The organism is Streptomyces flaveolus (assembly GCF_014648815.1).
In the GTDB taxonomy this organism is placed as follows: Bacteria; Actinomycetota; Actinomycetes; order Streptomycetales; family Streptomycetaceae; genus Streptomyces; species Streptomyces flaveolus.
Map to the genome: position 1 here is coordinate 1 of NZ_BMRV01000015.1, position 56,197 is coordinate 56,197.

General features: G+C 72.1%; 50 protein-coding genes, 1 tRNA gene and 1 pseudogene (1 of these 52 cut by a window edge). 29 read left to right on the plus strand and 23 right to left on the minus strand.

Annotated elements, in window-relative coordinates; translation table 11 throughout:
• A partial coding sequence (locus IEZ05_RS28690; protein ID WP_189233177.1) for a hypothetical protein occupies positions 1-236 on the minus strand: 236 nt, incomplete at its 3' end.
• A 250-nt stretch (positions 237-486) separates the two neighbouring features.
• On the minus strand, positions 487-1,998 hold the full coding sequence (locus IEZ05_RS28695; RefSeq protein WP_189233178.1) for a CehA/McbA family metallohydrolase: 1,512 nt from the start codon (positions 1,996-1,998) through the stop codon (positions 487-489).
• 186 nt (positions 1,999-2,184) lie between these two features.
• Here IEZ05_RS28695 and IEZ05_RS28700 point away from each other — a divergent pair, with 186 nt between their 5' ends.
• Positions 2,185-4,797 carry a bifunctional FO biosynthesis protein CofGH gene (locus IEZ05_RS28700; protein WP_189233179.1) on the plus strand — a complete coding sequence of 871 codons (2,613 nt, stop codon included), beginning with the start codon at positions 2,185-2,187 and terminating at the stop codon, positions 4,795-4,797.
• Between the two features lie 105 nt (positions 4,798-4,902).
• Positions 4,903-5,466, plus strand: a complete 564-nt coding sequence (locus tag IEZ05_RS28705) for a hypothetical protein (protein WP_189233180.1) — start codon at positions 4,903-4,905, stop codon at positions 5,464-5,466.
• On the opposite strand, the gene IEZ05_RS28710 is transcribed toward IEZ05_RS28705, so the two are convergent.
• Positions 5,450-5,959, minus strand: a complete 510-nt coding sequence (locus IEZ05_RS28710; protein WP_189233181.1) for a DUF2165 domain-containing protein — start codon at positions 5,957-5,959, stop codon at positions 5,450-5,452. The genes IEZ05_RS28705 and IEZ05_RS28710 overlap by 17 nt on opposite strands.
• 336 nt (positions 5,960-6,295) lie before the next feature.
• Here IEZ05_RS28710 and IEZ05_RS28715 point away from each other — a divergent pair, with 336 nt between their 5' ends.
• On the plus strand, positions 6,296-7,414 hold the full coding sequence (locus IEZ05_RS28715) for an ADP-ribosylglycohydrolase family protein (RefSeq protein ID WP_189233182.1): 1,119 nt from the start codon (positions 6,296-6,298) through the stop codon (positions 7,412-7,414).
• 186 nt (positions 7,415-7,600) lie between these two features.
• On the opposite strand, the gene IEZ05_RS28720 is transcribed toward IEZ05_RS28715, so the two are convergent.
• The 3 genes from IEZ05_RS28720 to IEZ05_RS28730 form a co-directional block, all read right to left on the minus strand.
• A complete protein-coding gene (locus tag IEZ05_RS28720; RefSeq protein WP_189233183.1) occupies positions 7,601-9,184 on the minus strand; it encodes a sodium:solute symporter family protein in 1,584 nt (527 codons plus the stop codon).
• 268 nt (positions 9,185-9,452) lie between these two features.
• Positions 9,453-11,240, minus strand: coding sequence for an MFS transporter (locus tag IEZ05_RS28725; protein WP_373298864.1), 1,788 nt, complete (start codon positions 11,238-11,240; stop codon positions 9,453-9,455).
• Positions 11,241-11,601: 361 nt separating this feature from the next.
• Complete coding sequence (locus tag IEZ05_RS28730) at positions 11,602-14,298, minus strand: D-alanyl-D-alanine carboxypeptidase (RefSeq protein ID WP_229869904.1); 2,697 nt, start codon at positions 14,296-14,298, stop codon at positions 11,602-11,604.
• Between the two features lie 177 nt (positions 14,299-14,475).
• On the opposite strand from IEZ05_RS28730, the gene IEZ05_RS28735 reads away from it, so the two are divergent.
• The 3 genes from IEZ05_RS28735 (at position 14,476) to IEZ05_RS28745 (ending at position 16,787) form a co-directional block, all read left to right on the plus strand.
• Positions 14,476-15,234: a GOLPH3/VPS74 family protein gene (locus IEZ05_RS28735; RefSeq protein WP_189233184.1), complete on the plus strand. Its 759-nt coding sequence runs from the start codon at positions 14,476-14,478 to the stop codon at positions 15,232-15,234.
• A gap of 333 nt (positions 15,235-15,567) precedes the next feature.
• On the plus strand, positions 15,568-16,380 hold the full coding sequence (locus IEZ05_RS28740) for a helix-turn-helix domain-containing protein (RefSeq protein WP_189233185.1): 813 nt from the start codon (positions 15,568-15,570) through the stop codon (positions 16,378-16,380).
• A 215-nt stretch (positions 16,381-16,595) separates the two neighbouring features.
• A complete protein-coding gene (locus IEZ05_RS28745; protein WP_189233186.1) occupies positions 16,596-16,787 on the plus strand; it encodes a DUF397 domain-containing protein in 192 nt (63 codons plus the stop codon).
• A gap of 96 nt (positions 16,788-16,883) precedes the next feature.
• Here IEZ05_RS28745 and IEZ05_RS28750 read toward each other — a convergent pair whose 3' ends face one another.
• A complete protein-coding gene (locus IEZ05_RS28750; RefSeq protein WP_189233187.1) occupies positions 16,884-17,762 on the minus strand; it encodes a MerR family transcriptional regulator in 879 nt (292 codons plus the stop codon).
• 56 nt (positions 17,763-17,818) lie between these two features.
• Positions 17,819-18,340, minus strand: coding sequence for a glutathione peroxidase (locus IEZ05_RS28755; RefSeq protein ID WP_229869905.1), 522 nt, complete (start codon positions 18,338-18,340; stop codon positions 17,819-17,821).
• A 128-nt stretch (positions 18,341-18,468) separates the two neighbouring features.
• Here IEZ05_RS28755 and IEZ05_RS28760 point away from each other — a divergent pair, with 128 nt between their 5' ends.
• Entirely contained in the window at positions 18,469-19,131 is a 663-nt protein-coding gene (locus IEZ05_RS28760; protein WP_189233188.1) for a hypothetical protein, read from the plus strand.
• On the opposite strand, the gene IEZ05_RS28765 is transcribed toward IEZ05_RS28760, so the two are convergent.
• Complete coding sequence (locus IEZ05_RS28765) at positions 19,025-19,615, minus strand: TetR/AcrR family transcriptional regulator (RefSeq protein ID WP_189233189.1); 591 nt, start codon at positions 19,613-19,615, stop codon at positions 19,025-19,027. The genes IEZ05_RS28760 and IEZ05_RS28765 overlap by 107 nt on opposite strands.
• A 222-nt stretch (positions 19,616-19,837) precedes the next feature.
• On the opposite strand from IEZ05_RS28765, the gene IEZ05_RS28770 reads away from it, so the two are divergent.
• Entirely contained in the window at positions 19,838-20,767 is a 930-nt protein-coding gene (locus IEZ05_RS28770) for an alpha/beta hydrolase family protein (RefSeq protein WP_189233190.1), read from the plus strand.
• Between the two features lie 44 nt (positions 20,768-20,811).
• On the opposite strand, the gene IEZ05_RS28775 is transcribed toward IEZ05_RS28770, so the two are convergent.
• Entirely contained in the window at positions 20,812-21,147 is a 336-nt protein-coding gene (locus tag IEZ05_RS28775; RefSeq protein ID WP_229869906.1) for a hypothetical protein, read from the minus strand.
• 311 nt (positions 21,148-21,458) lie between these two features.
• Here IEZ05_RS28775 and IEZ05_RS28780 point away from each other — a divergent pair, with 311 nt between their 5' ends.
• The 9 genes from IEZ05_RS28780 (at position 21,459) to IEZ05_RS28820 (ending at position 30,354) form a co-directional block, all read left to right on the plus strand.
• Positions 21,459-21,980, plus strand: coding sequence for a toxin-antitoxin system HicB family antitoxin (locus tag IEZ05_RS28780; RefSeq protein WP_189233191.1), 522 nt, complete (start codon positions 21,459-21,461; stop codon positions 21,978-21,980).
• Between the two features lie 94 nt (positions 21,981-22,074).
• Positions 22,075-22,917 (plus strand): DUF4097 family beta strand repeat-containing protein, encoded by an 843-nt coding sequence (locus tag IEZ05_RS28785; RefSeq protein ID WP_189233192.1) that lies wholly within the window; start codon positions 22,075-22,077, stop codon positions 22,915-22,917.
• A 64-nt stretch (positions 22,918-22,981) separates the two neighbouring features.
• Positions 22,982-23,974: an ATP-binding cassette domain-containing protein gene (locus IEZ05_RS28790; RefSeq protein ID WP_229869907.1), complete on the plus strand. Its 993-nt coding sequence runs from the start codon at positions 22,982-22,984 to the stop codon at positions 23,972-23,974.
• Entirely contained in the window at positions 23,971-24,789 is an 819-nt protein-coding gene (locus tag IEZ05_RS28795) for an ABC transporter permease (RefSeq protein WP_189233193.1), read from the plus strand. The genes IEZ05_RS28790 and IEZ05_RS28795 overlap by 4 nt, the downstream gene beginning before the upstream one ends.
• A gap of 193 nt (positions 24,790-24,982) precedes the next feature.
• A complete protein-coding gene (locus IEZ05_RS28800) occupies positions 24,983-25,531 on the plus strand; it encodes a GtrA domain-containing protein (protein WP_229869914.1) in 549 nt (182 codons plus the stop codon).
• A 225-nt stretch (positions 25,532-25,756) separates the two neighbouring features.
• Positions 25,757-25,846 carry a K(+)-transporting ATPase subunit F gene (kdpF, locus tag IEZ05_RS28805; protein ID WP_007451765.1) on the plus strand — a complete coding sequence of 30 codons (90 nt, stop codon included), beginning with the start codon at positions 25,757-25,759 and terminating at the stop codon, positions 25,844-25,846.
• 7 nt (positions 25,847-25,853) lie between these two features.
• The gene (gene kdpA, locus IEZ05_RS28810; protein WP_189233194.1) at positions 25,854-27,518 is read left to right on the plus strand and encodes a potassium-transporting ATPase subunit KdpA; all 1,665 of its coding nucleotides are present in this window, start codon (positions 25,854-25,856) and stop codon (positions 27,516-27,518) included.
• A complete protein-coding gene (gene kdpB, locus IEZ05_RS28815; RefSeq protein WP_189233195.1) occupies positions 27,515-29,680 on the plus strand; it encodes a potassium-transporting ATPase subunit KdpB in 2,166 nt (721 codons plus the stop codon). Before kdpA ends, kdpB begins: the two co-directional genes overlap by 4 nt.
• Before the next feature lie 5 nt (positions 29,681-29,685).
• Positions 29,686-30,354, plus strand: a complete 669-nt coding sequence (locus IEZ05_RS28820; RefSeq protein ID WP_189233196.1) for a potassium-transporting ATPase subunit C — start codon at positions 29,686-29,688, stop codon at positions 30,352-30,354.
• Between the two features lie 9 nt (positions 30,355-30,363).
• Here the strand turns inward: IEZ05_RS28820 and IEZ05_RS28825 are convergent, their stop codons facing one another.
• Positions 30,364-31,269: a LysR family transcriptional regulator gene (locus IEZ05_RS28825; RefSeq protein WP_189233321.1), complete on the minus strand. Its 906-nt coding sequence runs from the start codon at positions 31,267-31,269 to the stop codon at positions 30,364-30,366.
• Positions 31,270-31,349: 80 nt separating this feature from the next.
• Here IEZ05_RS28825 and IEZ05_RS28830 point away from each other — a divergent pair, with 80 nt between their 5' ends.
• Positions 31,350-32,327, plus strand: coding sequence for an EamA family transporter (locus IEZ05_RS28830; protein WP_189233197.1), 978 nt, complete (start codon positions 31,350-31,352; stop codon positions 32,325-32,327).
• Positions 32,324-32,992: an NAD(P)-dependent oxidoreductase gene (locus tag IEZ05_RS28835; RefSeq protein ID WP_229869908.1), complete on the plus strand. Its 669-nt coding sequence runs from the start codon at positions 32,324-32,326 to the stop codon at positions 32,990-32,992. Before IEZ05_RS28830 ends, IEZ05_RS28835 begins: the two co-directional genes overlap by 4 nt.
• A 309-nt stretch (positions 32,993-33,301) precedes the next feature.
• On the opposite strand, the pseudogene IEZ05_RS36985 reads toward IEZ05_RS28835, so the two are convergent.
• The 4 genes and pseudogenes from IEZ05_RS36985 to IEZ05_RS28855 all read right to left on the minus strand — a co-directional run.
• Positions 33,302-33,565: pseudogene (locus tag IEZ05_RS36985) on the minus strand (hypothetical protein); the annotation flags it as partial.
• Positions 33,536-33,608: transfer RNA gene (locus tag IEZ05_RS28845), tRNA-Arg, on the minus strand. The pseudogene IEZ05_RS36985 and the gene IEZ05_RS28845, both read right to left, overlap by 30 nt.
• Before the next feature lie 45 nt (positions 33,609-33,653).
• Positions 33,654-35,291 (minus strand): IclR family transcriptional regulator domain-containing protein, encoded by a 1,638-nt coding sequence (locus tag IEZ05_RS28850; RefSeq protein WP_189233198.1) that lies wholly within the window; start codon positions 35,289-35,291, stop codon positions 33,654-33,656.
• A gap of 94 nt (positions 35,292-35,385) precedes the next feature.
• On the minus strand, positions 35,386-36,684 hold the full coding sequence (locus IEZ05_RS28855; RefSeq protein WP_189233199.1) for a M6 family metalloprotease domain-containing protein: 1,299 nt from the start codon (positions 36,682-36,684) through the stop codon (positions 35,386-35,388).
• Between the two features lie 363 nt (positions 36,685-37,047).
• On the opposite strand from IEZ05_RS28855, the gene IEZ05_RS28860 reads away from it, so the two are divergent.
• Entirely contained in the window at positions 37,048-37,701 is a 654-nt protein-coding gene (locus IEZ05_RS28860) for a TetR/AcrR family transcriptional regulator (protein ID WP_189233200.1), read from the plus strand.
• Positions 37,702-37,861: 160 nt separating this feature from the next.
• A complete protein-coding gene (locus IEZ05_RS28865) occupies positions 37,862-39,397 on the plus strand; it encodes an MFS transporter (protein ID WP_189233201.1) in 1,536 nt (511 codons plus the stop codon).
• Between the two features lie 116 nt (positions 39,398-39,513).
• Here IEZ05_RS28865 and IEZ05_RS28870 read toward each other — a convergent pair whose 3' ends face one another.
• Entirely contained in the window at positions 39,514-40,029 is a 516-nt protein-coding gene (locus tag IEZ05_RS28870) for a MarR family winged helix-turn-helix transcriptional regulator (RefSeq protein WP_161168485.1), read from the minus strand.
• 135 nt (positions 40,030-40,164) lie between these two features.
• On the opposite strand from IEZ05_RS28870, the gene IEZ05_RS28875 reads away from it, so the two are divergent.
• Complete coding sequence (locus IEZ05_RS28875; protein ID WP_189233323.1) at positions 40,165-40,926, plus strand: dioxygenase family protein; 762 nt, start codon at positions 40,165-40,167, stop codon at positions 40,924-40,926.
• A 20-nt stretch (positions 40,927-40,946) separates the two neighbouring features.
• On the opposite strand, the gene IEZ05_RS28880 is transcribed toward IEZ05_RS28875, so the two are convergent.
• The gene (locus IEZ05_RS28880) at positions 40,947-41,483 is read right to left on the minus strand and encodes a GNAT family N-acetyltransferase (protein WP_189233202.1); all 537 of its coding nucleotides are present in this window, start codon (positions 41,481-41,483) and stop codon (positions 40,947-40,949) included.
• A 236-nt stretch (positions 41,484-41,719) separates the two neighbouring features.
• Here IEZ05_RS28880 and IEZ05_RS28885 point away from each other — a divergent pair, with 236 nt between their 5' ends.
• Positions 41,720-42,718 carry a sigma-70 family RNA polymerase sigma factor gene (locus tag IEZ05_RS28885; RefSeq protein ID WP_189233203.1) on the plus strand — a complete coding sequence of 333 codons (999 nt, stop codon included), beginning with the start codon at positions 41,720-41,722 and terminating at the stop codon, positions 42,716-42,718.
• Positions 42,719-43,117: 399 nt separating this feature from the next.
• The gene (locus tag IEZ05_RS28890; RefSeq protein ID WP_308426966.1) at positions 43,118-43,813 is read left to right on the plus strand and encodes a TetR/AcrR family transcriptional regulator; all 696 of its coding nucleotides are present in this window, start codon (positions 43,118-43,120) and stop codon (positions 43,811-43,813) included.
• A gap of 194 nt (positions 43,814-44,007) precedes the next feature.
• Here IEZ05_RS28890 and IEZ05_RS28895 read toward each other — a convergent pair whose 3' ends face one another.
• Positions 44,008-44,979 carry a helix-turn-helix transcriptional regulator gene (locus tag IEZ05_RS28895; protein ID WP_189233204.1) on the minus strand — a complete coding sequence of 324 codons (972 nt, stop codon included), beginning with the start codon at positions 44,977-44,979 and terminating at the stop codon, positions 44,008-44,010.
• A 62-nt stretch (positions 44,980-45,041) separates the two neighbouring features.
• Here IEZ05_RS28895 and IEZ05_RS28900 point away from each other — a divergent pair, with 62 nt between their 5' ends.
• From IEZ05_RS28900 to IEZ05_RS28915, 4 genes are all read left to right on the plus strand, one after another.
• Positions 45,042-46,568: an MFS transporter gene (locus tag IEZ05_RS28900; RefSeq protein WP_189233205.1), complete on the plus strand. Its 1,527-nt coding sequence runs from the start codon at positions 45,042-45,044 to the stop codon at positions 46,566-46,568.
• A gap of 235 nt (positions 46,569-46,803) precedes the next feature.
• On the plus strand, positions 46,804-47,565 hold the full coding sequence (locus IEZ05_RS28905; RefSeq protein WP_189233206.1) for a DeoR/GlpR family DNA-binding transcription regulator: 762 nt from the start codon (positions 46,804-46,806) through the stop codon (positions 47,563-47,565).
• Positions 47,562-48,509 carry a 1-phosphofructokinase gene (gene pfkB, locus IEZ05_RS28910; protein ID WP_189233207.1) on the plus strand — a complete coding sequence of 316 codons (948 nt, stop codon included), beginning with the start codon at positions 47,562-47,564 and terminating at the stop codon, positions 48,507-48,509. The genes IEZ05_RS28905 and pfkB overlap by 4 nt, the downstream gene beginning before the upstream one ends.
• 154 nt (positions 48,510-48,663) lie before the next feature.
• Positions 48,664-50,745: a PTS fructose transporter subunit IIABC gene (locus IEZ05_RS28915; RefSeq protein ID WP_189233208.1), complete on the plus strand. Its 2,082-nt coding sequence runs from the start codon at positions 48,664-48,666 to the stop codon at positions 50,743-50,745.
• Positions 50,746-50,828: 83 nt separating this feature from the next.
• Here the strand turns inward: IEZ05_RS28915 and IEZ05_RS28920 are convergent, their stop codons facing one another.
• The 4 genes from IEZ05_RS28920 to IEZ05_RS28935 all read right to left on the minus strand — a co-directional run bounded on the left by IEZ05_RS28920 (position 50,829) and on the right by IEZ05_RS28935 (position 55,501).
• Positions 50,829-51,575, minus strand: coding sequence for a DUF6227 family protein (locus IEZ05_RS28920; RefSeq protein ID WP_189233209.1), 747 nt, complete (start codon positions 51,573-51,575; stop codon positions 50,829-50,831).
• 189 nt (positions 51,576-51,764) lie between these two features.
• Positions 51,765-52,994 (minus strand): L,D-transpeptidase family protein, encoded by a 1,230-nt coding sequence (locus IEZ05_RS28925; protein WP_189233210.1) that lies wholly within the window; start codon positions 52,992-52,994, stop codon positions 51,765-51,767.
• Between the two features lie 198 nt (positions 52,995-53,192).
• Entirely contained in the window at positions 53,193-54,236 is a 1,044-nt protein-coding gene (locus IEZ05_RS28930) for a P1 family peptidase (protein ID WP_189233211.1), read from the minus strand.
• Between the two features lie 32 nt (positions 54,237-54,268).
• On the minus strand, positions 54,269-55,501 hold the full coding sequence (locus IEZ05_RS28935; protein ID WP_189233212.1) for a low temperature requirement protein A: 1,233 nt from the start codon (positions 55,499-55,501) through the stop codon (positions 54,269-54,271).
• Positions 55,502-55,565: 64 nt separating this feature from the next.
• Here IEZ05_RS28935 and IEZ05_RS28940 point away from each other — a divergent pair, with 64 nt between their 5' ends.
• A complete protein-coding gene (locus IEZ05_RS28940; RefSeq protein ID WP_189233213.1) occupies positions 55,566-55,742 on the plus strand; it encodes a hypothetical protein in 177 nt (58 codons plus the stop codon).
• A 37-nt stretch (positions 55,743-55,779) separates the two neighbouring features.
• Here IEZ05_RS28940 and mscL read toward each other — a convergent pair whose 3' ends face one another.
• On the minus strand, positions 55,780-56,197 hold the 3' portion of the coding sequence (gene mscL / locus IEZ05_RS28945) for a large conductance mechanosensitive channel protein MscL (protein ID WP_189233214.1). Its footprint extends 53 nt past the window's final position; only the last 418 of its 471 coding nucleotides appear in the window; its start codon lies beyond the right edge, outside the window; the stop codon is at positions 55,780-55,782.

The following is a 56,197-nucleotide window of genomic DNA, read 5'->3' on the forward strand; positions in this document are numbered from 1 at the left end:
TTGCCGGTGTCGTCCTTGAGGGTGGCGGTCGGTCCGTCGGGGCTGTTGGTCATGTCGACGGTCCAGCCGCCGAAGGTGGCGTCGATCGTCTTCGTCACCGTGCAGTCCGACGACCCGGTGGCGCCGCCGTGGTCGGTGGCGAAGGCGACGGTGGGAACGCACAGGGCGCCCGCCAGAGCGGCGGTGGCGACGGCGGCACGCAGGACGACGCGGGGGCGCGAGAGCGCAGCAGACATGGTGATCCCCCCAGGGATGACACGAGCGTGAGTGGTGCGAGCGAGAGACGGCCCGGGCTGCCTTTCCGTTCCGGTGTCCGGTCCGGCCCCCGGCAGCGGGCGCGATGCGCCAAGTTTCCGGCTCGATTGACCTGGATCGATGAACGAACTGTCACCGCGCCGTAACAGGGAGGCCGCCTGCTCCTCCGCCGACAGCCGGGCCCGGGGCCGTGGCAGCCGGCGGAGGAGGCGGCGGAGGAGGCGGCGGAACCTAACGCCGGCCCAGGAACACCGGGTTGGTGAATGCCGCCAGTGCCCCCGGCAGGGGACCCGCGGCGGCCTCGTGCCGTAGTTCCGCCCGTACGTACGCCGCGTAGGACGCCGTCGTCCGCCACTCCACCGTGCCCGTGCCGGACACCGGCAGCGGTGCGCTGGTGAACAGCACGCCCTGGTCCGTGACGAACCGGACCGTGCAGCGCGGGGCGCCCGTCACCTCCAGGCGGACGGTGACCGGGGTGTCCGGGTCGACGGGGAGCCGTTCGCCGATGCCTGCGTGCTCGCCGCGCCCGCCCGACGCGGTGAGGGCGAGCGACAGCTTCGCCGACTCGGCGACGTACGACCGCCCCGCCCGGATGCCCTCCTGGATCGCCTCCCGGGTCAGGTCGTCGGCGAGGACGACGGTCTGCGGGAGCCCGATGACGTCCGGGTCCCGGTGGGCGTCGCTGCTGCCCATGGCCGGGATCCAGCCGCGGCCGTCCCGCACCGAGGCGATCAGCATGCCGTCCCAGTCGGCCAGCGCCACCTCGTCGTCGGGCGTGTAGGGCCCGTTCCACACCTCGACCGCGTCGGCCTCCCCGAAGCCGAACTTCCAGTTGCAGCCGATGCAGGTGGCGTGCGGGTGGGCCGGGACGACCAGGCCGCCGGCGCGGCGGATCTGCCGCGCGAACCGGCCGAAGCGGTTGTCGCGGGCCCGGTAGCGCCAGTCGACGAAGGTGCCGGGGTCGGTGCCGAGGGCGACCACGTGCCCGTTCCGCGTCGTCACCTCCTCGCCCAGCATGACCAGCAGGTCGTCGCCGGCCAGGTCCGCCCAGTGCGCGTGCGCCGAGTGCGTGTTGTGCTCGGAGGAGTTGATGAAGTCCAGCCCCGCCGCCCGCGCGAGCGCCGCGATCTCGGCGAGGGAGCGGCGGCCGTCGGAGTACACGGAGTGCAGGTGGCAGTCGCCCCGGTACCAGGCGCGGCCCCGGCCCTTGGCCCGCGACGGCGGGTACGTCGGCCGTGCGGTCTCGCCCGGTTCCCCGTACGTCAGCGTGATCGTCAGCTCGTACGACAGTCCCTGCGGCGCGACCGTGTACGGGCCGAGCGCGATGTGCCAGGTGCCCGGCCGCACCGGCCCCGGGAGGTAGCCGGGCGTGGCGTCGTCCGCGCGGACGAAGAACTCCGTGCGGGCCCCGCCCGACCAGCCCCGGAAACCCCGGCCGCCCAGCTCGGTGCCGCGCTCGTCGAAGACGCCGATGTCGAGGGCGTTGCCCGGCGTCCCGGCGGGGACGGCAGGCCGGTCGTAGGTGTAGGAGACCCTGATCTCCCGCACGCCCGGCGGGACTTCGACCGGGACGTACACGAAGTCGGGGGATCCGGGGGGAAGGGTGCCGCGTACGGTTCTCGTCCGCGGGTCCGGTCCGCCCGCTGCCGAAGCGAAGCTCACGGTCCCCAACGTAAGCGCGGCGGCGGCTCCGGTCACGAACACCGCGCGTCTGCCGATCCCGGCGTGGTCGTCCTCGCACATGCTGCTCTCCCCAGGTGTCGTGGGTGACATGGCACGGGTGGTGCGGGGGTGGTGCGTGCAACCCTCGTATTGAGCCGTGAACTCCCGGGCAAGGAAAGGGGGTCGGCGGATGGAGGGCCGGAAACCGGCCGGTGGGGGAGCGGACGGCGCACCGCGTCCCGATCACGCCGCTCGTATGCTCGAAGGATGACGACTTCCGCGACCTCCGGAACCGGACCCGCAGACCCCGCCGGTGCGACCGGTCCCACCGAGAACTCCATGCGTCGCGCCCTCAAACGCGCCCGGGACGGTGTCGCCCTCGACGTCTCCGAGGCCGCGGTGCTGCTCCAGGCCCGCGGCGAGCACCTCGACGCCCTCACCGCGTCCGCCGCCCGGGTGCGGGACGCCGGCCTGGAGGCCGCCGGGCGCCCCGGCGTCATCACGTACTCGAAGAGCGTGTTCATCCCGCTGACCCGGCTGTGCCGGGACAAGTGCCACTACTGCACCTTCGTCACCGTCCCCGGCAAGCTGCGCCGAGAGGGGCACGGGATGTTCATGTCGCCGGACGAGGTGCTGGACATCGCCCGCAAGGGCGCCGCCCTCGGCTGCAAGGAAGCGCTGATCACCCTCGGTGACAAGCCCGAGGACCGCTGGCCCGAGGCGCGCGAGTGGCTCGACGCGCACGGTTACGACGACACGATCGCCTACGTCCGGGCGATCTCCATCCGGATCCTGGAGGAGACGGGACTGCTCCCGCACCTCAACCCGGGCGTCATGACGTGGACGGACTTCCAGCGCCTCAAGCCGGTCGCGCCCTCCATGGGCATGATGCTGGAGACCACCGCCACCCGCCTGTGGTCCGAGCCCGGCGGCCCCCATTACGGCTCCCCGGACAAGGAACCGGCCGTCCGGCTGCGCGTCCTGGAGGACGCCGGCCGTTCCTCGGTCCCCTTCACCTCCGGTCTCCTCATCGGCATCGGGGAGACGTACGAGGAGCGCGCTCAGTCCCTCTTCGCGCTGCGCAAGGTCTCCCGCGCCTACCACGGCATCCAGGAGCTGATCATCCAGAACTTCCGCGCCAAGCCGGACACCGCGATGCGCGGCATGCCGGACGCGGAGCTGGACGAGCTGGTCGCCACGGTGGCCGTCGCCCGGCACATCATGGGTCCCTCCGCCTGCCTCCAGGCCCCGCCCAACCTGGTGGACGCGGAGTACGAGCGCCTGATCGGGGCCGGCATCGACGACTGGGGCGGGGTCTCCCCGCTCACCATCGACCACGTCAATCCCGAGCGTCCCTGGCCGCAGATCGAGGAGCTGGCCGCCAAGTCCCGCACGGCCGGCTTCGAGCTGCGCGAACGGCTCTGCGTCTACCCCGAGTTCGTCCGGCGCGGCGAGCCCTGGCTGGACCCGCGCCTGCTGCCGCACGTGGCCGCGCTCGCCGACCCCGACACCGGTCTCGCGCGCGAGGACGCGACGGTTCAGGGCCGGCCGTGGCAGGAGCCCGAGGAGGTCTTCGAGGCGTCCGGCCGCACCGACCTGCACCGCACCATCGACACCGACGGCCGCACCTCGGACCGCCGCGACGACTTCGACGAGGTGTACGGCGACTGGGACGCCCTGCGCGAGGCGGCGGCGCCCGGCATGGCACCGGAGCGCATCGACACCGACGTGCGCCAGGCGCTGGCGACGGCCGCCGACGACCCGACGAAACTCACGGACGACGAGGCCCTCGCCCTGCTGCACGCCGACGGCCCGGCGCTGGACGCCCTGTGCAAGGTGGCCGACGACGTCCGCAAGTCGGCGGTGGGCGACGACGTCACCTACATCGTCACCCGCAACATCAACTTCACCAACGTCTGCTACACCGGCTGCCGTTTCTGCGCCTTCGCGCAGCGCCGCACCGACGCCGACGCGTACACGCTCTCCCTCGACCAGGTCGCCGACCGCGCCCAGCAGGCGTGGGAGGTCGGCGCGGTCGAGGTCTGCATGCAGGGCGGCATCCACCCCGACCTGCCGGGCACGGCGTACTTCGACATCGCCAAGGCGGTCAAGGCCCGCGTCCCCGGCATGCACGTGCACGCCTTCTCGCCGATGGAGGTCGTCAACGGCGCCACCCGCACCGGCATGTCGATCCGCGAGTGGCTGAGCGCGGCGAAGGAGGCGGGCCTCGACTCCATCCCCGGCACGGCGGCGGAGATCCTCGACGACGAGGTCCGCTGGATCCTGACCAAGGGCAAGCTGCCCACGGCGACCTGGATCGAGGTCGTCGAGACGGCCCACGAACTGGGCATCCGGTCGAGCTCCACGATGATGTACGGCCACGTCGACCAGCCCCGCCACTGGCTCGGCCACCTGCGCACCCTCGCCGGCATCCAGCAGCGCACGGGCGGCTTCACGGAGTTCGTGACGCTGCCCTTCATCCACACGAACGCGCCGGTGTACCTGGCGGGCATCGCCCGGCCCGGTCCCACCCTGCGGGACAACCGGGCGGTCACCGCGATGGCCCGTCTCCTGCTGCACCCGCACATCCCCAACATCCAGACAAGCTGGGTGAAACTGGGCACCGAGGGTGCGGCCCAGATGCTCCGCTCCGGCGCCAACGACCTCGGCGGCACGCTCATGGAGGAGACGATCTCCCGCATGGCGGGCTCGTCGTACGGCTCCTACAAGTCGGTCAAGGACCTGATCGCCGTCGCCGACGCGGCCGGCCGTCCGGCCAGGCCCCGCACCACGCTGTACGGCGAGGTCCCCGAGGAGCGGCAGCGGGCGGCGACGGCCTCGGACGGACACCTGCCGGAGCTGCTGCCGGTGCTGGACTGACCGCCGCCGGACCGACCGCCTCCGGACCGAGGCACGGGCCGCTCACAGTACGATGATCGGACCCCCGGTGTGTCGGGGTTCTCGTAGCTGAGGAGATGCGTGCCCGTGCCTGCCCGACTTCCCTCGTGGGCCTGGGTCTCCGGTCTGACCGTGGGAGCGATAGCGGGGGTCGGCGTCCTGACCGTGCAGGCGGACCGGGGCCCGCACCCCACCGCCACCGTGGCCGAGCCGAACCCGTCGGCCACGGCGGAGGCGTCCCCCACGCCGAAGGAGACGGCACCGGCCCCGGTGCCGGAAGGCTCCGGCACCGGGCGGCGCATCGTCTACTCCCTCGGCCAGAAGCGGGTCTGGCTGGTCGACGCGAGCGACGCCTCCCGCCGGACGTTCACCGTGTGGCCCGGCACGGTCAGCCCCGAGCCCGGCGCCTACACGGTCGGGACCCGCACCGAGGGCGCCACGACCGGCTCCGACGGCGTGCGGATCGAGCAGATCGTCTACTTCGCCCTGGAGGACGGCGTCTCGGTCGCCTTCTCCAACGCGGTCGACGGCTCCTCGCCCCCGCCGCCCGTCCCGGGGACGAAGACCGGTGGCATCCGGCTGCACAAGGCGGACGGCCAGGCCGTCTGGACGTTCGCGACGGCCGGCACGAAGGTCACGGTCGTCCCGTAGTGCCGGCCCGCTCCAGCGGCAGGTGCGTGACGATCAGCACGACGCCGCTGAGCAGGAAGATCCGCGTGGCCGCGTCCAGTCCGTTCCAGGTGTCCGACTGCCACATCGCGAACCACTCCCCGCCGATGCCGATGAAGCCGACGCCGAAGAGCAGCATCACCATCAGCAGGCCGAGGGTCGAGATCCGGCGGGCCCTCGCACGGTCCCGCCGGAACCAGAACCAGGTACCGGCGACGAGCACGAGCGCGGCCACCGTCTCCCAGACGATGATCGCCACGTACGCCGCGTTCTGTAGTCCCTCGCTGGTGACGGCCCGCCACATCAGGTCGTCGTCCTTGAAAGTGGTGTCCATGGCGAGCACATGCTGGACGAACGCCTGGTTCGTCCCGAAGTCGGTGATGTTCCCGAAGGCGACCAGCGCCATGTAGAGGGCGACGGTGCCGGTGAGGAGGGCCGCGGCCAGGGGCAGGGCCCGCGAAGTGGTGGTGGTCATGCCCACCTCATTCCCCGCGGGCCCGGCGCTCATCCGACGAGCAGCTCCGCCTTCAGCGCGCCCGCCACGACGACGCGTGTCTTCTGGGTCATGGCCCGGATCGTTCTGCGCCCGGACGGGCGGCGGGGCAACCGGCCGTGAACCACGGGCGTCGGCCGGGCGTCGTGATCGTGCCGGTGGATGCCGTACGTGTGCGACCTCACCCGGTACGGCCGACGGCTGTACCCATCTGACCGGTCAGGCCATGCTTTCGCCCCATTCCGGGCCCTGAATCGACCACGCCCGTTCGATTACAGTGCTCGCGTCGTACGTAGGGGCGATGCCGCGGGAGGTCAGGTGGGCGCGACGGGCGGTGCTGCCGTGTGGGGTCGTGCCGAGCAGCAGGACTTCCGGAGCCGGGTGCGCGGAACGTTGCTGGGCGTGGCCGTCGGGGACGCCTTCGGGGCGCCCGTCGACGGGATGGACCTCGCCGCCGTCCGCGAGGCGCACGGACCCGAGGGACCGGCCGATCTCGCCCCCGCCTACGGGCGGCGCGGTGCCGTCACCCACCTCACCCAGCTCACCCTGTTCTCCGTCGACGGGCTGATCCGCGCCCAGGTACGGCGCGACACCGGGGCCTGGCATCCGCCGACCGACCTCCACCGGGCGTACCGGCGCTGGTCCGCGACCCAGCGGGACTGGGGGCCCGACGAGCGGCGCAAGGACGACGGGTGGCTGGCCCGCGAGGAGTGGCTGTACGCCCGCAGGGCCCCCACGCGCGCCCTGCTGCTCGGGCTCGGCGACGACACGATGGGGACCCCCGAGGCGCCCAAGAACCCCGGGGAGCGCGGGCCCGAGGCAGCCGCCCGGTCGGCGCCGTTCGGGCTGCTGGTCGGCTGGGAGCCGCAACTCGTCGCCCAGCTCGCCGTGGAGTGCGCGGCGCAGACCCACGGCCACCCCACCGGAAACCTCGCGGCGGGCGCGTACGCCGTGGCCGTGCACGGACTGGCGCGGGGGGAGAGCCTGGACGCGGCCGTGCAGCGGGCGCTCGCGCTGCTGGCCGTCCGGCCCGGGCACGAGCCGGTGGCGGAGGCGTTGCAGCACGCGCTGGGCGCGGTGCGGCAGGGGCTTCCGACGCCGGCGCGGGTGGCCGAGCTGGCCGGCGAGGGCACGGCGGAGGGTCTGGTCGCCGCCGCCGTGTACTGCGCCCTCGTCGCCGAGGACGTACGGCACGGGCTGCGGCTGGCCGTCGGCCACGGCGGCCCCTCCGCCGCGACCGGCGCGCTGACGGGCGGCCTGCTCGGTGCCCTGCACGGCGAGACGGCCCTCCCGCCGGCCTGGCTGGCCGAGCTGGAGGGCCGTCCGACGATCCTGGAACTGGCCGACGACTTCGCCATGGAGATGACTCAGGGGCCCGCACTGCACGGACCGGCGGGCTCGTCCCCGGGCTGGCTGGCGAGGTACCCCAGGGCGTGAGCGGGCGCTGGGCCGTGTCCGCGGAGTCCCTCCTGGCCCGCGACGCCTGCTGGCACGTGCTCTCGCGCACCGGGCGAAGTCCCGAGGACACCCGGTGCGAGGGACTGCGCCCGGCACGCCGAGAGCACGCACCGGGCGCCGCGGGGCCCGCCCTCCGGGCGTACGGAGGGACTTCGCGGACACGACCTAGTCCTTCACCCGGGTCCGCCCCACCGCGTCGCCCCGGTCTCCGGCGGGCGCCGGGACGGCCGCCGCCGCTCCGGAGGCGTCGTCGTCCCCGTCCGTGTTGAGCCGCTCGATGATCGCGAGCCGCTCCGGGGTGTCCTCCGGCTTCAGGTAGCCGATGAGGACGTAGAGGACCAGGGAGACCGCCAGCGGGACGGACACCTGGTACTCCAGGGGCACCCCGCCCTCGACGCTCCAGTTGATCGGGTAGTTGACCAGCCAGAAGGCGAGCAGGCCGGCCGCCCAGCTGGTGAGCGCGGCCGTCGGTCCCGAGCGGCGGAAGGGCCGCAGCAGGCCGAGCATCATCGGGATCGCGATCGGGCCCATCAGACCGGCCACCCACTTGATGACGACGGTGATGATGTCCTTGAACGTCGGCGAGTTGACCTGCGTGGCCACCGCCATGGACAGGGCGAGGAAGACGACCGTCGTCACCCGCGCCGCGACCAGCCCGGACCGCTCGCCCCAGGCCCGTGCCCGCGCCGACACGACCGGTGCCACGTCGCGGGTGAACACGGCCGCGATGGCGTTGGCGTCCGACGAGCACATGGCCATGGTGTGCGAGAAGAAGCCGACGATGACCAGGCCCAGCAGTCCGTGCGGCAGGAGCTGTTCGGTCATCAGGCCGTAGGAGTCGGAGCCGTCCGGCTTCTGCGACTCCACCAGCAGCGGCGACATCCACATCGGGAAGAACAGCACCACCGGCCAGACCAGCCACAGCACCGCCGACAGCCGCGCCGACCGCGCGGCCTCGCGGGCGTTGCTCGTGGCCATGTAGCGCTGGGCCTGGTTGAGCATGCCGCCGTTGTACTCGAAGAGCTTGATGAAGAGGAAGGCGAGCAGGAACACCGTCCCGTACGGGCCGACCAGCGGCTTGCCGTGGCCCTGGAGGGCGGGCTCGTCCCAGACGCCGAAGAAGCCGCCGTGGTCACCGAGTTTCATGACGACGGCCACGAACATCGCGATGCCGGCCATCAGTTGGATGATGAACTGGCCGAGCTCCGTCAGCGCGTCGGCCCACAGGCCGCCGATCGTGCAGTAGATGCCGGTGACGACGCCGGTGATCAGGATGCCCTGGTTGAGGGAGATGCCGGTGAAGACCGACAGCAGGGTGGCGATGGCCGCCCACTTCGCGGCCACGTCCACGATCTTCAGCAGCATGCCGGACCAGGCCAGGGCCTGCTGGGTCGGCAGGTTGTAGCGGTTCTTCAGGTACTCCAGCGGAGAGGCCACGTGGAGCCGTGAGCGCAGCCGGTTGATGCGCGGCGCGAACAGCTTCGACCCGACGGCGATGCCCAGGGCGATGGGGAACGACCAGGTGACGAAGGACGTGACGCCGTAGGTGTAGGCGATGCCCGCGTACCCGGTGAACATCACCGCGCTGTAACCCGACATGTGGTGCGAGATGCCGGACAGCCACCAGGGCATCTTGCCGCCGGCCGTGAAGAAGTCGCTGACGTTGTCCACGCGTTTGTGCGACCAGACACCGATCGCCACCATCACGGCGAAGTAGCCGATCAGCACGGACCAGTCGAGACCGTTCATGTGCCCCCTTCCGGGGTCCGCCTTGTGAACTCCGCTCAGCTGGTTGGCACTTCGCAAGAGCGGAATGAGGGCGAGGCGCGCGGCGAAGTGCCCGCTCATCGTGGTTGCGTCGGCGCGGGCACGACAAGGAAGCGGAGGGTCAAGAGCGAGTAAAAAGGTTCGGCTTGCTGACCTCAGTTCACGGACATGAACGCCGGAGAGATGCGTCGGCCGGGACCCGTGGATCGGGTTCCCGGCCGTCTGCCCTGCTCGGACGCTGCTTCGGAAGCTACTGGGGCGCGAACTTCAGCTCGTCCTCGAGCTGATCCGCGAGCTGGTCCTTGAGCTCGTCCTTCATCTCGTCCGGACAGGGGGTGCCGCGCGAGAGCCCGTACGGTGCCGCCAGCCGGTAGGTGCCCGCCTCGGGGGCGATCAGCACCGTCCACTTGTCGCCGTCGACGGTCTCCTCCGTCTCCGTCAGGCAGCCGTTGACGTTCTCGAACGCCTTCGGCGAGCCCTCGGGACGGTCCTTGGAGGCCTCCGTCTCCTGCGGCGGCTTGAGCTTCTTGCCTTCGGCGTCCACGAGACTCAGCCACGGCGAGTACGGCATCCGGACCAGGACGGGGCCGGGCCGCCGGACGTCGATCACCCACTCGTCCTGCTCGGCCCGCTGGACGACCGCGTTCGGCTCCGCCAGCGGCGTCGGGTCGGTCACCTGGAACAGCTGCCAGTTGGCGTCCCCCCAGACCTGCTTGAGGTACGGCAGCCCCCGCTGCAACAGCTCCCGCTCGCGCTTGCCGCCGTCGCCGTCCGGTTCGTCCTTGGGCAGCACCACGTAGTGCACGGCCCAGCGCTGCAGCCACTCGTGGTAGTTCGCCGAGTTGAGCGTGTCGTCGTAGAAGAGCGGGTTGCGCTCCATGTCGGCCTGGCGGGTCCAGCCGCGGGCCAGGTTCACGTACGGGGCGAGAGCCGAGGCCTCACGGTGGGAGCGGGCGGGTACGGCCTCCACGCGGCCCTTCTCGGCGCCGACCTCCTGCAGCTCGTTCAGCAGCGGCGCCAGCTCACGCGCCCAGGAGGCGGCGGGCGTGGTGTGGACGGCGTCGTCGGCCGACTTGAAGCCGATCCAGCCGACGAAGCCGGCGAGCGCGACCACGAGCGCGTACCACTTGCGCGTGCGCGGCACCGTGAACGGCAGCGCGGCCACCAGCGCCACCCCGGCGAAGAGCATCGACAGGCGCGTGATGTTGGAGCCGATCTGGGAGCTGATCACCCAGACGAGGAGCACCGACAGCCCGTAGACCGCCGACGTGATCCGCACGGTCTTCCAGGTGCTCGGCACGAACGCGAAGACGAAACCCGCGTACAGCAACGGCAGCACGGTCGAGCCGAAGCCCATGGGCTGGGTGCCGGAGAAGGGGAACAGCCAGGCCGACAGCGCGACCACCGCGGCCGGTGCCAGCCCCAGCGCCCAGGCGCCCGGACGGCGCTTCTGCAGGAACAGCGCCACCGCCACCAGACCCACGAACAGGCCCGAGACCGGCGAGGACATCGTGGACAGCGCGGCCAGCGGCGCCGCGCACAGGGCCTTCGCCCAGCGCTCGTGGCGCCAGCGGTGCGGCCAGCAGAACACCGTGGCCACCGCGCCCAGCGCGAACATCGTGCCCAGACCGAACGTCACCCGCCCCGACACCGCGTTGCCCAGCAGCCCGAACAGGCCCGCCAGCGACGCCCACAGCGGATTGCGGACCACCCGGCTGCGGATCAGGATCAACGTCAGCAGCCCGGCCGACAGCGTCCCCGCGATCATCATCGTGGTCCGGACGCCGAGCACCGACATCAGATACGGCGACACCACGCTGTACGACACCGGGTGCATGCCGCCGTACCAGGCGAGGTTGTACGCCGAGGCCGGGTGCCGGCCGACGAACTCCGCCCACGCGTCCTGCGCCGCGAGGTCGCCGCCACTGTTCGCGAAGGTGAAGAACCAGACGATGTGGAGGACCCCGGCGAGGGCGGTGACGGACAGCACGGGGTGACGCAGCATGCGCTCGCGCACGGCCAGGAAGGCGCCCTTCACCGCGGACGGCGCTTCCGGCTCGGCAGGCTCCGGCCCGGCACGGTGTGGTTCACGGCCGCCGTCCGCCGGGACGGTACCGGCCCGCCCGCCGTCCCCGCCGTCCTTGCGGGGCGCGGGTACGTGTGGTCGCGGGCCCGCACCAGGGCCCGGATCGGCGTCGTCGGCGCGTGTCGGCTCCGCAGTGGCCACCTGAAGGCACTCCCCGTGTCCCGTCTTCTGCTTTCGGCCGCGTCCGTCCGTACTCTTCACGGCCGCGTTCCCGCGACCCGGCGACCTGCCCCGTTTCGTGACGCTAGCACGCACCCCGCCCAGCAGCTGCCGGACGGGGTGCGGGGTGTGTGCTGTCCTGTCCTGCCCGGTGTCAGCCGAGCCGGGTCAGCCTGGCCGTGAGACCGGGCTCCGCCAGGTCGTCCTGGAGGGCGACCGGGACCTCGACGGCCTCACTGCTGCTGCCGTCGCCGACGATGAGCGTGCCGACCTCGGTGCCGGCCTTCGCCGTGTGCGGCACCGACCCGTCGCTGCGGCTCTCGAGCTTCAGCTTCACGGTCAGGCCGGACCAGCCGACGGCGGAGACGTCCCTGGTGGCGACCACGGGCGTGGTGCCGCCCAGACCGTCGTCGACCTGCCCGACGACATCGCCCTTCTTCACGATGGTCTTCGAGGTGAGGGCGTCCTGCCCCGTTTCGATCAGCTTGCGCACGACGCCGGTGACCTCGTCGATGTTGGCGACGCCGTTCTGCCCGTACTGGCCGAGGGCCGCGCCGATGATCGTCTGGGTCTTGCCGCCGACGTTCTTCTCCGCGGCGAAGAGGATGTTGCCGCCGGCCGCGGTGGTGGTGCCGGTCTTGATGCCGATGGCCACGGTCGGGACGAGCCCGAAGAAGTTCTTCTGCTCGTCGCCGTTGAGGTCGACGTAGCCGGGCTGCTTGGAGATCTCCTTGAAGACCGGGTTCTCCATCGCGGCGCGGCCCAGCTTCACCAGGTCCTCGGCGGTGGAGACGGTCGTCTTGTCGAGGCCGCTGGGGTCCGTGTAGGTGGTGTTCTTCATCCCCAGCTCCTCGGCGGTCTTGTTCATCTTCGCGACGAACGCGTCCTCGGAGCTGCTGCCGGTGTCCCAGCGGGCCAGCAGCTTGGCGATGTTGTTGGCGGACGGCAGCATGACCGCCTGCAGCGCCTCGTACTCGGTGATCTTCTGGCCCTCGGAGACCCTCACCACCGACTCGTTCTCGGCCTTGCCGGTCTCGTAGTGCTTCTGCGCGGCCGCGTCGACGGTGATCTTCGGACCCTTCTCACCCGTCTTCAGCGGGTGGTCGCGCAGGATCAGGTACACCGTCATGACCTTGGCGATGCTGGCGATCGGTACGGGCTTCTGGTCGCCGGACGTGCCGAAGGTGCCGATGCCGTTGACGTCCATGGCCGCCTGTCCCTGACCGGGCCAGGGCACGGAGGGCTTGCCGCCCTCGAACGAGACGGTCTCCTGCGCGGTGAGGTGCAACGTGGGTGTGGGCAGCGGGCGCACGGCCTGGACGATCCCGAACACGATCACCAGCAGCAGGACCAGCGGGGTCCAGATCTTGACCCGGCGCACGGTCGTCCGCAGCGGGGTCTCCGGGGGCGGCGGGGTGTTCGTCAGCTCCGCCAGCAGGTCCAGCGGCGGCTTCGGAGGCAGCGGCTGCTGCGTGGTCCGCTCGGGACCGACCTGCGGCACGGCCGCGGTGGCCCCGGCGGAGGCCGCGCGGGGCGCCTCGGAGCCGGGCTGCGCGGGCCGAGGGGGCTTGCGGGTCGCCGGGTCGTCCGGGTGCCGCAGGGCGACGAACTTGCTGGTGCGCTCGGCTTCGGTCTCGGCCTTGTCGGCCTTGTCGGGCTTCCCGCCCTTCTTTCCGACGTCACCCAGCTTCAGCATGGTCGTCGGCTGGTCGACGGAGGGCTCGGCGGGCGGCCGTACGGCCTTGAAGACGGCGGTGGGCTGGTCGACGGGGCCCTTGCCGGCCTCGGCCCTCTCGCCCGCGTCGGGTTCCGGCCCGGCGTCGGCGCGGTCGCCCGCGCGCTCCTCGGAGGCGTCCTCGGGCCCGTCGGGGGCCGCGTCGGCGTCCTGCGCGGTCTCCTCGGGGGACGCGGCGTCCTCCGGCTCGTCCGCGGCCTCGTGCCGGGCGTTCGCGGCGGCCCGCTCGTCCGCGGTCGCGACCCACGCCGCGACGGCGTCACGGAGCCGGCCGTCACCGGACGTGTCCGACGGGTTCGTCGCACCGGCCTCCTCGGGACGGCCGCCGTCCTCGCCGTCCGCCACGGCGCCGGCGCCGGACTCGGCGTCGGCATCGGCTTCGGGCCTGGCCTCGGTCTTGGCTCCCGCCTCGGGCTCGGACTCGGCGTCGGCCGCGGCCTCGGGCCTGGCGTCGCTCTTGGCCCCCGCCACGGCCCCAGGCTTGGCGCCGGGCTCGGCATCGGCCACGGCTACGGGCTCGGCGTCAGCGTCAACGTCCGCCGCGGCGTCGGGCCTGGCGTCGGCCCTGGCTTCCGCCTCGGTGCCGGCCCCCGCCTCAGGCTTGGCGCCAGCCGCGACCTCAGGCTGGGCGCCGGTCTCGGCGTCCGCCTCCGGCTCCGTCTCCGCGTCCGCCGGGGCCTCAGACTGGGCGCCGGTCCTGGCGTCCGCCTCGGGCTCGGTCTCCGCCTCGGCGTCCGCCGGGGCCTCAGGCTGGGCGCCGGTCCTGGCGTCCGCCTCGGGCTCGGTCTCCGCGCCGGCGTCCGCCTCGGCCTCGGGCCTGGTCCCCGCCTCGTCGTCCGCCGCGGTCTCGTTCTCGGTCTCGCCGGCGCCCGGCGTCGCCGCCTCGGTCTCCGTATCGCGGACCGACAGCACCCGGGTGGCCGTGTCCACGCCCCCGCCGGCCTTCGCGGACCCGGTGGACGCCTCCCGCGCCACCGCCAGCCGCGGATCACGCGTCTCGCTCGCCTCGGTCCTGGCTTCGGGAACCGGACCCGCGCTCCCCGACGTCGGTTCTTCCGACGACTCGCGCTGCTTCGACCTGTCGGGGGACTCGCCCGCCACCGATGCCTCCTCCATGCGCCGCACGTCCTGTGTGCGCTACCGAACCATGTACCAGTGTCCTGTGTACGGGTAGAACCCACGCGGTAGACGAGAACGACATACCTACTGGTTCCACTACGAACCGGTCACGCACCCTCGACAGACCAATGTGAGAGGGGTCACCCTGTCTGTCATCCACGCGGGGAGGCATGGATGGGCAGGAGCCGCAGAACACTTCCGGAGGAGCTTCTGCTGCTGGCGCTGGACCCGACCACGGGTACCACCGCACAGCCGCAGTCGCTCGACCTCGGTCTGGCCGGAGCACAGCTGGTGGAGCTGGCGCTGGCCGGACGGATAGCCCCAGACGGGGATCGTATCGCCGTGGTGGCCCCACGGCCGACTGGAGATCCAACACTCGACTGCGCGTTGGAGCTGCTGCGAAGGCGTGGCGCTCCCGTACGGGCGGTCAACTGGATTGGCGGACCCCGCCTGGGGCTGCGCCAGACCTATCTCTCGCATCTGGAGCGCTGCGGCATGGTGCATGCCGTGGAGGGCCAGATGTGCGGGGTGCTGCCGACGACTCGCTACCAGGCGACGGACACGGCGATCAGCCGGGAGATCAAGGCCCGGCTGGACTCGGCGATCCGCACCGGCGTACCGCCGGACCCGCGGACCGCGGCGCTCGCCGCGCTGGCCCACGCGGTCGGACTCGGCAAGCACCTCTACCCGGGCAACGAAGGACGCTCGTCGCGGTCCCGGCTGCGGGACCTCATCCGGCACGATCCTATGGGCGGCCTGGTGGCGCACGCGGTGATGGACGTCCAGAACGGTGCGGCGGCCCAGCCGCGCCGCAGCCCGGCACCGGCCGGCCGGCAGGCCGCCGGACCGGGGGCGAGGCCCGCCCCGGAACCCGCCCGCGGTGTTCCGGCGCAACCGCGCCACGGATCCATGGCGCGTGCCGTGGTCCACTGAGCCGCATCACCGGCACCACACGCAGGACCGCACCACGCAGGACCGCACCACGCACGCACGACCACGCACCGCCGCACCGACAGTCCCCGAGACCCGGTAACGGGAGCCGCAGGTCCGCGCGGGGCGGCGGGACCGACCGTACGTCCGGCACACCCGGACGGGGCCGGACCCGCCGCCCCGCGCGGCCATGTGTGCGGGTGCGACCCCGAACTGGCGTGTACGCGGCGCATATCGACCGTTTCCCAGCGGTAGAAAGCACCTTGGTGGCAGTCTGCTCAGCAGCAGATACGCAAAGTGGCAGGTATGAGTCACGCAGCCGGAGGTGCACGTCCCGTGGCGTCCAATGTCAATCCCACCGTCAGGCGGCGCCGGCTGGGCCAGGAGCTGCGCCGGCTCCGCGAGCTCAAGGGCATGACGGCCGAGGAGGTGGCGGAGCGGCTGCTGGTCTCGCAGTCGAAGATCAGCCGTCTGGAGAACGGCCGGCGCAGCATCAGCCAGCGTGACGTCCGCGACCTGTGCGGGGTGTACGAGGTCGAGGACCAGCGGATCGTCGACTCGCTGATGCAGATGGCCAAGGACTCGCGCCAGCAGGGCTGGTGGCACGCCTTCGGAGACATCCCGTACAGCGTCTACATCGGCCTGGAGACCGACGCGGAGTCGCTGCGGACGTACGAACCCCAGATCATCACCGGCCTGTTGCAGACCCGCCCGTACGCGGAGGCCCTGATCCAGGGCGCGTTGCCCGAGACATCGGTCGCCGACATCGAGAAACGGGTCCAGGTCCGCATACGGCGCCAGGAGCGCATCTCCGCCGAGGCCAACCCGCTGCGTCTGTGGGTGGTTCTCGACGAGGCGTCCCTGCGCCGCGTCGTGGGCGGCAAGCAGGTGATGCGCGAACAGCTGGAGCACGTCGCCGAGATGTCGCAGCTGCCGCACATCACCGTGCAGGTGCTGCCGTTCGACGTCGGGGCGCACCCCGGCATCAACGGCCAGTACTCCATCCTGGAGTTCGCCGACGCGGCCGACTCCAGCGTCGTGTACATCGAGGGCGTCACCAGCGACCTCTACCTGGAGAAGGCCCAGGACGTGCAGAAATACACGGTGATGTACGAACATCTGCGAGCCCAGGCGCTGAACGTGGAGTAGTCCCGTCAGCTCATCGAGGACGTGGCGAAGGAGTACGCGCGCTGAAGGCGGCGGGATGCTACACCCCTGCCGGGTCTTGCTGGAAGAGTCGCTGGAATATGCCATCCGGTCGGGTGAATGGCTGCTCCGATCCGCGAGGTCAGCGAGTAGCGTCGATCACGCCAAAGATCAAGCGTCATTGGCGTAAACCGCACTCACTCGCCATCGGAGCAGACATGGCAATTCTTCAGGGCGCCACGGAATCTTGGACCAAGTCCTCCTACTCCGGAGGAAACGGCGCGTGCGTCGAGGTCAAGTCCCCGGTCGTGACGGCGCTCGCCGTCCGCGACTCCAAGGTCCCCGAGGGTCCGGTCCTGGCTTTCCCCGCCGACGCGTGGAAGGCCTTCGTGACCTCGGTCAAGGGCTGACGACTCCACGCACGGCCCGACCGGCACCGCCGGCAGAGCCCTCTCGACCAGTTCGCCGACCTTGCCGAGAGGGCCCTGTTCACCCCGGCGGCGCGGTCACCTCACCGGGAACGCCACGTCGCACACCGGATCCTCCGGTCCGGCCGCGTCCCAGTCGGCGAAGTACACCTCACGGCACGGCCCGTCCACGGTCAGACCCCGGTCGGCGATCCACGCCTCCACCGCCTCGAAGGCCGCCAGGATCTGCGGATGGGCCACCTGGGCCTTGGTGATCCGGGTGAAGGCCAGCCGCCGGGCCGGCTCCACCCGCACCCGCGCCTCCCATGCGCGCCCGTGCCGTTCCACCCACGCCCGCGCCGCCGCCTCGTCGGCGACCGGCACGCACGACTCGGCCGGGCCGTCGCTCTCCAGCGACACCTCGGAGTGGTAGGCGACGTACGGCGCCGCGACCACGCCCCCGCAGCCGCGGGCCGCCTCCTCCAGCCGCCCCAGCGAGGCACCGATCCACGCCGGCAGTTCGGGCGCCAGCGTGTGCCGGGTCTCGGTGATCAGTACCCGCCCGGGCACGTCCACCGTCTCGACCGCGAACTTCTCGTACACCTCGGAGTCCTTTCCCGACAACCGTGCACGGAGGTAGGCGGCGAGCGTGCGCTGCCCGGCGAAACGCGCCTCCACGTCCGTCCAGTACGCGCCGAGCAGCCCGGCCGCGCCGGCGCCGTCCGCCCGGACCACCTCGGCGACCCGGGCCAACGGCATGTCCAGCTGCCGCAGCAGCGCCACGAGCCGGGCCCGTTCGACCTGGCCGGTCCGGTAGTAGCGGTAGCCAGTGGTCTCGTCCACGTGGGCCGGCGTCAGCAGGCCCAGACGGTCGTACAACCGCAGGGCCTTGGCCGACAACCGGGCCCGCGCGGCGAACGCCCCGATGGTCAGCAACTCGTCGTCGCGCGCGTCGTCCACGTCGTCATCCTCCGCCACCGGGCGGTCCGTTCCGCCCGGCGACGACGAGGCTCGGCCCTGCCCCAGGGACAAGGTCAACCGGCGAGGCGCTCCTCGACGGCCGCGACGACCTCGGCCGACTCCGGCTCGGTCTGCGGCGAGAAGCGGGCCGCGACCTTGCCGTCCCGTCCGATCAGGAACTTCTCGAAGTTCCAGCGGATGTCCCCGCTGTGCCCCTCGGCGTCGGCGAAGCCGGTCAGGCGGTCGTACAGCGGGTGCCGGCCCTCCCCGTTGACGTCCACCTTCTCGGTCATCGGGAAGGTGACCCCGTACGTCGCCGAGCAGAACTCGGCGATCTCGTCGGCGCTGCCGGGCTCCTGCCCCATGAACTGGTTGCAGGGCACGCCGAGCACGGTGAAGCCCCGCTCCGCGTACCGCTCGTGCAGCCGCTCCAGGCCGGAGTACTGCGGGGTCAGCCCGCACTTGGAGGCCACGTTGACCACCAGCACCACCCGGCCGGCGTACTGGGCGAGGTCGGCGGCCCCGCCCTGGAGGGCGCCGATCTCGACGTCGAGGGGGAGGCTGTCGTTGTTGCGCGCGTTCTCTGCGGTCGTCATGGACGGATGCTAGCCCCGAGGTCCGGCACGCCCCGTCGCCCGCCCGGCCGCCGGCCTCGCATGCGCCGCGTCACCAGCGGCTGAGCCCCAGTATTGAACGCGTTCAAAAAAGGTGGGAGCATGCGGTCATGCCGACCCACTCGTCCGGCCGTTTCCGGCGGTACGCGACGTCCGCCGCCTGCTCGCTCGTCCTCGTCCTCGCGGGGTGCAACCCGCACATGTACGACGACGTGCCCGCTCCCGGCGACGTCCGGCGAGCGGAGGTCGTGGGCTCGTGGGACGGCTACGACCGGACGAACGTCGTCCTCCGGCCGGACGGGACGGCGGGCATCCGCCTCCTGGACGGGCAGGAGTTCGACTTCGACGACCGGTGGCGCGTGTCGGGCACGGGCCGCTGGTCCCTGACCGACGAGCCCGTCGGCTGGAACGACGGCCCGCACGTCCGCCTCACCCTCGCCTCCCGCACCGCGTCGGCCACGCGGACGCCCGCCCCCGACGAGCCCACCGGCCCGGCGGACGCACCCGAGCCGGCACCCCCGGCCTACACGTGGACCTTCGAGCTGCGGCGCGACGGGAGCGACGCGCTCGAGCTCTACTTCTTCTTCGGCGACCCGGACTCGCGCAGCACGTACGTCCTCCAGCGGGCGCGGCCCCGGGCCGTGTCCGACCCGGCGCCCGGCCACGTCACCCCGCCTGCCGCATCCCCGCGACGAGGAGGGCGACCAGCGGGCGGGCGTCGTAGCGCGAGTCGTTCTCGGCGCCGATGCAGAGGTTGCCGACGCCGCGCATGAGCTGCAGGGCGTCGAGGCCGGGACGGACCTCGCCGGCCGCGACGGCGGCGTCGAGGATGCCGGCGCACACCGGCACGAGCCGGTCGAGGAAGTACGCGTGCAGCGTCTCGAAGCCGGCCTCGTCGGAGCGCAGTGCGGCGGCGAGCCCGTGCTTGGTGACCAGGAAGTCGACGAACAGGTCGATCCACCGCCCCAGCGCGGCGTGCGGACTCGCGCTGTCCGCCAGCAGCGCCGGTCCGGCCTCGGCCAGCGCCTCGACCTGGTGCCGGTAGACGGCGACGATGAGGTCCGCCCGCGTCGGGAAGTGGCGGTAGATGGTCCCCATCCCCACGCCGGCCTCGGCGGCGATGTCGCGCACCGGTGCCTCCACGCCCGACCTGACGAAGACGGCGGCGGCCGCGTCCAGCAGCGCCTGCTGGTTGCGCCGGGCGTCCTTGCGCCTGGGCTCGGCGGTACTTCCCGTGCGGTGACCGCTGTCGTGCACGCGGCTGCTCCTTCCCTGGTCCTTGCAAAACGGAACGGCGCTCCGTATTGTTTGCGGAACAAGGTTCCGTTTCCTGCATGATGGCAGACCTCGGAACCGGCGGCCAGGCCACCCGTCACGCGTGGCCCCGGCCCCCCTGCTCTGCCCGCCGCCCCGGCACACCGAGCGCCGGGCCCGCCCCGCTCCGCGAACACCCGCGAAACCCGTACGGAAGGCACAGCCATGCCCGCACAGAACCCCGCGCACGCGAGCGCACCCGCCGTGGTGATCTCCGCGAAGCCGGTGACCCTGCCCGCCCCCGGCCGCGGTGAGGACCTCCAGGTCCGGGTCTCCGCGCCCGCGACCGGCGACGGCCTGCCCGTCGTCGTCCTCTCGCACGGCTTCGGCTGGTCCATGAACGGCTACGCGCCGCTCGCGGACTTCTGGGCCGCCCAGGGCTTCGTCGTCCTGCAGCCCACCCACCTGGACTCCAGGACCCTCGCCATCCCCGCCGAGGACCCCCGGACACCGCGGATGTGGCGCTTCCGCGTCGAGGACCTCACGCGCGTACTGGACGGACTCGACGTCCTCGCGGCCGCCGTGCCGGGACTCGCCGGCCGTCTCGACCACGACCGCGTCGCCGTGGCCGGACACTCCTGGGGAGCCCAGACGGCGAGCACGCTGCTGGGCGCGCGCGTCCTCGACGCCGACGGAGTCCCCGGCGAGGACCTGTCCGACCCGCGCGTCAAGACGGGCGTCCTGCTCGCCCTGCCCGGCCTCGGCGACGACCTGACCCCGTTCGCCGCCGAGCACCTCCCCTTCATGCGGCCGTCCTTCGACCGCATGACGGCCCCGGCCCTCGTGGTCGCCGGCGACCACGACGACTCCGCTCTGTCCACGCGCGGACCGGACTGGTTCACCGACCCGTACACCCACAGCCCCGGCCCCAAGAGCCTGCTCACCCTGTTCGGGGCCGAGCACTCCCTCGGAGGCATCCCGGGCTACGAGGTCGCCGAGACGACGGACGAGAACCCGGCGCGCGTGGCCCTGCTCCAGCACCTCACCACGGCCTACCTGCGCAGCGCCCTCGATCCGGCGGACAACGCCTGGAAGGAGGCGGTCACCGCGCTGGCGGAGGACGCCGACCCGCTGGGCAGGGTGGAGAGCAAGTAGGAACCGAGCGCCGCCCCGATCTCCCCTACGACCGCACCTGACGGTCAGTGGCCGTGGCTGTGCAGCCGGGGCCGGTGGAGCCGGTGGGCGGCCGGGCGGCGGGGTTCCTTCGTCTCCTCCGCGATGCCGGTGCTGTCCAGCCGGCGCTTCTTGCTGCGGCGACGCGCCAGCATCGTGCCGCCCAGCAGCATCCACATGCCCAGGCCGAAGATCAGGGTGAGGGCGATTCCGCCGAGGAACGCCCCGAGGGTGCTGATCGTGAACGGCTGACTCCCCAGCAGGGTCACCGTGTAGTCCGGACCGCCGGACAGGTTGTACGCGATCAGCAGGCCCGCGAAGGCGGCGGCGCCCGCCATGAGCAGAAGACCCAACAGCACCATGGTTCTCACCTCGTCGTGTGGTGGTGTGCGTGGGTGTGCTCCCCACGGGTTTCCAGAAGAAGCGGGGAGCAACGCGCCTCGGCCGACTGGTCCGAGGCGGGCATGCCCAGGAGGGGTGACGGGTTTGGCGCCATGCGGCGCCACCCGGTGCCACCAGGGGCCATCGAAAGCGCATCGGCGTGCTGGCGTCGGCGCCACGTAAAACACAGCCTCTGCCCTTTCTGCAGGTCAGAGCGGGTACCGCCGCTCTCGGCGACACGAGATGCCATCAACGCTTGCGCATGACGCCATCATGGTGCCATCATGGCGTCATGGACCTCACCCCGTATGTCGACACCCTCCGCCGCGAACTCGTGGTGGCCGCCGATGCAGGCGGCGACGAAGCCCGCGCGCTGGCCGAGCGGCTCACGGCTCCCCTGGAGTCGGCGACCCGGTTGACCATGCTCAACGTGCTCTCCGCCGCGATGGACGAGATCACTCGTGAACTCGCCCCCGGCTCGGTCGACGTGCGGCTGCGGGGGCTGGACCCCGACTTCGTCGTGACACCGGCGCCCACCGACGGCGGCGCCTCCGCCGAGCCCGCGGCCGTGACCGCCGGACCGCTTCCCACCCCGGCCCCGGCCGAAGGCGACGAGGGCGGCACCGCCCGCGTCAACCTGCGTCTGCCGGCCCACCTGAAGGCGCGTGCCGAGGAGGCCGCGAGCCGTGAGGGCCTGTCGGTCAACGCGTGGCTGGTGCGGGCCGTGTCGGCCGCGGTCGAGGGCGGCGCCGCGCCGCGCGCGACGGAGCGGACCCGCAGTGTCGGACAGAGCTTCACCGGCTGGGTGCGCTGACCGCGCCCACGCCCGCACCTCGAAGAAGCACAGCAACCCCACCCCACGTCCCACCAGCGGGGACGCCCCAAGGACTCAAGAGGACGGTACAGCCATGCCTTCTTTCGACACTCCCGAACCGATCGCGGTGACCGCCCACGTGGGCGCGGGTTCCATCCGGTTCACCGCGGGCGACCGGCTCGACACCGTCGTCGAGGTGCGGCCCGGCGACCCCGCGCGGGACAAGGACGTACGGGCCGCCGAGCAGACCGAGGTCTCCTACGCGAGCGGCGTCCTGACGATCAGCACGAAGGAGCGTCGCTTCATCGGGCCCACCGGCTCCGTCGACGTGACGGTGGAGCTGCCCACGGGCTCGCGCATCGACACGACCGGCTCCTGGACCCAGGTGCTCGGCGAGGGACGGCTCGGCGAGGTCCGGGTGAAGACCTCGGGCGGTGACGTCCGCATGGACATCACCGGCCCGCTCCAGCTGACCGCCTCCCACGGCTCGGTCACCGTGGACCGGGTGGAGGGCACGGCGGAGATCACCACCAGTTCCGGCAGCGTGCGCGTCGGCCTCGTCGAAGGCTCCGCCGTCCTGAAGAACTCGCACGGCTCCACGACCGTCGGCACCGCCATCGGCGACCTGCGGGTGAGCCACGCCAACGGTGACATCAACGTCACCCGCGTCGAGGGGTCGCTCACCGCCACCACCGCGCACGGCGCACTGCGGGTGGGCGAGGTGGCCCGCGGCGAGGTGCAGTTGGAGACCTCCTACGGCGCCATCGAGGTCGGCATCCGCGAGGGCACGGCCGCCTGGCTCGACGCGCACTCGGACGCCGGTCGGGTGCGCAACACGCTCACCGCGTCCGACGCTCCCGGGGAGGCCGAGGACACCGTCAAGGTCCGCGCCCGCACCCGGTACGGCAACATCGACGTCCGCCGCGCCAAGGTCTGACCGGCCGCGCCTCCGCGCACGCCGACCCGCCCCCGCCACTTCACCCCTCGAACGGGAGGGCTCCATGCCTTCATCTGTCATGCCCACGCCCAGGCAGGCGGCCGGCCGGCCGTCGCCGGCCGCCGTCTCCGCCGTCGGACTGCGCAAGGCGTACGGCGAGAAGACCGTCCTCGACGGCATCGACCTGCACATCCCGGCCGGTTCCGTCTTCGCGCTGCTCGGTCCGAACGGCGCCGGCAAGACCACCGCCGTGAAGATCCTCTCCACGCTCGTCTCCGCCGACGGCGGGCAGGCCCAGGTCGCGGGCCACGACATCGCCACGTCACCGGACGGGGTGCGGGCGGCGATCGGCGTCACCGGGCAGTTCTCCGCCGTCGACGGCCTGATCACCGGCGAGGAGAACATGCTCCTGATGGCGGACCTGCACCACCTCTCCCGTGCGGAGGGCCGACGGGTGACCGCCGAGCTGCTCGAGCGGTTCGACCTGGCCGACGCGGCGAAGAAGCCCGCCTCCACCTACTCCGGCGGCATGAAGCGCCGCCTGGACATCGCGATGACCCTGGTCGGGAGCCCGCGGATCATCTTCCTCGACGAGCCGACCACCGGCCTCGACCCGCGCTCGCGGCACACCATGTGGGGCATCATCCGCGAACTGGTCACCAGCGGGGTGACCGTCTTCCTCACCACGCAGTACCTGGAGGAGGCCGACGAACTCGCCGACCGCATCGCGGTGCTGAACGACGGCAGGATCGCCGCCGAGGGGAGCGCCGAGGAGCTGAAGCGGATCGTCCCCGGCGGACACGTACGCCTGCGCTTCTCCGACCCCGCCGCCTACCGCTCCGCCGCCACCGAGTTGCGCGAGGTCACCAGGGACGACGAGGCGCTCACGCTGCAGATCCCCTCGGGCGGCAGCCAGCGCGAACTGCGCGCCGTCCTCGACCTGCTGGACTCGGCCGGCATCGAGGCGGACGAGCTGACCGTGCACACCCCCGACCTCGACGACGTGTTCTTCGCCCTGACCGGCGGCACCGACCAGCCCAAGGAGACTGCCCGATGAGCACCCCCGTGGCGCCCGCCCGTCCGTCCCGGTTCTCCCTCGCCGTGCGCGACTCGTCCACGATGCTGCGCCGCAACCTCCTGCACGCCCGGCGCTACCCGTCCCTCACCCTGAACCTGCTGCTCACGCCGGTCATGCTCCTGCTGCTCTTCGTCTACATCTTCGGCGACGTGATGAGCGCCGGCATCGGGGGCGGCGGAGCCGACCGCTCCGAGTACATCGCCTACCTCGTGCCGGGCCTGCTGCTGATGACCATCGGCAGCACCACGATCGGCACCGCGGTGTCCGTCTCCATGGACATGAGCGAGGGCATCATCGCCCGCTTCCGCACCATGGCCATCCACCGCGGCTCCGTGCTCATCGGGCACGTCGTCGGCAGCGTGGTGCAGTCGGTCATGAGCGTGCTCCTCGTGGGCGCCGTCGGCGTGGCCATCGGCTTCCGGTCCACGGACGCCACGGCCCTGGAGTGGCTGGCGGCGTTCGGGCTGCTGGTGCTCTTCACCGTGGCGCTCACCTGGATCGCGGTCGGCATGGGCCTGATCAGCCCGAACGCGGAGGCGGCCAGCAACAACGCGCTGCCGCTGATCTTCCTCCCGCTCATCTCCAGCACCTTCGTGCCGGTGGACGCGATGCCCGGCTGGTTCCAGCCGATCGCCGAGTACCAGCCCTTCACCCCGGCCATCGAGACCCTGCGCGGCCTGCTCCTCGGCAGCGGGATCGGCCACAACGGCTGGCTCGCCCTCGGCTGGTGCCTGGCCCTCACCGCGCTCGGCTACTTCTGGTCGAAGTCGGCCTTCGACCGCGACCCCAAGTAGCCGCGAGACCGACCGTCCCACCCGCGGGGCGGCGTACTCCGACACCACGTCGGCGTACGCCGCCCCGTTCGCGTTCACCGCCGTCCGAGTCGCTGACCTGCGCGTACACAGCCTCCTCGGCAGGGTGGTGTCACCTGGGAAGGCGGTCTGTGTCAAATTCGGCTGCGAGTGGTGCCATACGTGTGCCACGATGATGCCATCGCTGAAGGGGTCGGCGAGGAGGGGGTGGATCGTGAACACGGAACAGGTCCGGCAGCAGGCGGGACCCGGCGCCTTCGCGTCCTTCGCCCGCTTCGTGCTGTGCGGTGGCGGGGTGGGGCTCGCGTCCAGCTTCGCCGTGGCGGCCCTCGCCTCCTGGATCCCCTGGGCCCTGGCCAACGCCGCGATCACCGTGGTCTCCACGCTCCTGGCCACCGAGCTGCACGCCCGCTTCACCTTCGGCGCGGGCGGACGCGCGACGTGGCGCCAGCACACGCAGTCGGCCGGGTCCGCGGCCGCCGCGTACGCGGTGACGTGCGGGGCGATGCTCGTCCTGCACCAGCTGGTGGCGGCACCCGGCGCGGTACTGGAGCAGGTCGTCTACCTGTCCGCCTCCGCACTCACCGGCGTCGCGCGGTTCGCCGTCCTGCGCCTGGTCGTCTTCGCGCGGAACCGCTCGCGGTCCGCGGTCACCGGCACCGGCGAGCGGCTGTGGCAGCGCACGGACACCACCGTCCGCCGCCCGCGGCTCCGGGCGGCCTGAGGGCAGTACGGCAGTACTGCCGTCAGGGATGCGTCAAAGGTGTTCGGGCCACCGTAAGGAGGTCGTCAACGGCGGTCGAATCCGGCCACGGAGGGTCTTTCCTCTCCTTGTCAGATACTTCTCCGTACCTCACTAGGAGCTCGCGATGGCCGACGTGGCCTTCGTCGTCACCATGATCGCGGTGTTCGCGCTCGTGGCTCTCGTCGCCAAGGGGGTGACGAGGCTGTGACCGCCGAGAACGTCGTCGGCCTGATCGTGGCCGTCGCTCTGCTGGGTTACCTCGTCCTCGCCCTGATCCACCCGGAGAGGTTCTGAGCACCGCATGAGCCCCGTCCTCGCCGGCGTGCTCCAGCTGCTCGCGCTCATGGCCGCGCTGGCGCTCGCCCACGTCCCCCTCGGCACCTACATGGCCAAGGTCTACTCCTCGCCCAAGCACCTGCGGGTCGAGAAATGGATCTACAAGGGCGTCGGTGCCGACCCGGACACGGAGATGCGCTGGCCCGCGTACCTGCGCGGCGTGCTCGCCTTCTCCCTGGCCGGGGTCCTCTTCCTCTACCTGCTCCAGCGGCTCCAGGGCGTGCTGCCCGGCTCGCTGGGCTTCGCCTCGATCGACCCGGACCAGGCGTTCAACACCGCCGCCTCCTTCGTGGCCAACACCAACTGGCAGTCGTACTACGGCGAGCAGGCCATGGGCCACGTCGTGCAGACCGCCGGCCTGGCCGTGCAGAACTTCGTCTCCGCCGCCGTCGGCATCGCCGTGGCCGTCGCCCTGGTCCGCGGCTTCACCCGGTCCCGCACCGGCGAACTCGGCAACTTCTGGGCCGACCTGGTCCGCGGAGTCGTCCGCCTCCTGGTGCCGCTCGCCGCCGTCGCCGCGGTCGTCCTGGTGGCCTGTGGGGTCATCCAGAACTTCTCCGGCATCCACGAGGTCGGTCAGTTCACGGGCGGCACGCAGGAGTGGAACGGCGGCGCGGTGGCCTCTCAGGAGGCCATCAAGGAGCTGGGCACCAACGGCGGCGGCTACTTCAACGCCAACTCCGCCCACCCCTTCGAGAACCCGACACCCTTCACCAACCTCTTCGAGATCTTCCTGATCCTGCTGATCCCGGTCGCCCTGACCCGCACCTTCGGCGTCATGACCGGCTCGGTGCGCCAGGGCTACGCGATCCTCGGCACCATGGCCACCATCTGGTTCGGTTTCACCGCCCTGATGATGTGGACCGAGTTCGCCCATCACGGCCCCGCGTTGCAGGCGGCCGGCGGCGCCATGGAGGGCAAGGAGGTCCGGTTCGGCATCGGCGGCTCGTCGATCTTCGCGGTGTCGACCACCCTGACCTCCACCGGTGCGGTGGACTCCTTCCACTCCTCGTTCACCGGCCTCGGCGGCGGCATCACCCTGCTCGGGATGATGCTGGGCGAGATCGCGCCGGGCGGTGTGGGCTCCGGCCTCTACGGCATGCTGGTCATGGCGGTCATCGCGGTGTTCATCGCGGGGCTCATGGTCGGGCGCACGCCCGAGTACCTGGGCAAGAAGATCGGCACCCGTGAAATCAAGTGCGCAGCCTGCTACATCCTCGTCACCCCGGCGCTGGTCCTGACCTTCACCGCCGCGGCGATGGCCCTGCCCACCCCCGGCAACTCGATGACCAACAGTGGGGCGCACGGCTTCTCCGAGATCCTCTACGCCTACACCTCGGCCTCGAACAACAACGGCTCGGCCTTCGCGGGCCTGAACGCCGACACCCAGTGGTTCAACACCACCCTCGGCCTCGCCATGCTGCTCGGCCGCTTCCTGCCCATGGTGTTCGTCCTGGCGCTCGCCGGCTCGCTCGCCGAGCAGAGGCCCGTCCCGGCCACCGCGGGCACCCTGCGCACCGAGAAGCCCCTGTTCACCGGCCTGCTCGTGGGCGCCATCCTGATCATCACCGGTCTGACCTACTTCCCGGCCCTGGCCCTGGGCCCGCTCGCCGAAGGGCTGGCGTCATGACCACCGACACGCAGAAGCACGAGGACGCGATGTCCACAGCCACCCCGACCCGGGCACCCCACGACGACGCACCCACCCAGCCCGATCAGGGCCGCGTCGGCGCGGGCCTCTTCGACCCGAAGCAGCTGGTCAAGTCGCTGCCCGACGCCTTCCGCAAGCTCGACCCGCGGGTCATGGTGAAGTCACCCGTCATGTTCGTCGTCCTCGTCGGATCCGTCCTGACCACGGCCTTCTCCCTCACGGACCCCGGCGACCGGTTCGGCTGGACGATCAGCGCCTGGCTCTGGCTGACCGTGCTCTTCGCCAATCTCGCGGAGGCGGTCGCCGAGGGCCGCGGCAAGGCCCAGGCCGACACCCTGCGCAAGGCCAAGACCGGCACCGTCGCCCGCAAGGCCGACGGGACCGTGGTCCCCGGCACCGAGCTGAGGATCGGTGACCTGGTGGTCTGCGAGGCCGGCGACATCATCCCCGGCGACGGTGACGTCGTCGAGGGCGTCGCCTCGGTCGACGAGTCGGCGATCACCGGTGAGTCGGCACCCGTCATCCGTGAGTCGGGCGGTGACCGGTCCGCCGTGACCGGAGGCACGAAGGTGCTCTCCGACCGGGTCGTCATCAAGATCACGACGAAGCCGGGTGAGACCTTCATCGACCGGATGATCAACCTGGTGGAGGGGGCGGCCCGGCAGAAGACACCGAACGAGATCGCGCTGAACATCCTGCTGGCCTCGCTGACCGTCGTCTTCCTGCTGGCCTGCGCCACCCTCCCGCCGTTCGCCGACTACGCCGGCACCCACCTGACGATGGCCGTGCTCGTGGCGCTGCTGGTCTGCCTCATCCCGACCACGATCGGCGCCCTGCTCTCCGCGATCGGCATCGCGGGCATGGACCGACTGGTGCAGCGCAACGTGCTGGCGATGTCGGGCCGCGCCGTGGAGGCCGCCGGTGACGTCTCCACCCTGCTGTTGGACAAGACCGGCACGATCACGCTCGGCAACCGGCAGGCGGCCGAGTTCGTGCCGGTGCGCGGCACCACCGGGGCCGAGCTCGCCGACGCGGCACAACTCTCCTCACTGGCCGACGAGACGCCCGAGGGCCGCTCGATCGTCGCCCTGGCCAAGGAGGAGTACGGGCTGCGTGGACGCCCACCCGTCGCCCACCACCACCGTTCCGAGAAAGGGCTTCGCGCCTTTGATTCGGGCGACCTGGTCGGTGCCGAGTGGATCCCGTTCACCGCGCAGACCCGCATGTCCGGCGTGGACGCCGACGGGCGCAAGGTCCGCAAGGGCGCCGCCGGCTCCGTCGTCGCCTGGGTCCGGGAGCGCGGCGGCACGGTGGCCGAGGACGCGGACACGACCGTCGAGCGCATCTCCGCAGCAGGCGGCACACCGCTGCTCGTCGCCGTCGAGGACGAGCGCGGTGCCCGCGTCCTCGGTGTCATCCACCTCAAGGACGTCGTCAAGCACGGCATGCGCGAGCGGTTCGAGGAGCTGCGCCGCATGGGCATCAGGACCGTCATGATCACGGGCGACAACCCGCTGACGGCCAAGGCGATCGCCGACGAGGCGGGCGTGGACGACTTCCTCGCGGAGGCCACGCCCGAGGACAAGATGGCGCTGATCAAGCGGGAGCAGGCCGGCGGCAAGCTGGTCGCGATGACCGGCGACGGCACCAACGACGCCCCCGCGCTCGCGCAGGCCGACGTCGGCGTCGCGATGAACACGGGCACGTCGGCCGCCAAGGAGGCCGGCAACATGGTCGACCTCGACTCCGACCCGACCAAGCTGATCGAGATCGTCGAGATCGGCAAGCAACTCCTCATCACCCGCGGCGCGTTGACGACGTTCTCCATCGCCAACGACGTCGCCAAGTACTTCGCGATCATCCCGGCGCTCTTCGCGGCCGTCTACCCCGGCCTGGACAAGCTCAACATCATGGGCCTGTCCTCGCCCGACTCCGCGATCCTGTCCGCGGTGATCTTCAACGCGCTGATCATCGTCGTGCTGGTGCCGCTCGCGCTGAAGGGGGTGCGGTACCGGCCCATGAGCGCCGACCGGATGCTGCGCCGCAACCTCGCCGTCTACGGACTGGGCGGGCTGATCGCCCCGTTCGCCGGCATCAAGCTCATCGACCTGATCGTCTCGCTCGTCCCCGGGATCGGCTGACAGACATGAACACCTCCGTAACCAGCACCGCCCGGCTGCTCGCGGCGGGCCTGCGCGCCCTCCTCGTCCTGACCGTGGTCACCGGCATCGTCTACCCACTCGTGATCACCGGCATGGCCCAGGGTCTCTTCCCCGGCAGGGCGAACGGCTCGGAGATCACGGCGGACGGCAGGGGCGTCGGCTCGTCCCTGATCGGTCAGTCGTACAACCTGCCGCTCAAGGGGGGCCAGGAGTCCCCGGAGCCGGACCTCAAGTGGTTCCAGGGCCGACCCCAGAACGGCCTCGGCACCAACACCGTCAACACCCAGTACGACCTCATCCTGTCCGGAGCCACCAACCGCTCCGCCGACAACCCGGAACTCGTCCAGTGGGTGAAGGACGCCAAGGACGCCGTGGTGAAGGACAACTCGGTGCCCGGCTACACCGTCCACCCCTCCGACGTGCCCGCCGACGCGGTCACCTCCTCCGCCTCCGGCCTGGACCCGGACATCTCCCCCGATTACGCGCACCTCCAGGCCCACCGGGTCGCCGAAAGGAACGGCCTGCCCGTCGAAGAGGTCCAGAAACTCGTCACCGAGCACACGGAGAACCGCACCCTCGGCTTCATCGGCGAACCCCGGGTGAACGTGCTCCGGCTCAACATCGCGCTGAGGGCGCTCGCGGGGGAGAGCTGACAGGGGGTTTCAGGGCGCTGTGGACGGCGGTCCGATCCCGAGGACGTCGAGCATCGCCCGGGTGGCCGGGCTCGGGTTGAAGCGGTTCCACACCAGGTACTCGACGCGATGCGGCCCGTCGACCACCGGCACCAGCGCCAGTCCGGGGTCCTCGGCGGCCCGCGGCCGGATGAACGCCGACGGCAGCAGCGCGACGCCGAGCCCGCGCGCGATCAGCCGGGTGATCAGCTCCACGACGCCGACTTCGTACGCGACATGGCGGGCCAGACCCGCGGCGGCGAACGCCTGATCGGACTGGGCCCGGGCGGGCGTCCCGCTCACGAAGTCCACGAACGTCTCCTCGGCGATCTCCCGCAGCGTGACCCGGGAAGCCCCCGCGCCCGCCAGCCGGTGCCCGGCCGGCACCACCAGCACATGCTCGTCGTGAGCGAGAACGACGCACTCCACACCCGGAGGACGGTCGCTCTCCGGCATACCGAGGAAGGCGATGTCCAGGTCTCCGTTCCGCACCGCCGCGGCCAGTTCGTCGCTGCGCCCGGAACGGAGGGCTACCTGGACGACCGGGTGCTGGGCCCGGTACCGCTGCAGCAGCTCCGGTACGTCGACGGCAGCCGTCGTCACGATCACGCCGACGGCGAGTCGGCCGCGTACGACCCCGGTCGCGGCGGCGGCATCGGCAGCGGCGCGATCGGCAGCGGCCAGGCACTCGCGTGCGCCGGCGACGAACGCCATACCCGCAGGGGTCAGTTCGACACGGCGGCTGGACCGGGCGAACAGCTTGACCCCGAGTTCCCGTTCCAGACCGGCGATCCGGTGACTGAGCGACGACTGCACCACGAAGCAGCGCTCGGCGGCGCGGGTGAAGTTACGGGTTTCGGCGACGGCGACGACGTAGCGCATCTGCTGGAGGTCCACGTCCTCATCGTTCTGGTTCATGACTGCGATGACAACCATGTGTTGGACGCATGGGTGGGCGGGAACTGAGACTCCCTCATATGCAGACCACCACCGCGCGGGCACCGGGACCGCCGAGCATCCCGTACGCGCACCGGGCGGCCACCGTCGCACTGACCGCACTCGCCCCCGCGTCCTGGGGCACCACCTACGTCGTCACCACGGAACTGCTCCCGTCCGGGCACCCGCTGTTCGCGGGGATGCTGCGCGCCCTGCCCGGCGGACTGCTGGCGCTGGCGATCACACGCGTGCTCCCGCGCGGGGCCTGGTGGTGGAAGGCCGTCGTCCTCGGCGCGCTCAACATCGGTGCCCTGTACCCCCTGTTGTTCGTGACGGCCGAACGACTCCCCGGCGGTGTCGCCGCCACCCTCGGCGCCGCCCAGCCGCTGATGGTCGCCGGGCTGGCCGTCGTGCTGCTCCACGACCGGCCGACGGCCTGGCGGTTGACCTGGAGCGTGCTCGGCGTGGTCGGCGTCGGACTCGTCGTACTGGGGCCGCAGGCCGGGCTGGACGCCGTCGGGGTCGTCGCCGGCCTCGGCGGTACGGCCGGCATGGCCGCCGGGATCGTCCTCACCAAACGGTGGGGCCTTCCCACGGGTGTCGGCCCCCTGACCCTGACCGGCTGGCAACTGACGGCGGGCGGCCTGCTCCTGCTCCCGCTCACCGTCGCGATCGAGGGGGCGCCGCCGAGCATCGACGCCGGGGCCGCCGCCGGGTACCTGTGGCTCGGCAGCGTGGGCGGACTGATCGCGTCCACGCTGTGGTTCCGCGGTCTCGGAAAGCTGCCGGTCGGCGCGTCCGCACCGCTGGTGCTGCTGTCCCCGCTGGTCGCGGCCGCCATCGGCATCGCGCTGGGCGAGTCCCTGAGCCTGCCGCAGACCCTCGGCTTCGCCCTCGCCCTGGCGGCGTTGCTGGCGGCGCAGCTGTCCGTCGGCGCGGCGCGCGGCGGTCGGACACGGGCCGGAATCCGAGAAGCCGAACTCCACGACGACGAGATACGAGAAGGACGGACCCGATGAAGACACGCATGACGATCGCCGTACTGGGCGCCACCGGGATGGTCGGCAGCCGGGTGGTCACCGAGGGCAGCGCCCGCGGCCACGAGATGCTGGCCCTGTCCCGGAAACCGGAGGGTGAGAACCCGGGGAACCCGAACGTCACGCCGATCGCGGTGGACGCCGGCGACGCACCCGCCCTGCGCGAGGCACTCGGGGGGACCGCGTCCCCTGGCGCGGCGGACGCCGTCGTCGTGACCTTGCGAACCGTGCCGGTCGACGAAGGGTTCCTGGTCGGCGCCACCCGGACGGTGCTGGACATCGCCGCACAGCTCGGGATCCGCGTCTTCGTGGTCGGCGGCGCCGGCGCACTGCGCAGCCCCGGCGACGGCGATCTGCTGGTCGCCGACGACCCGGAGTACGTACCGGCCGAGATCAAGGCCGTGGCCGCCGCGGGCGTCGCCCAGCTACGAACGTGCCGGTCCCACGCCCATGGCTCTTGGGTCTACCTGGGCCCACCGGCCCTGCTGGAACCCGGCGAACGCACGGGCCGCTACCGCCGCGGCACGGACACCTTGCTCCTCGACGCGGACGGCCGATCCCGGATCAGCGCCGAGGACCTGGCGGTCGCGGTGATCGACGAACTGGAGACCCCCGGCCCCGACCGCCTCATCACGGTGGCCTGCTGAACGCAGCCGTCCGAAGGCGTCACCCACCGACGACCGTCGCGCCGGGGCTCTGCGTGAGCCACCGCTCCGCGGCGCTCTTGGCCCGCACCAGGTGTCGAGCAGGACGGTGGCGACCGTGTTGGCGCCCAGGGGGAGCAGGACGGCCGTGAAGAGCAGCCCGAGCATGACGTAGGCGCGGCGGGGTCTGTGGTGGGTGCGCCGTCCGGCGGTGCGGGTGTACCCGAGGACGGCGAAGACGACCATGCCGGCGAAGACGAGGGCGAAGAGGTTGGACAGGAAGAGCACCAGGGCGCCCAGCGCGAGCCACCACGCCGTCTGGCCGGCGCAGACGCCGGTGACCACGAAGGGCGGTGCGAGGGAGATCGCGATGGCCCTTTCGACGTGAGTTCGTGGAGGGCGACCTGTTACGTGACTTCCCGCCCATGTGTGGGTGGGCCGCCCAGGGCGGGGAGGCGGACGTAGTGGCACGCGTGTGGCACGGCGCCTGAAACGGCTAAGGGCCAGCCTGGGAGGGAAACCCTCCTGAGCTGGCCCTTTTCTCTGTGCCCCCGGCAGGATTCGAACCTGCGACACCCGCTTTAGGAGAGCGGTGCTCTATCCCCTGAGCTACGAAGGCCCTGCGGTGGTACGGCTGTGCCACCGCCGACAGTGTAGCGGGTGGTCAGGTCGGGGGGACGGGGGTGAAGCGGCCCGCTGTGCGGAGGTCTGTCTCCATGGCGGTGGCCGTCCGGTGCAGTTCCGGGAGGATCTCCGTCACGCACGCCTCCGTCGTCCGGCGGGCCGCGTGCATCGCCACGTTCACCGCGGCGACGACCCGGCCCGTGCGGTCGCGTACCGGGACCGCGATCGAGCGCAGGCCGGCTTCCAGTTCCTCGTCGACCAGGGCGTAGCCCTGCGCCCGTACCTCTTCGCGGTCCGCGAGCAGGACGCGGCCCAGGGCGGTCGCCGGGGCCGGGAGGCGGGCGCCCACGGTGATGCGGGCGCTCATCACGCGGCTCGGGGAGGCCCGCGCCGTGTACTGGATCTCCTCGCCCGAGTCCGACAGGACGGCCAGGGCGGCCGACTCGTTGACCCGGGCCGCCAGTGCGGTCAGGTGGGGCTGGGCGATCTGGGGGAGGGAGAGGCGGGAGAGGGGCGGGAAGCCGAGGGAGAGGACGCGGGGGGTGAGGGTGAAGGTGCGGTCGGCGGACTGTGTCACCAGGCCCGCGTGTTCGTGGGTGATCAGGGCCCGGCGGACCGTCGCCCGCGCCAGGCCCGTCGCCTTCGCGACCTCCGTCAGGGTGAGGGCGGGCCTGCTCTCGCCGAAGGCCGTCAGTACGGTCAGGCCGCGGGCCAGGGACTCCACGAACTCCCGCCCCAGTTCCTGTTTCGACGCTCCCGTCCAGGTGGCGAGGCCCGCGGGCGGCGGGCCCGGCGCCGGTGGCGGGGCGTGGCGCAGGTCGTCCTCCATCTGCGTCACCGCCGAACGCAGCCGGGGCAGCAGGGTGGCGCGCAGGTCCTGTGCCGTGTGGCGGCTGGTGTGGCTCACCACGCTCGCCACGCACGCCACCCGGCCGGTGCCGGGATCCCGTACCGGGACCGAGACCGCGACCAGGCCCGGTTCGATCAGCTGGTCGTCCAGGGCCCAGCCGTCGGCCGCCGCCCTCGCCGTACGGTGCTCGAAGTCCGCGTCGGGGGCGGCGGCGTGGCCGCGTGGCGGTACGGAAGGGAAGGAGCGGTCCTCCGGGTCCGTCGCCCGGCGGTCGTGCCAGTGGCGCCAGTCGGGATCCGTCCACTCCGTGGCGAACAGCGGGCCCGGTGCGGTGCGTTCGGCGGGCAGCAGGTCGCCGATGCGGAAGCTCAGGGACATCGCCCGGCGGCGCGTGGCCTGGTGGATGAAGCGGACGCCGTCCCGGTCGCCGACCGCCAGGGACACCGACTCGTCCAGCTCGTCGGCGAGGGCGTCGGCCCGGTGGGACAGCAGGGCGGGGAGGCGCAGGGCGGAGAGGTAGGCGTTGCCCAGTTCCATCAGGCGGGGGGCGAGGGTCACGTCGCGGCCGTCCAGGCGGACGTATCCCATGCGGGCCAGGGTGGCCGTGACGCGGTCGACCGTGGAGCGGGCCAGGCCGGTGGCCTTCTCCAGCCCGCTGAGGCTGAGGGTGCCGCCGTCCGCCTCGGTCAGCCGCCGCAGGACGGCGATGCCGCGCAGCAGCGGCGTGACCGCCTCGGCCGGGGCGACGCCGCCTCCCGTGCCCTGCACCTGCCCAGCGCCCCCGGCGTCGATCGGGTCGGCGGTGTCGTTCGTGTCGTTGGCGGGCATCGGCTCTCCGGTACGGCGGGCGGGGCAGGCCTACCGTAATCCCGGTTTCCGGTCCCGGTCGTTCCGGTGACCCGCCGGCCGGCGCCCCGGGCCGTCAGCCCCGCGTCACCCGCACCTGATGGTCCCCCTTCAAGTCCGCCCCCGACACCGTGATCGTGACGCCCCGGCGAGGGTCCTTGAAGGTCTCGCCGGGGGTGAACGCGGCGTCCGAGAGTTCGGCGTGGACGTTGGGGCTGCGGGTGCAGCCGCCGCTGTCCTTGCGGGAGTCGTACACCGTCACCGGGCCCATCCCCGTGTCCACGTCCGCGTCGACCTTGTAGATCAGTACGCCCTCGCGGCAGACGGCCTCGTCGTTGCCCTCGCGGGTGCGCAGCTCGACCGCGTACCCGGACGTGCCGTTCAGCGGTACGACGACCAGCTTGTCGCCGCCCTTGCGGGCCAGCGGCGTCAGCGTGTACTCCGTCGTGCCCGGCTGCGACGCGCAGTGCACCTGGGACGGGTCGAGCCAGCCCAGCTTCCACTTGTGCCAGCCGAGCAGGTCGTTGTTGGCGCCCCAGTCCTCGCTCATGATGTCCCAGTGGCCGACCGCGCCCCCGCCCTCCTGGGTGTAGAGGTCGGGCAGGCCGAAGACGTGGCCGTTCTCGTGGGGGAGGACGCGGTAGCCGGTCTTGTCGTAGGAGCCGGAGCCGTCGTCCTGCCGGGAGTAGACGAAGGACGCGTTCGCCACCGGGACGCCGTCGGCGACCGGGGCCTCGGCGTTGCCGGCGAAGGTGACGGACAGGACCGTGTCCAGGGCGGAGGGGCCGGCGTTGGGCGTCACCAGCACGTTCAGCAGGTCGTACGCGCGGAAGTCCACCTTCGCGTCGGCCACCGACACCAGGTCCTGCACCAGGTCCCGGTAGCCGGGGTCGAAGGGGGCGCCGCGCTCTATGCCGTACTCGGCGAACGACTTGGGCATGCGCAGCCAGCCGTGGACCGGGCTCTCGGGGCGGTAGTCGAGGCGGCCGTAGGAGCTGGTGCGGAACCACTCCCTGGTCTGCGGGAAGAACTCGTCGTACCGCTCCAGGGCCTTGCCCTCGCCGGGCGCGTCGGAGAAGTCGATCATCAGGTTGAGAGCCCGGACGGTCCCGGTGGAGCGGGCGTAGCCGGACGAGGTCGGGACGCCTTCCGACATCTGGATCTCGGAGCCGCCGCTGATCATGCAGGGGCCGTGCGCGGAGGAGCGGGACAGGGCGGCCGGGCCCGGGCCGGCCGTCGAGGTACCGGGGGCGAGCCGGCCGGTGCCCGCCGAGGTGCTGACGGCGAGCGTCAGGACGGCGACGGTCGCGATCGCGGCCGGCCGACGCAGGCGTATCCGACGGCTCGGCGGCCGCACCTGCGGCTGCGGCTGCATGCAGACCTCCCGGACCACGGCAGCCGCCGGTCACCGGCTGCACCCTTGCGCTCACCCTGTGCCGAGGGGTGTGCGGGCGCTCGCTGGAGCGGACCGATCGTGGGTTTCTCGCGAGTAGCCGTCGGCGGCGTCCGGGACCGGGGTGTCCGTGCAGCTCGCGGCCCCTTCGCGACCCGGCGGCGAGCCCGCGCGGGCACCCTCGGGGCAGGCCCTTCGAGGACAGCCGGAGGCGTGTGACGCAGGTCACCGCGAATCGTTCCGAGTGCGGGAAATAACCGGGGACCGTCTCCCCGTTTAGCCCTGTGTCCGAGCGAAACGGGGAGACGATCCCCGGATCGCCACCCCAGTCCCGAGGAGTACGCCGTGCAGACCGCCACCCCCGTGCAGCGCAAGGCGACCCGGCCGCGCGCCGACGCCCTGCGCAACCGGGAGCGGATCGTCACCGCCGCCCGGGAGATGTTCGTCGAGCACGGCCCCGACGTGCCGCTCGACGAGATCGCCCGCCGGGCCGGTGTCGGCAACGCGACGGTGTACCGCAACTTCCCCGACCGCGACGCCCTCGTCCGCGAGGTCGTCTGCTCGGTCATGGACCGTACGGCACGGGCGGCCGAGCAGGCCCTCGCGGAGACCGGCGACGCGTTCGAGGCGCTGGAGCGCTTCGTGCACGCCGCCGCCGACGAGCGGATCAGCGCGTTGTGCCCGATGGTGTCCAGCACGTTCGACCAGCACCACCCCGACCTGGAGGCGGCGCGCGACCGCGTCGAGCGGCTCGTCGCCGAGGTCATGGAACGGGCCGCGGCGGCCGGGCAGCTCCGCAGTGACGTGGGCGTGGGCGATGTGATGATCGCCGCGGCCCAGCTCAGCCGGCCCCCGGCCGGTACGGGGTGCGTGAGCGCCGACCGGTTCGTCCACCGCCATCTGCAGCTGTTCCTGGACGGGCTGCGGGTTCCCGCCCGCTCCGCCCTGCCGGGTACGGCCGTGACCCTGGAGGACCTGCGCCGGCCCTGCGACCAGTAGTCCACCACCAGTACCTCCGCGACCAGCAGTCCCGTCACCAGTAGTTCCGCGACTCATGGCCGTCCGACCTGAGGACGCCGGCCCCCGTGGCCGTCGCCCGGGTCCAGTCGTCCCTTTTACCGACCTTTTTCCGTCACGAAGTCCCGAAGTGGGTATCCCCATGTCTCAAGCAGCCGTCAAGGCTCCCGGCGTCCCGGACGCCGGCCGCTGGAAGGCGCTCGTCTTCATCGCGCTCGCCCAGCTGATGGTCGTCCTCGACTCGACCATCGTGAACATCGCTCTGCCATCCGCCCAGCAGGATCTCGGCATCTCCGACGGCAACCGGCAGTGGGTCGTGACGGCCTATGCCCTCGCCTTCGGTGGTCTGCTGCTGTTCGGTGGCCGCATCGCCGACCTGTGGGGACGCAAGCGGACCTTCGTCCTCGGCCTGGCCGGCTTCGCCGTCGCCTCCGCGCTCGGCGGTGCGGCCACCAACGAGGCGATGATGTTCGGATCCCGCGCTCTCCAGGGTGCCTTCGGCGCGCTGCTCGCGCCCGCCGCGCTCTCCCTGCTCGCCGTGATGTTCACGGACGCCAAGGAGCGTGCCAAGGCGTTCGGCATCTACGGCGCCATCGCCGGTGGCGGTGCCGCCGTCGGTCTGATCCTCGGCGGCTTCCTCACCGAGTACCTGGACTGGCGCTGGACCTTCTTCGTCAACGTCCCGTTCGCGGTCGTCGCCGCGGCCGGTGCGTACCTGGTCATCCGTGAGCCCGAGGGTGGCCGCAACCGTTCCCCGCTCGACGTCCCCGGCGTGATCCTGTCCACCCTCGGGCTGGTAGCGCTCGTGTACGGCTTCACCCGCGCCGAGTCGGCCGGCTGGAGCGACGGCCTGACCATCGGCATGTTCGTCGGCTCCGTCGTGCTGCTGGCCGCCTTCGTGCTGGTCGAGCAGCGGGTCAAGGCCCCGCTGCTGCCGCTGCGCGTGGTCACCGACCGCAGCCGCGGCGGTATCTACCTCTCGCTGGGCCTCGCCATCATCGGCATGTTCGGCCTGTTCCTCTTCCTCACCTACTACCTGCAGATCGTGAAGGGCTACTCGCCGGTGAAGACCGGCTTCGCCTTCCTGCCCATGGTCGCGGGCATGATCACGGGCTCCACCCAGATCGGCGCCCGCCTGATGACCCGTGTCCCGGCCCGTCTGCTGATGGGTCCCGGCTTCCTGGTCGCCGCCGTCGGCATGCTGCTGCTGACCCAGCTGGAGGTCGACACCTCCTACGCCGCCGTGCTGCTGCCCGGCATGCTGCTGCTCGGTCTCGGCATGGGTACGGCGTTCATGCCCGCCATGTCCCTGGCCACCCAGGGAGTGCAGCCGCGGGACTCCGGTGTCGCCTCCGCGATGGTCAACACCTCCCAGCAGGTGGGCGGCGCCATCGGTACGGCGCTGCTGAACACGATCGCCGCCTCGGCCACCACGTCGTACATCGCGGACCACATCGGCGGCGCGGCCGGCCGGTCCCAGCAGCAGCTGGTCCAGCTGGAGGGCATGGTGCACGGCTACACCAGCGCGATCTGGTTCGCCGTCGGCATCCTGGTGGCCGCCGGTGTGATCGCCCTGACCTTCGTCAACGCCGGCCGTCCGGGCAGCACGCCCGTCACGGGGTCCGGCTCCGGCGACGGGGTCGAGGACGAGCTGCCGGTGCCGGTCGTCGCCCACTGACCGGCCGGTGATACCCCTCGGGTCGTGAGCACCACCCGTGCCACCCGTGCGTAGGGGGAGGGGACGCCCCGTACGCACGGTTCCCCGCGGACCTGCCCGGCTCCTGAGCGATCCGCTCAGCGCAGCCAGGGCAGGTCCGCGCCCGCCTCGGCGGGCTGAAGTCCCTCGGCGACGATCCGCATGATCTCGCCGAGGGACTTCTGCTGTTCCGGGGTGAGCCGGTCGAACACGGCCTGGCGCACGGCGTCCACGTGGCCCGGCGCGGTCTGCCGCAGGACCGCGTACCCCTCGTCCGTGAGCACCGCGAACTGGCCGCGCTTGTCGGACGGGCAGTCCTCACGGCGCACCCAGCCGCTCTTCTCCAGGCGGGCGATCGCGTGCGAGAGACGGGAGCGGGTGATCTTCGCGTACTTGGCCAGTTCCGTCATCCGCAGGCGCCGCCTCGGCGACTCGGCGAGTTTGACCAGCAGGCCGTAGTAGACGTGGGGCATGCCCGCGTCGCGCTGGAGCTGGCGGTCGAGGTGGTCCTCCAGGAGGGTGGCGGCCTCGATGTAGGAGCGCCACACGAGCTGCTCCTCGTCGGTGAGCCAGCGGGGCTCGTCGGCGGGGGCCGGGATGGGTGCCGTGTTCATGTATCCCACTCTACGAGACCACTTCTTGAAACTTAAACAAAATCGGCGTAGATTCGGCATCGAAAGAGATTGAGACTTCAAGCAACAGTCATGTGATGGGGAGCCGCCGCCATGTCGACCGACGTCCGGGAGCGCATGCCCGCCCTCTACCTCAGTCACGGCGCCCCGCCCCTCGCCGACGACCCCGTCTGGCCCGGCGAGCTGGCCGCGTGGGCCGCCGGCCTGCCGCGCCCGAAGGCGATCCTCGTCGTCTCCGCCCACTGGGAGGAGGCGCCGCTCGCCCTCGGCGCCACCCGCACGGTGCCGCTCGTCTACGACTTCTGGGGCTTCCCCGAGCACTACTACCAGGTGCGCTACGAGGCCCCCGGCGCCCCCGGACTCGCCGACTCCGTCCGCAAGCTGCTGCGCGCCCCCGGTACGCCCGTGCAGGACGTCCCCGACCGCGGCCTCGACCACGGTGCGTACGTGCCGCTGGTGGAGATGTACCCGGACGCCGACATCCCGGTCCTCCAGGTGTCCATGCCGACCCTCGACCCCGTGCGGCTGATGGAGATCGGCCGCAGGCTGGCGCCCCTGCGCGACGAGGGCGTGCTGATCATCGGCTCCGGGTTCTTCACCCACAACCTGGCCGCCCTGCGCCAGGGCGGCGTACCCGCCTGGTCCGCGGAGTTCGACGACTGGGGGCGGCGCGCGCTCGAGGCCGGTGACGTGGACGGGCTGCTCGACTTCGCCCGCAAGTCACCGGCGGGGCAGCTCGCCCACCCGCGCACCGAGCACTTCGCCCCGCTGTTCGTGACGATGGGCGCGGCCGACGCGGCCGGTGAGCTGGACCTGCGCAAGTCGGTGATCGACGGGTTCTGGATGGGGCTGGCGAAGCGGTCGGTGCAGTTCGGCTGACGGTTCGGCCGATGGTTCGGCTACCCCTCGCAGCGGTGCTGGAGCGGCTTCTCGTACCAGGCCACGTCCCAGTAGCGGCCGAACTTGCGGCCCACCTCGCGGAACGTGCCCACGTGCCGGAAGCCGAGGCGCTCGTGCAGTCGGGCGGAGGCCTCGTTGGGCTGCGCGATGCCCGCATAGGCGCGGTGCAGGTCCTCGCCGGCCAGGGCCTCGAAGAGCGACGTGTAGAGCAGCGTGCCGATGCCCCGGCCGCCGGCGTGCGGGGCGACGTAGACGGTGGTCTCCACCGAAGTCGTGTACGCGGGCTTGGCGCGATAAGGGCTGGATGTGGCGTAGCCCAGAATCTCCTGTGAGTCCGCGTCCGTGGCAACCCTCAGCCGGTACGGGCCGTCTTCAGGGTGGGAGAGCAGCCACGAACGGCGCTCTTGCGGGGTGAAGGGTTCGGTGTCGAACGTGATGGGCGTCTCACGTACGTAGTGGTTGTAGAGCTCCGTGAGGGCCTTGAGGTCGTCGTCGACCCCCGGCCTGACCTGGACATCCGTGCGCTCCGACGGCATCGGTCTCCCTCCTGCGGCGGCACAGGGTACTGCATGATCAGAAAAATCGGGGGACGGGTTGGGAATTCTGTCCGGATTCCAGTCGTTGTTTCCATCGGATGCAGGGCACCCGAGGAGAGTCCCGAGGGAGTCCGGAGACGGATTCCGCACCAGCAAGACAGAGACCGGAGACGATCCACACAGTGCCGAACGTCCGCTGGACCACCCGCTGAACCACTCATCGCAAGGGAGCACGCATGGCAACCCGTGCCGTCGCCCGTCGTAAGTCCGCCACCGGCGAGACGAGCGCCGCGGCAACCAGCGTCCGCGCCAACGGCGGCGAGCTCGCCGACCGCGATCTGGTCGGCATGTACCTCGACGAGATCGCGCGGACCCCGCTGCTCGACGCCGCCAAGGAGGTCGAGCTGTCCCAGACCATCGAGGCGGGTGTGTTCGCGCGGCAGGTCCTCGAAGGCTACGAGGAGACCGGGGCGGATGCCACCCGAGAGGAGCTCGAGGCCCTGATCGCCGAGGGCGAGCGGGCGAAGGACGTCTTCATCCGCTCCAACCTCCGCCTGGTCGTCGCGGTCGCCCGCCGCTACCCGCGCAGCGGTCTGCCGCTCCTCGACCTCATCCAGGAGGGCAACGCAGGCCTGGTCCGCGCGGTCGAGAAGTTCGACTACCGCAAGGGCTTCAAGTTCTCGACGTACGCGACCTGGTGGATCCGCCAGGCCATCACCCGGTCGATCGCCGACCAGTCGCGCACCATCCGCCTGCCCGTCCACCTGGTGGAGGAGCTCGGCCGGATCCGGCGCGTGCAGCGCGAGTTCAACCGCGAGCACGGCCGTGAGCCGGAGCCCGCGGAGATCGCCGCCGAGCTCGGTTCGACGCCGGAGCGTGTGGTCGACGTGCTCGACTGGGCCCGTGACCCGGTCTCGCTGAACATGTCGGTGGACGACGAGGGCGAGACCCAGTTCGGCGACCTGCTGGAGGACACCTCCGCCGTGTCGCCCGAGCAGTCCGTGATGACGCTGCTGCGCAGCGAGGAGCTGGACGACCTGATCGGCCGCCTCGACCCGCGCACGGCCTCCATCATCAAGATGCGCTACGGCATCGACGACGGCCGCGAGCGCACGTTGACCGAGGTCGGCAAGGAGCACGGACTCACCCGCGAGCGGATCCGGCAGATCGAGAAGCACGCGCTGCTGGAACTGAAGAAGCTGGCGCGTGACACCGGCTTCGAGGCAGCGGCGTAAGACCGCCGGGGGCCGTCGCAGGGCGGCCCCGTGAGGCGGGGGCGTGGCGTGACGCCTGGGGCGTACGCCGGTGGCCGAAGCCCGCGCAAACATGGCGCGTAACGCTGCTTCAACCGGCAGGGGCCCGGGAACAAAGATTCCGGGCCCGGCGGTTCGGTCCCCGATCCGCACCGGATCCGACGCACACTTGGACCACGTCCCGACGCACTCCCCCCGGCGCCGGGACTTCCCGAGCCGGGCTCGGCGCCCCTCCCCCCCCGGGTGCCGCAGCCCGGCTCTCTCCGTCCGCGGGCGGAGGCCAGGACCGCGCAGGCCATGAAGCGGCGGGCCACCCCGAACCTGAACCCCGGGGTGACCCGCCGGATGGCAGATTCTGCCACAGCGGCATAGCCTGCCGAAGTGAGCAGCACCACCCGTACTCCCGCCCTCGGCCGGCCACCGGTCTCGCTGACCGAGCGGCGCAAGGCCGAGACCCGCATGGACATCGCCCGCGCGGCGGCCCACCTCTTCGTGCACCAGGGCCTGCGGGCCACCCGGGCCGAAGACATCGCGCACGCCGCCGGCATCGCCCCGCGCACCTTCTACCGGTACTTCGCCACCAAGGAGGAGGCCGTCGCGCCCCTTTACGCCCTCGGGGCCGAGCGCTGGATCGAGGCGGTGCGGGATGCCCCGGCCGAGCTGTCCCCGCCGCAGGCCCTGGAACACGCGGCGCGGCACACGCTGACGCCGGGTGCCGGGGTGTCCGCCGCGTCGTGGGAGGGGGCCCGGACGCTGATCCGCCTGGCGGAGACGAGCCCGGCGCTGCGGAAGGTGTGGGCCGACGTGTGCCACATGACCGAGCGGGCGCTCGGGGAGGCCTTGGCCGAGCGGGCTGCGGCCGCGCAAGGTGAGGACGGCGACGGCGACAACGTTGCCGAGGCGCCGGTGGCCGGACCCCGGCTCCGCTTCGCCGCCGCCACGGCGGGGGCGGCGGTGCGGGTGGCGGTGGAGTACTGGGCCGCGTCCGCGCAGGAGGCGGGGAGGGCGCTGGACCTGGCGCTGGAGAACCTCGAGGTGCTGCGGGGGTTCGCGTGGGAGGAGGCGCGGGAGGTGTAGCGCGGTGGTGGGTGGCGCCGGGGTGGGTCGCGCAGCCGGGCTGGGGCGCGGGGTGCGACGCGCGACTCGGCGCCGGCGAGGTGCCGCCACGCCCACCCGTGCCGCCTCAGGGGTACCTCCCAGGCCGTTCAGGCACTGGGGGAGGCGCGATTGCCCGCGGGGCGTGGGGGCACGGGTGTGGGTGGGGGCGGGCGTCAGGGCTCCGGGGTCGCTCGGGTCAGGCGGGCCCCCAGGGTTCGTACGCTGGTCACCAGTTCCGGGGGTTCCTGGACGCGGAAGTCCACCCCCAGCATCGCGAGTCGTACCGCCATCCACTCCACCGCGTCCGAGACCGTGGCCCGCAGCACGCACGACGTCCCGTCGCCCACCGGCTCCGGCGGGCCGAGCCATCCCGGCAGCCGCGCGGCGACCTCCCGTACCGGCGCGGCGAAGGTGACGACGATCTCGTACGAGTCGCCGCGCCGCTGCATGGACCGGCGCAGATACTCCGCCGCGTTCCCCGTCGGCAGTTCCCGCGGAGCGAACCGCGCGCCCGTCGCGAACGGCTCGCTCACCCGGTCCACCCGGAACGTCCGCCAGTCGTCGCGGTCGACGTCGTACGCGACCAGGTACCAGCGCCGCCCCGTCGAGACCAGCCGGTACGGCTCCGTCAGGCGCCGCGACTCGGTGCCGTCCCCGGCGCGGTAGGCGAACCGCAGCCGCTCGCGTCCGGCCACCGTGGAGGCCATCACGGTCAGCGTCTCGGGCGCGATGCTCGGCCCGTCCCCACTGGTCAGCGGCGTCGTCGCGGCCTGGAGCGTGGCGACGCGGTGCCGCAGCCGCGACGGCAGCACCTGTTCCAGCTTGGCCAGCGCCCGCACCGACGCCTCGTCCACGCCCTCCACCGCGTGCCCCGCCCCGGCGCGCAGCCCGACCGCGATCGCCACCGCCTCCTCGTCGTCCAGCACGAGGGGCGGCATCGCCTTGCCGGCGACCAGCCGGTACCCGCCGTCGGCGCCCATGGTCGCCTGCACGGGGTAGCCCAGTTCGCGCAGCCGGTCGATGTCCCGCCGGACCGTGCGGCGGGAGACCCCGAGCCGGTCGGCGAGTTCGCCGCCGGGCCATTCACGGGGTGTCTGGAGCAGGGAGAGCAGCGTCAGGAGCCGGGCCGGAGTGTCCGTCGTCATGAGCCCGAGGATGCCCCATATATAGGACGCGATCTGACCTACTGGGGCCATAGCTTGGTCCCATGACCTTCACGCACACCCCGGACACACCCCAGGACCGGCCCGCCGCGGACGGCGACCGCCGGCGCTGGTTCGCCCTCGCGATCGTGATGACGGCGGCGTTCATGGACCTCGTCGACGTCACGATCGTCAACATCGCGATCCCGTCGATCCAGCGGGACGAGGGCGCCACCGTCAGCCAGATCCAGTGGATCACCGCCGGATACGCCCTCGCCTTCGCCGCCGGCCTGATCACCGGCGGACGGCTCGGCGACATCCACGGCCGCAAGCGGCTGTTCCTGGTGGGCATCGCCGGCTTCACGCTCGCGTCCGCGCTGTGCGGCTTCGCGGTGAACCCGGAGATGCTGGTCGCCTCCCGCATCCTCCAGGGCGCCATGGCGGCGCTGATGGTGCCGCAGGTGCTGTCGATCGTGCACGCCACCTTCCCGGCGCACGAGCGCGGCAAGGTGTTCGGGCTGTTCGGCGCGATCGTCGGACTGGGCGCCGTCTCCGGCCCGCTGCTCGGCGCCCTGCTCACCGAGTGGAACCTCTTCGGCCTGGAGTGGCGGCCCATCTTCCTCATCAACCTGCCGGTCGGCATCGCCGGCCTGATCCTCGGCAGCCGCTTCATCACCGAGTCCAAGGCCCCGCGCGCCCTCAAGCTGGACCTCGTCGGCGTCGCCCTGGTCACCCTCGGCCTGCTGATGCTGATCTACCCGCTGACCCGGGGCGAGGAGCTGGGCTGGCCGCTGTGGGGGTACGTGTCGATGGGCGGCGCGTTCGTCGTCCTCGCGGTGCTGGTGGCGTACGAGCGGCGCAAGAGCGCGCGGGACGGTTCCCCGCTGGTCGAGCTGTCGCTGTTCAAGGTCAAGAGCTTCGCTGCGGGCATCGCCGTGCAGACCGTCTTCGGGGTCGGTCTCGGCATCTTCTTCCTGGTGTGGACGCTCTACATGCAGGTGGGGCTGGGCTGGAGCCCGCTGCGGTCCGGCCTGACGGGCGTGCCGTTCTCGATCGCGGTGTCGACGGCGGCGGGCCTGTCCGTGCAGCAGCTGGTTCCGCGGTTCGGGCGCAAGGTGCTCCAGGCGGGCGCGCTGGTGATGGCGGCCGGAGTGCTGCTCTACATCTGGGAGGCCGAGCGGTACGGACTCGCCATCACGTCCTGGCAGATGGCGCTGCCTCTGGTCGTCATGGGTCTCGGCATGGGCCTGATCGTCGCCCCGCTGACGGACGCGGTGTTGTCCCAGGTGCCGCGCGAGCACGCCGGTGCGGCGTCCGGGCTGATCAACACCGTGCAGCAGATGGGCAACGCGCTCGGGCTCGGCCTGGTGTCGGTGGTCTTCTTCGGCACGATGGACGACCACCTCACCAGGGCCGGCATCGGCCCGGCCTACGCGGACGCCTTCCAGAACGCGCTGGGCTGGGTGGCCGCGGTGATGGGCGCCATCTTCCTGCTGATGTTCGCCCTGCCCAAGCGGCCGGCCCAGCACGTGGAAGGGGCGGACGCGCAGGAGGAGGCCGCGGCGGGGGAGAAGAAGCCCGCACTCGTGTGACGACGGGGCGGTCGGCGGCGGAACGGGGACGCGGGTGGGCCCGGCACTTCGGTGCCGGGCCCACCCGCGTCCCGGGTTCGGACCCACTCGGGGTTCGGGCCCACTTGCCTCCATCCCACGCCCGTTCATGCCCGTTTGTGTCTGGTCGCTTCCACTTGCCGGTTTACATTCCCGAAAACCGGGCGTAGCCTCCCGTGAAACCACACGTTCGGGCACAAGGTGGAGGTGAACAGGCATGTACGCACCGGAGCGGCAGCAGGAGATCCTCCGGCTCGCCCGGGACGGCGGCCGGGTGGACGTCGTGTCGTTGGCCGAGGAGTTCCAGGTGACGGCGGAGACCATCCGCCGCGACCTCAAGGCCCTGGACCGCGCCGGTCTGCTCCGCCGGGTGCACGGCGGCGCCATCCCCGCCGGGCGCCTCGACTTCGAGCCGGACCTCGCCGAGCGCGAGTCCACGGCGGCCGGCGAGAAGGAGCGGATCGCCAAGGCGGCCCTCGCGGAACTGCCCGCCGAGGGCACGGTCATCCTGGACGCCGGTTCGACGGTGGCCGGCCTGGCCGCCGCCTTCCCGCCCGAGGCGCAGCTCACCGTCGTCACCCACAGCCTGCCCATCGCGGCCCGCCTCGCCGACCACCCCGGCATCCAGCTCCACCTGGTCGGCGGGCGCGTGCGGCACCGTACGCGGGCCGCCGTGGACGCCTGGGCGCTGCGCGCGTACGGCGAGATCCGCGCCGACGTGCTGATGGTGGCGGCCAACGGCTTCTCGGCCGAGCACGGCCTGACCACCCCCGACCTCGCCGAGGCTGCGGTCAAGCGGGCCGCCGTCGCCGCGGCCCGGCGCGTCGTGCTGCTCGCCGACTCCTCCAAGCACGGCCAGGAGCACTTCGCCCGCTTCGGCGCCCTGAGCGACGTGGACCTGCTGATCACCGACAGCGGGCTGAGCCCCGAAGACGCCGCCGCCATCGAGCGCGACGGCACGGAAGTAGTACGCGCATGATCCTCACCGTCACCCCCAACCCGTCGCTGGACCGCACCTACGAGGTGCCCTCACTGGACCGCGGCGAGGTCGTCCGCGCCACCGGCGAGCGGGTCGACCCGGGCGGCAAGGGCGTGAACGTCTCGCGCGCGGTCACGGCGGCCGGGCAGCGCACCGTCGCGGTACTGCCCCTCGGCGGCGCACCCGGCGCGCTCGTCGCCGACCTGCTCGACGCCCAGGGCATCGAGGTCGCGCCGGTGCCCGTCGCCGGGGCCACCCGCTCCAACATCGCGCTCGCCGAGGCCGACGGCGTCCTGACGAAGATCAACGCCCCGGGGCCCGAACTGTCGGCGGCCGAACAGGAACTGCTCCTGGAGGCCGTACGGCGGCAGTCGCGCGGCGCCGACTGGATCGCCTGCTGCGGCAGCCTGCCCCGCGGACTCGCCCCGTCCTGGTACGCCGCCCTGGTCGCCCGGGCGCACGCCGCCGGGGTCCGCATCGCCCTGGACACGTCCGGGCCCGCCCTGCGCGAGGCGCTGAGCGAGCGGCCCGACGTGGTCAAGCCCAACGCCGAGGAGCTCGCCGAGGTCGTCGGGCGCCCCCTGGCCACCGTCGGCGACGCCCTGAAGGCCGCCGAGGAGCTGCGCGAACTGGGCGCGCGTGCCGTGCTCGCCAGCCTGGGCGCCGACGGGCAGCTGCTCGTGGACGACGCGGGCACCTGGTTCGGCAGCGCCCGCGTGGACGCCGTACGCAGCAACGTCGGCGCCGGTGACTCCTCCCTGGCCGGATTCCTCATCGCCGGCGGCGGCGGACCGGGGGCCCTCGCCTCCGCCGTCGCGCACGGCGCCGCGGCCGTCCGGCTCCCCGGCAGTGTCATGCCGACACCGGCCGACCTGGACCCGGCCGCGGTGACGGTCACGGACCGGGTGCCGGTGGACCGCGCGCTGACGGAGCCGGTGTCATGAGCGCCCCGCACGGCGCCGGCGCCCTCCCCGGCCCTCACCCCCGTACCCCCGTCCCCCGTACTCCCCCTCGCACCACCCCTGCCCGCAGTACCTCCGTCCCCACCCTCGCCCACCCTTCCGCGTTCCGGGCGATACGCGAGCTAAGGAGCCCGCGATGAGCGACATGATCACCGCGGATCTGGTCGACCTCGACCTGTCCGCCGACACCAAGGAAGCGGCGGCGCGCGCCCTCGCCGAACGCATGGTGGCCCAGGGCCGGGTGACCGACCTGGAGGGCTTCCTCGCCGACGTGGCCGCCCGCGAGGCGCAGATGCCGACCGGCCTGGACGGCGGCATCGGCATCCCGCACTGCCGCAGCGAGCACGTCACCGAGCCGACCCTCGCCTTCGGCCGCAGCGCGCTCGGCATCGACTTCGGCGCGGCGGACGGCCCGGCCGACCTGATCTTCCTGATCGCCGCTCCGGCGGGCGCCGACGACGCCCACCTGACGATCCTCTCGTCCTTGGCGCGGCAGTTGATGAACGCCGAGTTCACGGCCGCGCTCCGCTCGGTGGGCGACGCCGGGGCCGCCGCGGCGCTCATCCGCGGGGAGGCGCCGGCGGTTTCCGACGGCGACGAGGACTCCGTGGCGGTCTCGGCGGCGGCCTCCGCCGAGACCGCCACGGGCAGCACGGCGAGCGGCGCCGCGAGCAGCACCGAGAGCGACGAGGCGCCGGCGGCGGAGCCCGAGCGGCCCTTCCGCATCGTCGCCGTCACCTCCTGCCCCACCGGCATCGCGCACACCTACATGGCGGCCGAGTCGCTGGAGAACGCCGGCCGCGAGGCGGGCGTCGCGATCGCCGTCGAGACCCAGGGCTCGGCCGGCTTCACCCGGCTCGACCCGGCGGTCATCGAGGCGGCGGACGGCGTGATCTTCGCCCATGACGTGCCCGTGCGCGACAAGGACCGCTTCGCCGGTAAGGCCACCGTCGACACCGGCGTCAAGGCGGCCATCAACCGCCCCGGCGAGCTGATCACCGAGGTCCGCGGCAAGGCGGCCCGCGGCGAGGTCACCTCGGCGTCCCCGGGCGCGACGCCCGTCGAGCGCGGCGGCGAGGCCGGCGAGGGCTACGGCACCAAGCTGCGCAAGTGGCTGATGTCGGGCGTCAGTTACATGGTGCCCTTCGTCGCGGCGGGCGGTCTGCTCATCGCCCTCGGTTTCGCGATCGGCGGCTACGGGATCAACAAGGCGCCGTCGGTGATGGACCACTTCGTGTGGTCGCAGGCCGACAGCTGGGCGGCGCTGCTGTTCCAGATCGGCGGCGTGGCGTTCGGCTTCCTCGTCCCGGTCCTGGCCGGCTACATCGCCTACGGCATGGCCGACCGGCCCGGCCTCGTCCCCGGCTTCGTCGGCGGCTCGATCGCGCTGACCATCAACGCGGGCTTCCTCGGCGGTCTGGCGGCCGGTCTGATCTCCGGTGCCGTGGTGATGGCGATCCAGCGGGTGCGGATCCCGGCCGCGCTGCGCGGCATCATGCCGGTGGTGGTGATCCCGCTGATCTCCTCGGCGGTCGTCGGCTTCCTGATGTTCGTGGTGATCGGCAAACCCATCGCATCCGCGCAGACGGCGATGACCGACTGGCTGAGCGGACTGTCCGGCGCCAACGCCGTCCTGCTCGGCGCGCTGCTCGGCCTGATGATGTGCTTCGACCTCGGCGGCCCGGTCAACAAGGTCGCCTACGCCTTCGCCACGGCCGGCATCGCGGTCAGCGACCCCAGCGACTCCGCGATGAAGATCATGGCGGCGGTCATGGCGGCCGGGATGGTCCCGCCGCTGGCGATGGCCCTGGCCACGACCGTGCGCGGCCGGCTGTTCAACGCCGCCGAGCGCGAGAACGGCAAGGCCGCCTGGGTGCTGGGCGCCTCCTTCATCTCCGAGGGCGCCATCCCGTTCGCCGCGGCCGACCCGCTGCGGGTCATCCCCTCCTCGATGGTGGGCGGCGCGCTCACCGGCGCCCTGTCGATGGCCTTCGGCGCGACGCTGCGCGCCCCGCACGGCGGCATCTTCGTGGTCCCGCTGATCGGCAACCCGCTGCTCTACCTGGTCGCCGTCGCGGCCGGCGTCTGCGTCACCACGGCCCTGGTGATCGTCCTCAAGGGCCTGCGCAAGCAGGCACCCGGAACGGCGACGCCGGGAACCGGCGACGCGGCCCCGTCCGCCTCGACGGCGGGTGCGAAGGAGCCGGTGGCGGCCTGAACACACTGCGGACAACGTGACAGCCGGGCCGGGTCCGACGAGGACCCGGCCCGGCTGTCGTACGACCGACCGGTGACGGCGGCTCAGGACACCTGCGCCGCGCGCCGCTCCATGGCCCGGCGGGCCGCGTCCTCGCTGACGTACACCTCGCACATGTGCCGCCCGTCGGGCGTGGCCGTGTGCTCGACCTCCCACAGGGAGACCTCGGCGCCGTCGCGCAGCAGGAAGGCGTGCTCGTAGAGCGAGAAGCCGACCGCGGGACGGCCCGTGCGGCCGGGGCCGCCGAAGGCCTGCGTGATCTGGTGGGCGGACGCCGTGGCCAGCCGGGCGGCGATGTCCGCGCCGGGCCGGTCCGCGTTCTCCGCGCGCCGCAGCAGCCTGCGGGCGTGGTCCGCCGAGCCGCCCTGCACGTAGACGTGCCGCGGGGTGGGGAGCGGCGACAGCTGCACCGGCACCGGCAGTTCGAAGTCCGGCGTGTCCGGCGGCAGCGCCAGCCTCGCGGTGGCGGCGCGCAGCTCCTCCTCGTCGACGTACACCTCGTGCTGCGCCTCACCGCCCGGGGCGGTGTTGTGGACGAGCTCCCAGAGGGTGAGTGCCGAGCCGTCGGCGAGCAGCCACGTGTGCCGGTACGTCTCGCGATGCAGCCCCGCGCTGTGGTGCGCGGAGTGCAGCGAACCGTCGTGCGCCAGCGCGCAGTCCAGTCGCCGTATCGTCTCGTCGGGCAGCTCGAACGAGTTCAGGGCGCGGCCGAGCAGTCGCATGAGGTGCTCCTCCGGAGACTCGGGCGACTCGGCTGGTTCGTACGCTGCCGTCTCGTACGGAACGCTCAAGGTTTCTCCCGGCGTTGCTGCATGTCACCTGGTGGGTGCATACCGTAGCCCCTCGGTCGGACATCATGTTCGGGAACCGGGAAAACGTACGCACGAAAAACGCGCGGGTCGCGCGAGGAGTTCCCGCGCGACCCGGCGAACCGTCAAACATCGCTGCTCAGCGTGCGGATCGGCCGGAACCGGCCGGGATCAGACGGCGCTGCCGGCGACCCACTCGCTCCAGCCCATGTTCCAGCCGTTGAGGCCGTTGTCGGGCGCGATCGTGTCGTCCGGGGAGTTCTTGACGACGACCACGTCCCCGATGAGCGAGTGGTCGTAGAACCACTTGCTCGGCGTGTCGCCCTGGCCGCCCTGGACGTCCTGCAGTCCCACGCAGCCGTGGCTGGTGCCCTGGCGGCCGAAGGGCGGATTGCCCCGCAGGTACCAGTAGTTGCCGTGGATGAACGTGCCGCTGCTGCTCAGCCGCATCGCGTGCGGCACGTCCGGGATGTCGTACTCGCCGCCGAAGCCGACCGTCGAGCCGTCCATGTGCGTCTGGAGGGACTTCTCGGAGATCACCATCTTGCCGTTGTACGTCGGGTTCTCCGCGCTGCCCGCCGAGATCGGGATCGACTTGACCGTCTCGCCGTCGCGCACGACCGTCATGGTCTGCGTGTTCACGTCGACCGTGGAGACCTGCGAGCGGCCCACGGTGAACGTGACGGTCTTCTTCTGCACGCCGAAGACGCCGTTCGCGCCCTCCACCCCGTCCAGGTCGATCTTCATCGTGACCTTGGAGCCGGCCTTCCAGTAGTCGTCGGGCCGGAAGTCGAGCCGCTGCGAGCCGAACCAGTGCCCGACCACCTCCTGCCCGCTGCTGGAGGTGACCGAGATGTGCGACTGCACGGCCTTCTTGTCGCCGATCTCCTTGTCGAACGTGAACGACACCGGCATGCCCACCCCCACCGTGGCGCCCCCGTCCGGGGTGTAGGTGCCGATGAAGCTGTTGTCCGAGGAGACGGTGGTGAAGGTCGAGTCGGCCGCGGCGGGCAGGCCGTTCGCGTCCTTCGCCGTCGCGCTGATCCGGTACTTCGTGCCGCGCTCCAACTGCTCCTTCGGCTTCCAGCTCGTGCCGTCGGCGGACAGCGAGCCCGGTACGGCCGTGCCCGCGCCCGCCACCGTCATCTTCACGTCGGTCAGCTTGCCGTCGCTGACCTTCACGCCGGTCGCGTTGATCGACGCACCGGTCGACCCGTCCTTCGCGGAGATCACGACCTTCGCCACGGAGGTCTTGACCGAACCGGTGCCGTCCTTGCCGTCACCGCCGCTCTTGTCGTCGGCGCTGGCGCTGCCGCCGCAGGCGGTGAGGGTCAGGGCGCCGACCACGAGGGCGGCGCAGGCCACCAGTGCGCGACGCGCTGATATGTCCTGCGTTGTCACGGGCTGCTCCAGGTTCAGGTGATGTGCGGTATCCGCTTCAGCCCTGAAGAGCGGACCGGCGGCCGACGGGGTTCCCGGCGAACGTCGGAAAAGCCCATCAGTGACAGAACCGCGACAATCGCCTCTGCACGCCGGGCACTTGCTTCCGTCGGACACCCGCCCGCGCCCGGACACCGCCCCCGCCGGACGCCCGTTCCGCTACGACGCCCCGTGCGCGTCCCCGTACAACTCGCCGTACGAGGGCCACGCCCCGCCCGGCCCGTCCACCGGACCGGCGGCGCGTACCGCGCGCACGATCGCCCGCGTCACCATGTCCGCGCCCGCCGCCAGCACCTCGTTCAGCGCGAGCGGCTGCGTCGCGTCGAGCGGGCGCTCGCCGGTGGCGAGGGCGAACACCGTGTCCCCGTCGTTGAGCAGGTGCACCGGCCGCACGGCACGCGCGATGCCGTCGTGCGCCGTACCGGCCAGCTTCTGCGCCTGCGCCTTGGACAGCCCGGCGTCGGTGGCGACCACGGCGACCGTGGTGTTGAGCGGAGGCGGTGCGTTCCGCGCCGCGACCTCGGCGAGGCGCCGCCGCGCCGCCTCGTGCACGTCCGCCGCCGGATACACCACGCGCCGTCCCTGGAAGAACTCCCCGTACAGCACCCCCGTCTCCGGATCCATCGCCGACCCCGCCGCGTTGGCCACCACCAGCGCGGCCACCGTGATGCCCGACTCCAGCACGGTGCTCGCGGTGCCGACCCCGCCCTTCAGGAGCCCCACCACGGCTCCCGTGCCGGCCCCGACACCTCCCTCGGCCACCCGCGCGCCCGGTGCGCTCGCGTGCGCCGCCTCGACGGCCGCCCGCCCGGTCGCCGCGTCCGGCCGGGCCCGGAAGTCGCCGCCGCGCCCCAGATCGAAGACGCAGGCGGCGGGCACCACCGGCACGACGTGCGCAGGGCCGGGTCCGACGCGCACCCCGCGTCCCCGCTCCTCCAGCCAGGCCATCACTCCGGACGCCGCGTCCAGCCCGTAGGCGCTGCCACCGGTCAGCACCACCGCCTCGACCCGCTGCACCAGATTGCGCGGGTCGAGCGCGTCGGTCTCCTTGGTGCCGGGACCACCGCCGCGCACGTCCACGGCGGCGACCGCCCCGCCCTCCGGCGCGAGCACCACCGTCGTCCCCGTGAGCCACCCGTCGCCGATGCGCGTCGCGTGCCCCACCCGTACCCCGGCGACGTCCGTCACTGCGTCAACTGTCATGTTCCCAGTGTCGGCCGGTCCGGCGGGCGCGCTCAGGCGGCCGGCCCCGTCGCCCTCCGCTCCGCCGGGCCCGCGAGGGCCGTCAGCACCACCCCGGTCGCGACCGCCAGCGCCAGGACGATGCCCGCCACGAGCACCGCCACGTCTCCGAGGAACGTGCAGCCGATCACCAGCAGCGCGGCGGTCGGCAGGGCCAGTTGCTGCGCGATGCCCACCTTGAAGTGGCGCGCGTGCAGCACCCACACCGTGATCAGGTACATCGCCGTCGGCAGGGTCACCGCGGCGGACGCTGCCAGGGTCGAGATGTGCGCCTTGCCGACCGCCTGTTCCACCGCCACCTCCAGCCCCGCCCCGATCGCCGCCGCCGAGGCGAAGACCAGGTAGTGGCCGTACCCCCACACGAACGCCTGCCTGCTGGAGCGCAGATGACCGTGGACGGGCACCACGAAGTAGATCCACCAGGCGGCGAAGACGATCAGCAGTCCGCCCACCGCGATCGGCAGCAGCTCGCCCAGCGCGTCGTTCTCGTCGATGCCCGACTTCACCGCGACCGTGGCCGCGGCGATGGTCTCGCCCAGCACGATGATCGTGAACAGCCCGTACCGCTCGGAGATGTGGTGCGGGTGCCAGGACGACTGGTGGTCCTTCTCCGCGAGCGTCGGCACGCACAGCTCCAGCACCGCCATCACCAGGAACAGCCACGCCCGGCCGGCGTCCGGCACGAACAGCAGCCCCACCCAGCCGATCTGGCAGAGCAGCACGCCACCGGCGTATCTCAGGGTCATCGCGCGCTCCGCCGGTCCGGCGCCGCGCGCCGCGCGCAGCCACTGCGCCGACATGGCGAGCCGCATGATCACATAGCCCACCACGATGACCAGGAAGTCGTGGTCCTCGAAGGCCCGGGAGATCCCGGCGGCGAGGACCAGGACCCCGCCGATCTGCACCAGGGTGACGACCCGGTAGAGCACGTCGTCGTTGTCGTACGCCGAGGCGAACCAGGTGAAGTTCATCCACGCCCACCAGATGGCGAAGAAGACCATCGCGTAGTAGAGGATCCCCTCGCCGGCATGGCTCTCGGCGACGGCGTGCACCAGCTGGACGCCCGCCTGGGCGACGGCCACGACGAAGCACAGGTCGAAGAAGAGCTCCAGCGGTGAGGCGACGCGATGCGACTCGTGACGGGGCCGGGCCGTGAGCCTGCGCAGCGGCCGGTGGCCGGCGGCCGGGGCGGAGGACTCGGGAGGGGGAGGGGGACTGGACGTCATGGGCCCTAGCACAGCAGAGACCGGACGGGCGTGCTCGCGCGGGGGCGGGCCGTACCCTGGAGCCATGAGCACCGCCCCCGAACCCGAGCCCCGCGCGCCGAAGCCCGCGCTGGTCTTCGACGACCCGCTCGACCAGCAGACCTCCGACGACACCGACCGGGGATGGGGCGAGCGGCCCGACGCCGACAGCGCGGCCGACCTGAAGCGCTTCCTCGACGAGAAGCCGCCCCACCACCTGTGAGCGGCGCGGGCAGCCGCCCGCCGACGGACCGTCCGCGCTACGTGCGGTCGTGGCCCGATCCGCGCTGTGCGACCAGCGCGTCGCGGATCTCCTTGAGCACCTCCAGCTCGGACACCTCGACGACCTCCTGCGTGCTCTCCCGCGCCTTGCGGCGGGCCTCCTGGCGAGCCAGGTACTTGGACATGGGCAGGACCATCAGGAAGTAGACGACGGCCGCCGTGATCACGAAGGTGAGGGTGGCGCCGAGCACCGAACCCCACAGGATCCGGACGCCGGTCGCGCTGTCGCCCGTACCGGTGCACGGGCCCTTGAGGCAGGAGCTGTAGCTGTCCAGGTTCTGCGTGCCGAACGCGCCGACCAGCGGATTGATGATTCCCTTCACCACCGAGTTGACGATGTTGGTGAAGGCGGCGCCGATGACCACCGCGACTGCCAGATCGACGACGTTCCCGCGC

What these genes read in the sequence shown, in the direction of transcription:
- IEZ05_RS28830 (WP_189233197.1), top strand. Translation starts at nt 31,350, where the DNA reads ATGCAGACCACCACCGCGCGGGCACCGGGACCGCCGAGCATCCCGTAC.
- IEZ05_RS28770 (WP_189233190.1), top strand. Translation starts at nt 19,838, where the DNA reads ATGCCCGCACAGAACCCCGCGCACGCGAGCGCACCCGCCGTGGTGATC.
- IEZ05_RS28760 (WP_189233188.1), top strand. Translation starts at nt 18,469, where the DNA reads ATGCCGACCCACTCGTCCGGCCGTTTCCGGCGGTACGCGACGTCCGCC.
- IEZ05_RS28730 (WP_229869904.1), bottom strand. Translation starts at nt 14,298, where the DNA reads ATGGAGGAGGCATCGGTGGCGGGCGAGTCCCCCGACAGGTCGAAGCAG.
- IEZ05_RS28930 (WP_189233211.1), bottom strand. Translation starts at nt 54,236, where the DNA reads ATGACAGTTGACGCAGTGACGGACGTCGCCGGGGTACGGGTGGGGCAC.
- IEZ05_RS28780 (WP_189233191.1), top strand. Translation starts at nt 21,459, where the DNA reads ATGGACCTCACCCCGTATGTCGACACCCTCCGCCGCGAACTCGTGGTG.
- IEZ05_RS28835 (WP_229869908.1), top strand. Translation starts at nt 32,324, where the DNA reads ATGAAGACACGCATGACGATCGCCGTACTGGGCGCCACCGGGATGGTC.
- IEZ05_RS28855 (WP_189233199.1), bottom strand. Translation starts at nt 36,684, where the DNA reads ATGCAGCCGCAGCCGCAGGTGCGGCCGCCGAGCCGTCGGATACGCCTG.
- IEZ05_RS28880 (WP_189233202.1), bottom strand. Translation starts at nt 41,483, where the DNA reads ATGCCGTCGGAGCGCACGGATGTCCAGGTCAGGCCGGGGGTCGACGAC.
- IEZ05_RS28710 (WP_189233181.1), bottom strand. Translation starts at nt 5,959, where the DNA reads ATGACCACCACCACTTCGCGGGCCCTGCCCCTGGCCGCGGCCCTCCTC.
- IEZ05_RS28700 (WP_189233179.1), top strand. Translation starts at nt 2,185, where the DNA reads ATGACGACTTCCGCGACCTCCGGAACCGGACCCGCAGACCCCGCCGGT.
- IEZ05_RS28850 (WP_189233198.1), bottom strand. Translation starts at nt 35,291, where the DNA reads ATGCCCGCCAACGACACGAACGACACCGCCGACCCGATCGACGCCGGG.
- IEZ05_RS28790 (WP_229869907.1), top strand. Translation starts at nt 22,982, where the DNA reads ATGCCTTCATCTGTCATGCCCACGCCCAGGCAGGCGGCCGGCCGGCCG.
- IEZ05_RS28865 (WP_189233201.1), top strand. Translation starts at nt 37,862, where the DNA reads ATGTCTCAAGCAGCCGTCAAGGCTCCCGGCGTCCCGGACGCCGGCCGC.
- IEZ05_RS28885 (WP_189233203.1), top strand. Translation starts at nt 41,720, where the DNA reads ATGGCAACCCGTGCCGTCGCCCGTCGTAAGTCCGCCACCGGCGAGACG.
- pfkB (WP_189233207.1), top strand. Translation starts at nt 47,562, where the DNA reads ATGATCCTCACCGTCACCCCCAACCCGTCGCTGGACCGCACCTACGAG.
- IEZ05_RS28800 (WP_229869914.1), top strand. Translation starts at nt 24,983, where the DNA reads ATGCCATCGCTGAAGGGGTCGGCGAGGAGGGGGTGGATCGTGAACACG.
- IEZ05_RS28820 (WP_189233196.1), top strand. Translation starts at nt 29,686, where the DNA reads ATGAACACCTCCGTAACCAGCACCGCCCGGCTGCTCGCGGCGGGCCTG.
- kdpB (WP_189233195.1), top strand. Translation starts at nt 27,515, where the DNA reads ATGACCACCGACACGCAGAAGCACGAGGACGCGATGTCCACAGCCACC.
- IEZ05_RS28695 (WP_189233178.1), bottom strand. Translation starts at nt 1,998, where the DNA reads ATGTGCGAGGACGACCACGCCGGGATCGGCAGACGCGCGGTGTTCGTG.
- IEZ05_RS28895 (WP_189233204.1), bottom strand. Translation starts at nt 44,979, where the DNA reads ATGACGACGGACACTCCGGCCCGGCTCCTGACGCTGCTCTCCCTGCTC.
- IEZ05_RS28795 (WP_189233193.1), top strand. Translation starts at nt 23,971, where the DNA reads ATGAGCACCCCCGTGGCGCCCGCCCGTCCGTCCCGGTTCTCCCTCGCC.
- IEZ05_RS28915 (WP_189233208.1), top strand. Translation starts at nt 48,664, where the DNA reads ATGAGCGACATGATCACCGCGGATCTGGTCGACCTCGACCTGTCCGCC.
- IEZ05_RS28775 (WP_229869906.1), bottom strand. Translation starts at nt 21,147, where the DNA reads ATGGTGCTGTTGGGTCTTCTGCTCATGGCGGGCGCCGCCGCCTTCGCG.
- IEZ05_RS28735 (WP_189233184.1), top strand. Translation starts at nt 14,476, where the DNA reads ATGGGCAGGAGCCGCAGAACACTTCCGGAGGAGCTTCTGCTGCTGGCG.
- kdpA (WP_189233194.1), top strand. Translation starts at nt 25,854, where the DNA reads ATGAGCCCCGTCCTCGCCGGCGTGCTCCAGCTGCTCGCGCTCATGGCC.
- IEZ05_RS28935 (WP_189233212.1), bottom strand. Translation starts at nt 55,501, where the DNA reads ATGACGTCCAGTCCCCCTCCCCCTCCCGAGTCCTCCGCCCCGGCCGCC.
- IEZ05_RS28755 (WP_229869905.1), bottom strand. Translation starts at nt 18,340, where the DNA reads ATGACGACCGCAGAGAACGCGCGCAACAACGACAGCCTCCCCCTCGAC.
- IEZ05_RS28875 (WP_189233323.1), top strand. Translation starts at nt 40,165, where the DNA reads ATGCCCGCCCTCTACCTCAGTCACGGCGCCCCGCCCCTCGCCGACGAC.
- IEZ05_RS28900 (WP_189233205.1), top strand. Translation starts at nt 45,042, where the DNA reads ATGACCTTCACGCACACCCCGGACACACCCCAGGACCGGCCCGCCGCG.
- IEZ05_RS28785 (WP_189233192.1), top strand. Translation starts at nt 22,075, where the DNA reads ATGCCTTCTTTCGACACTCCCGAACCGATCGCGGTGACCGCCCACGTG.
- IEZ05_RS28720 (WP_189233183.1), bottom strand. Translation starts at nt 9,184, where the DNA reads ATGAACGGTCTCGACTGGTCCGTGCTGATCGGCTACTTCGCCGTGATG.
- IEZ05_RS28745 (WP_189233186.1), top strand. Translation starts at nt 16,596, where the DNA reads ATGGCAATTCTTCAGGGCGCCACGGAATCTTGGACCAAGTCCTCCTAC.
- IEZ05_RS28905 (WP_189233206.1), top strand. Translation starts at nt 46,804, where the DNA reads ATGTACGCACCGGAGCGGCAGCAGGAGATCCTCCGGCTCGCCCGGGAC.
- IEZ05_RS28870 (WP_161168485.1), bottom strand. Translation starts at nt 40,029, where the DNA reads ATGAACACGGCACCCATCCCGGCCCCCGCCGACGAGCCCCGCTGGCTC.
- IEZ05_RS28940 (WP_189233213.1), top strand. Translation starts at nt 55,566, where the DNA reads ATGAGCACCGCCCCCGAACCCGAGCCCCGCGCGCCGAAGCCCGCGCTG.